The sequence below is a fragment of the Actinopolyspora sp. BKK2 genome (assembly GCF_011291845.1).
Taxonomy (GTDB): Bacteria; Actinomycetota; Actinomycetes; order Mycobacteriales; family Pseudonocardiaceae; genus Actinopolyspora; species Actinopolyspora saharensis.
Genome location: NZ_JAANTE010000010.1, coordinates 1 through 56,979, shown reverse-complemented (window position 1 = coordinate 56,979; position 56,979 = coordinate 1). Strand labels below are relative to the sequence as shown.

54 protein-coding genes (1 of these 54 only partly in view) are annotated in these 56,979 nt (G+C 69.6%); 30 read left to right on the top strand and 24 right to left on the bottom strand.

The window, feature by feature from the left end; all coding sequences use genetic code 11:
- From rfbB to G9Q41_RS18420, 3 genes are all read left to right on the top strand, one after another.
- Positions 1-94, top strand: partial view of a dTDP-glucose 4,6-dehydratase gene (gene rfbB, locus G9Q41_RS18430; protein WP_165633642.1) — the final stretch only. 896 nt of this gene lie to the left of the window's left edge; the window shows 94 of its 990 coding nt (coding positions 897-990); its start codon lies off the left edge, out of view; the stop codon is at positions 92-94.
- Positions 91-1,008 (top strand): dTDP-4-dehydrorhamnose reductase, encoded by a 918-nt coding sequence (gene rfbD / locus G9Q41_RS18425; protein ID WP_092523979.1) that lies wholly within the window; start codon positions 91-93, stop codon positions 1,006-1,008. Before rfbB ends, rfbD begins: the two co-directional genes overlap by 4 nt.
- Before the next feature lie 370 nt (positions 1,009-1,378).
- Complete coding sequence (locus G9Q41_RS18420) at positions 1,379-1,711, top strand: hypothetical protein (protein ID WP_165633643.1); 333 nt, start codon at positions 1,379-1,381, stop codon at positions 1,709-1,711.
- A 79-nt stretch (positions 1,712-1,790) separates the two neighbouring features.
- On the opposite strand, the gene G9Q41_RS18415 is transcribed toward G9Q41_RS18420, so the two are convergent.
- The 3 genes from G9Q41_RS18415 to G9Q41_RS22770 form a co-directional block, all read right to left on the bottom strand.
- Entirely contained in the window at positions 1,791-2,267 is a 477-nt protein-coding gene (locus tag G9Q41_RS18415) for a hypothetical protein (protein WP_165633644.1), read from the bottom strand.
- Positions 2,268-2,437: 170 nt separating this feature from the next.
- Positions 2,438-3,517 carry a glycosyltransferase family 1 protein gene (locus tag G9Q41_RS18410; RefSeq protein WP_165633645.1) on the bottom strand — a complete coding sequence of 360 codons (1,080 nt, stop codon included), beginning with the start codon at positions 3,515-3,517 and terminating at the stop codon, positions 2,438-2,440.
- 136 nt (positions 3,518-3,653) lie between these two features.
- Complete coding sequence (locus G9Q41_RS22770) at positions 3,654-6,176, bottom strand: glycosyltransferase (RefSeq protein ID WP_165633646.1); 2,523 nt, start codon at positions 6,174-6,176, stop codon at positions 3,654-3,656.
- Positions 6,177-6,421: 245 nt separating this feature from the next.
- On the opposite strand from G9Q41_RS22770, the gene G9Q41_RS18400 reads away from it, so the two are divergent.
- The 4 genes from G9Q41_RS18400 (at position 6,422) to G9Q41_RS18385 (ending at position 8,771) form a co-directional block, all read left to right on the top strand.
- A complete protein-coding gene (locus tag G9Q41_RS18400; RefSeq protein ID WP_092523971.1) occupies positions 6,422-6,895 on the top strand; it encodes a YbaB/EbfC family nucleoid-associated protein in 474 nt (157 codons plus the stop codon).
- Between the two features lie 2 nt (positions 6,896-6,897).
- Complete coding sequence (locus G9Q41_RS18395; RefSeq protein ID WP_092523969.1) at positions 6,898-7,230, top strand: type VII secretion target; 333 nt, start codon at positions 6,898-6,900, stop codon at positions 7,228-7,230.
- Between the two features lies 1 nt (position 7,231).
- Positions 7,232-8,167, top strand: a complete 936-nt coding sequence (locus tag G9Q41_RS18390; RefSeq protein ID WP_092523968.1) for a hypothetical protein — start codon at positions 7,232-7,234, stop codon at positions 8,165-8,167.
- 97 nt (positions 8,168-8,264) lie between these two features.
- On the top strand, positions 8,265-8,771 hold the full coding sequence (locus G9Q41_RS18385; RefSeq protein WP_347567605.1) for a DUF6346 domain-containing protein: 507 nt from the start codon (positions 8,265-8,267) through the stop codon (positions 8,769-8,771).
- A 10-nt stretch (positions 8,772-8,781) separates the two neighbouring features.
- On the opposite strand, the gene G9Q41_RS18380 is transcribed toward G9Q41_RS18385, so the two are convergent.
- Positions 8,782-9,711, bottom strand: a complete 930-nt coding sequence (locus G9Q41_RS18380; protein ID WP_165633648.1) for a glycosyltransferase family 2 protein — start codon at positions 9,709-9,711, stop codon at positions 8,782-8,784.
- 82 nt (positions 9,712-9,793) lie between these two features.
- Between G9Q41_RS18380 and G9Q41_RS18375 the strand changes: the two genes are divergently transcribed.
- From G9Q41_RS18375 to G9Q41_RS18365, 3 genes are all read left to right on the top strand, one after another.
- Positions 9,794-10,891 (top strand): glycosyltransferase family 1 protein, encoded by a 1,098-nt coding sequence (locus G9Q41_RS18375; RefSeq protein ID WP_165633649.1) that lies wholly within the window; start codon positions 9,794-9,796, stop codon positions 10,889-10,891.
- Positions 10,892-10,957: 66 nt separating this feature from the next.
- Positions 10,958-12,112: a glycosyltransferase family 1 protein gene (locus G9Q41_RS22765; RefSeq protein WP_092523958.1), complete on the top strand. Its 1,155-nt coding sequence runs from the start codon at positions 10,958-10,960 to the stop codon at positions 12,110-12,112.
- 78 nt (positions 12,113-12,190) lie between these two features.
- Positions 12,191-13,054, top strand: coding sequence for a glycosyltransferase family 2 protein (locus G9Q41_RS18365; RefSeq protein ID WP_217637855.1), 864 nt, complete (start codon positions 12,191-12,193; stop codon positions 13,052-13,054).
- A gap of 132 nt (positions 13,055-13,186) precedes the next feature.
- Here the strand turns inward: G9Q41_RS18365 and G9Q41_RS18360 are convergent, their stop codons facing one another.
- Positions 13,187-13,537 carry a hypothetical protein gene (locus G9Q41_RS18360; RefSeq protein ID WP_092523954.1) on the bottom strand — a complete coding sequence of 117 codons (351 nt, stop codon included), beginning with the start codon at positions 13,535-13,537 and terminating at the stop codon, positions 13,187-13,189.
- A 264-nt stretch (positions 13,538-13,801) separates the two neighbouring features.
- Here G9Q41_RS18360 and G9Q41_RS18355 point away from each other — a divergent pair, with 264 nt between their 5' ends.
- Together G9Q41_RS18355 and G9Q41_RS18350 are read left to right on the top strand one after the other, a co-directional pair.
- Positions 13,802-14,899 (top strand): NDP-sugar synthase, encoded by a 1,098-nt coding sequence (locus tag G9Q41_RS18355; RefSeq protein WP_165633650.1) that lies wholly within the window; start codon positions 13,802-13,804, stop codon positions 14,897-14,899.
- A gap of 216 nt (positions 14,900-15,115) precedes the next feature.
- Positions 15,116-15,358: a transposase domain-containing protein gene (locus G9Q41_RS18350; protein ID WP_207631407.1), complete on the top strand. Its 243-nt coding sequence runs from the start codon at positions 15,116-15,118 to the stop codon at positions 15,356-15,358.
- Positions 15,359-15,626: 268 nt separating this feature from the next.
- On the opposite strand, the gene G9Q41_RS18345 is transcribed toward G9Q41_RS18350, so the two are convergent.
- The 7 genes from G9Q41_RS18345 to G9Q41_RS18315 all read right to left on the bottom strand — a co-directional run bounded on the left by G9Q41_RS18345 (position 15,627) and on the right by G9Q41_RS18315 (position 20,340).
- On the bottom strand, positions 15,627-16,064 hold the full coding sequence (locus G9Q41_RS18345) for a hypothetical protein (RefSeq protein ID WP_245695779.1): 438 nt from the start codon (positions 16,062-16,064) through the stop codon (positions 15,627-15,629).
- 324 nt (positions 16,065-16,388) lie between these two features.
- Entirely contained in the window at positions 16,389-16,814 is a 426-nt protein-coding gene (locus tag G9Q41_RS21615) for a hypothetical protein (RefSeq protein WP_245695778.1), read from the bottom strand.
- Between the two features lie 214 nt (positions 16,815-17,028).
- Positions 17,029-18,276: a WXG100 family type VII secretion target gene (locus G9Q41_RS18335; protein WP_165633651.1), complete on the bottom strand. Its 1,248-nt coding sequence runs from the start codon at positions 18,274-18,276 to the stop codon at positions 17,029-17,031.
- A 20-nt stretch (positions 18,277-18,296) separates the two neighbouring features.
- Complete coding sequence (locus tag G9Q41_RS18330) at positions 18,297-18,575, bottom strand: hypothetical protein (protein WP_165633652.1); 279 nt, start codon at positions 18,573-18,575, stop codon at positions 18,297-18,299.
- Positions 18,572-18,940, bottom strand: a complete 369-nt coding sequence (locus G9Q41_RS18325; RefSeq protein ID WP_092523942.1) for an SAV_915 family protein — start codon at positions 18,938-18,940, stop codon at positions 18,572-18,574. The genes G9Q41_RS18330 and G9Q41_RS18325 overlap by 4 nt, the downstream gene beginning before the upstream one ends.
- A gap of 365 nt (positions 18,941-19,305) precedes the next feature.
- Positions 19,306-19,491 (bottom strand): DUF397 domain-containing protein, encoded by a 186-nt coding sequence (locus tag G9Q41_RS18320; RefSeq protein WP_092523940.1) that lies wholly within the window; start codon positions 19,489-19,491, stop codon positions 19,306-19,308.
- Between the two features lie 12 nt (positions 19,492-19,503).
- Entirely contained in the window at positions 19,504-20,340 is an 837-nt protein-coding gene (locus G9Q41_RS18315) for a helix-turn-helix transcriptional regulator (RefSeq protein WP_347567606.1), read from the bottom strand.
- A 157-nt stretch (positions 20,341-20,497) separates the two neighbouring features.
- On the opposite strand from G9Q41_RS18315, the gene G9Q41_RS18310 reads away from it, so the two are divergent.
- Entirely contained in the window at positions 20,498-20,824 is a 327-nt protein-coding gene (locus G9Q41_RS18310; protein ID WP_207631408.1) for a hypothetical protein, read from the top strand.
- Here the strand turns inward: G9Q41_RS18310 and G9Q41_RS18305 are convergent.
- Together G9Q41_RS18305 and G9Q41_RS18300 are read right to left on the bottom strand one after the other, a co-directional pair.
- Positions 20,816-21,436, bottom strand: coding sequence for a hypothetical protein (locus tag G9Q41_RS18305; RefSeq protein ID WP_165633654.1), 621 nt, complete (start codon positions 21,434-21,436; stop codon positions 20,816-20,818). The genes G9Q41_RS18310 and G9Q41_RS18305 overlap by 9 nt on opposite strands.
- 142 nt (positions 21,437-21,578) lie before the next feature.
- Entirely contained in the window at positions 21,579-21,869 is a 291-nt protein-coding gene (locus G9Q41_RS18300; RefSeq protein ID WP_165633655.1) for a hypothetical protein, read from the bottom strand.
- A 902-nt stretch (positions 21,870-22,771) separates the two neighbouring features.
- Here G9Q41_RS18300 and G9Q41_RS18295 point away from each other — a divergent pair.
- The gene (locus G9Q41_RS18295; RefSeq protein ID WP_092523936.1) at positions 22,772-24,079 is read left to right on the top strand and encodes an SGNH/GDSL hydrolase family protein; all 1,308 of its coding nucleotides are present in this window, start codon (positions 22,772-22,774) and stop codon (positions 24,077-24,079) included.
- A 121-nt stretch (positions 24,080-24,200) separates the two neighbouring features.
- Here G9Q41_RS18295 and G9Q41_RS18290 read toward each other — a convergent pair whose 3' ends face one another.
- The 6 genes from G9Q41_RS18290 to G9Q41_RS18265 form a co-directional block, all read right to left on the bottom strand.
- Positions 24,201-24,530 carry a ribbon-helix-helix protein, CopG family gene (locus tag G9Q41_RS18290; RefSeq protein WP_165633656.1) on the bottom strand — a complete coding sequence of 110 codons (330 nt, stop codon included), beginning with the start codon at positions 24,528-24,530 and terminating at the stop codon, positions 24,201-24,203.
- On the bottom strand, positions 24,527-24,721 hold the full coding sequence (locus G9Q41_RS18285) for a hypothetical protein (protein ID WP_165633657.1): 195 nt from the start codon (positions 24,719-24,721) through the stop codon (positions 24,527-24,529). Before G9Q41_RS18285 ends, G9Q41_RS18290 begins: the two co-directional genes overlap by 4 nt.
- Positions 24,722-25,117: 396 nt before the next feature.
- A complete protein-coding gene (locus G9Q41_RS18280; RefSeq protein ID WP_165633678.1) occupies positions 25,118-25,651 on the bottom strand; it encodes an NUDIX hydrolase in 534 nt (177 codons plus the stop codon).
- 20 nt (positions 25,652-25,671) lie between these two features.
- Complete coding sequence (locus G9Q41_RS18275; protein WP_165633658.1) at positions 25,672-27,015, bottom strand: coenzyme F420-0:L-glutamate ligase; 1,344 nt, start codon at positions 27,013-27,015, stop codon at positions 25,672-25,674.
- Positions 27,012-28,022, bottom strand: coding sequence for a 2-phospho-L-lactate transferase (gene cofD, locus G9Q41_RS18270; protein WP_165633659.1), 1,011 nt, complete (start codon positions 28,020-28,022; stop codon positions 27,012-27,014). Before cofD ends, G9Q41_RS18275 begins: the two co-directional genes overlap by 4 nt.
- A gap of 61 nt (positions 28,023-28,083) precedes the next feature.
- Positions 28,084-28,818 (bottom strand): site-2 protease family protein, encoded by a 735-nt coding sequence (locus G9Q41_RS18265; protein ID WP_092523930.1) that lies wholly within the window; start codon positions 28,816-28,818, stop codon positions 28,084-28,086.
- Positions 28,819-29,284: 466 nt separating this feature from the next.
- Between G9Q41_RS18265 and G9Q41_RS18260 the strand changes: the two genes are divergently transcribed.
- Together G9Q41_RS18260 and G9Q41_RS18255 are read left to right on the top strand one after the other, a co-directional pair.
- Positions 29,285-29,593: a WhiB family transcriptional regulator gene (locus G9Q41_RS18260; RefSeq protein WP_092523928.1), complete on the top strand. Its 309-nt coding sequence runs from the start codon at positions 29,285-29,287 to the stop codon at positions 29,591-29,593.
- Between the two features lie 492 nt (positions 29,594-30,085).
- On the top strand, positions 30,086-33,511 hold the full coding sequence (locus G9Q41_RS18255) for a glycosyltransferase family 2 protein (RefSeq protein ID WP_347567607.1): 3,426 nt from the start codon (positions 30,086-30,088) through the stop codon (positions 33,509-33,511).
- 204 nt (positions 33,512-33,715) lie between these two features.
- Here G9Q41_RS18255 and G9Q41_RS18250 read toward each other — a convergent pair whose 3' ends face one another.
- A complete protein-coding gene (locus G9Q41_RS18250; protein ID WP_092523926.1) occupies positions 33,716-34,129 on the bottom strand; it encodes a metallopeptidase family protein in 414 nt (137 codons plus the stop codon).
- Between the two features lie 331 nt (positions 34,130-34,460).
- Here G9Q41_RS18250 and G9Q41_RS18245 point away from each other — a divergent pair, with 331 nt between their 5' ends.
- The 6 genes from G9Q41_RS18245 (at position 34,461) to G9Q41_RS18220 (ending at position 41,387) form a co-directional block, all read left to right on the top strand.
- Positions 34,461-34,823 (top strand): DUF3499 domain-containing protein, encoded by a 363-nt coding sequence (locus tag G9Q41_RS18245; RefSeq protein WP_342751278.1) that lies wholly within the window; start codon positions 34,461-34,463, stop codon positions 34,821-34,823.
- Positions 34,824-35,141: 318 nt separating this feature from the next.
- Positions 35,142-36,491 (top strand): phosphomannomutase/phosphoglucomutase, encoded by a 1,350-nt coding sequence (locus G9Q41_RS18240; protein ID WP_092523922.1) that lies wholly within the window; start codon positions 35,142-35,144, stop codon positions 36,489-36,491.
- Positions 36,492-36,611: 120 nt separating this feature from the next.
- Positions 36,612-36,827 carry a Trm112 family protein gene (locus G9Q41_RS18235; RefSeq protein WP_092523920.1) on the top strand — a complete coding sequence of 72 codons (216 nt, stop codon included), beginning with the start codon at positions 36,612-36,614 and terminating at the stop codon, positions 36,825-36,827.
- A complete protein-coding gene (locus G9Q41_RS18230; protein ID WP_347567608.1) occupies positions 36,824-37,909 on the top strand; it encodes a hypothetical protein in 1,086 nt (361 codons plus the stop codon). Before G9Q41_RS18235 ends, G9Q41_RS18230 begins: the two co-directional genes overlap by 4 nt.
- A gap of 173 nt (positions 37,910-38,082) precedes the next feature.
- Complete coding sequence (gene manA, locus G9Q41_RS18225; protein WP_092523917.1) at positions 38,083-39,384, top strand: mannose-6-phosphate isomerase, class I; 1,302 nt, start codon at positions 38,083-38,085, stop codon at positions 39,382-39,384.
- 497 nt (positions 39,385-39,881) lie between these two features.
- Positions 39,882-41,387, top strand: a complete 1,506-nt coding sequence (locus tag G9Q41_RS18220) for an amino acid permease (RefSeq protein ID WP_175455081.1) — start codon at positions 39,882-39,884, stop codon at positions 41,385-41,387.
- A gap of 96 nt (positions 41,388-41,483) precedes the next feature.
- Here G9Q41_RS18220 and G9Q41_RS18215 read toward each other — a convergent pair whose 3' ends face one another.
- Together G9Q41_RS18215 and G9Q41_RS18210 are read right to left on the bottom strand one after the other, a co-directional pair.
- Positions 41,484-41,996, bottom strand: coding sequence for a GNAT family N-acetyltransferase (locus G9Q41_RS18215; protein ID WP_092523913.1), 513 nt, complete (start codon positions 41,994-41,996; stop codon positions 41,484-41,486).
- Between the two features lie 71 nt (positions 41,997-42,067).
- The gene (locus G9Q41_RS18210; protein ID WP_347567609.1) at positions 42,068-44,755 is read right to left on the bottom strand and encodes a hypothetical protein; all 2,688 of its coding nucleotides are present in this window, start codon (positions 44,753-44,755) and stop codon (positions 42,068-42,070) included.
- A gap of 318 nt (positions 44,756-45,073) precedes the next feature.
- On the opposite strand from G9Q41_RS18210, the gene G9Q41_RS18205 reads away from it, so the two are divergent.
- From G9Q41_RS18205 to secA, 7 genes are all read left to right on the top strand, one after another.
- Positions 45,074-45,715, top strand: coding sequence for a dTMP kinase (locus G9Q41_RS18205; RefSeq protein WP_165633661.1), 642 nt, complete (start codon positions 45,074-45,076; stop codon positions 45,713-45,715).
- A gap of 127 nt (positions 45,716-45,842) precedes the next feature.
- Positions 45,843-46,520, top strand: a complete 678-nt coding sequence (mtrA, locus tag G9Q41_RS18200; protein ID WP_092523907.1) for an MtrAB system response regulator MtrA — start codon at positions 45,843-45,845, stop codon at positions 46,518-46,520.
- Between the two features lie 151 nt (positions 46,521-46,671).
- Positions 46,672-48,333, top strand: a complete 1,662-nt coding sequence (mtrB, locus tag G9Q41_RS18195; protein WP_242687646.1) for an MtrAB system histidine kinase MtrB — start codon at positions 46,672-46,674, stop codon at positions 48,331-48,333.
- Complete coding sequence (locus G9Q41_RS18190; RefSeq protein WP_165633663.1) at positions 48,330-50,075, top strand: LpqB family beta-propeller domain-containing protein; 1,746 nt, start codon at positions 48,330-48,332, stop codon at positions 50,073-50,075. The genes mtrB and G9Q41_RS18190 overlap by 4 nt, the downstream gene beginning before the upstream one ends.
- A gap of 237 nt (positions 50,076-50,312) precedes the next feature.
- Entirely contained in the window at positions 50,313-50,879 is a 567-nt protein-coding gene (locus G9Q41_RS18185) for a ComF family protein (protein WP_347567610.1), read from the top strand.
- A gap of 458 nt (positions 50,880-51,337) precedes the next feature.
- Complete coding sequence (raiA, locus tag G9Q41_RS18180) at positions 51,338-52,084, top strand: ribosome-associated translation inhibitor RaiA (RefSeq protein ID WP_165633665.1); 747 nt, start codon at positions 51,338-51,340, stop codon at positions 52,082-52,084.
- A 314-nt stretch (positions 52,085-52,398) separates the two neighbouring features.
- Positions 52,399-55,284, top strand: coding sequence for a preprotein translocase subunit SecA (gene secA / locus G9Q41_RS18175; protein WP_165633681.1), 2,886 nt, complete (start codon positions 52,399-52,401; stop codon positions 55,282-55,284).
- Between the two features lie 167 nt (positions 55,285-55,451).
- Here the strand turns inward: secA and G9Q41_RS18170 are convergent, their stop codons facing one another.
- Positions 55,452-55,880: an Rv3235 family protein gene (locus G9Q41_RS18170; RefSeq protein ID WP_165633666.1), complete on the bottom strand. Its 429-nt coding sequence runs from the start codon at positions 55,878-55,880 to the stop codon at positions 55,452-55,454.
- Between the two features lie 233 nt (positions 55,881-56,113).
- Between G9Q41_RS18170 and G9Q41_RS18165 the strand changes: the two genes are divergently transcribed.
- Entirely contained in the window at positions 56,114-56,551 is a 438-nt protein-coding gene (locus tag G9Q41_RS18165) for an HAD-IA family hydrolase (protein WP_165633667.1), read from the top strand.
- Positions 56,552-56,979: the final 428 nt, after the last annotated feature.

Genomic DNA, 56,979 nt, shown 5'->3' with positions numbered 1-56,979 from the left:
CCTGGAGGAGGGGCTGGCCGATACGGTCCGCTGGTACCGGGAGAACCGTTCCTGGTGGCAGCCGCTCAAGTTCCACGAAGGGGCCTCCGCATGACTCCACCCGCGTTGTTGATCCCGGGAGGACGTGGCCAGCTCGGCTCCGAGCTGGTCGGGCTGCGCGGCAGGAGGCGCGACGGCCTCGTGCACGCCCCGGGGTCGGGCGAGCTCGACGTCACCGACGAGGAAGCGTTGAACGACGCCGTCGACTCCTTCACGGACGCCGCGGACGACGCGGGCATGAGGCCGGTGGTGGTCAACCTCGCCGCCTACACCGCCGTCGACGCGGCCGAGTCCGACCGGGCCGCGGCCGAGCGGGTGAACACCACGGGCCCGGCCAACCTGGCCCGGATCTGCCGGAAGCGCGGGGTCCCGCTGCTGCACGTCTCGACCGACTACGTCTTCTCCGGCGACGCGACCGAGCCGTACGAGCCCGGCGACGAGGTCGGTCCGCGCAGCGTTTACGGGCGGACGAAGCTGGACGGCGAGCGGGCCGTGCTCGCCAACCACCCGCGCGCATGGGTGGTGCGCACTGCCTGGGTCTACGGCGCCGCCGGGGCGAACTTCGTCAGCGCCATGGCCCGGCTGGAGGCCGAGCGCGACACGGTCTCCGTGGCCGCGGACCAGTTCGGCTCCCCGACGTGGGCCGCCGACCTGGCCGGAGGGCTGCTCGAACTGGCCGAAACGGTGGCGCGGCGCGACGAGCCGAAGCAGCGGGTGCTGCACTGCACCAACGGTGGATCGACGAGCCGGCACGAGTTCGCCAGGGCGGTGTTCAGCGAGCTGGGGGCCGACCCCGAGCGGGTGCTGGCCGCCTCCACCGCCGACGTTCCGCGGCCCGCTCCGCGACCGGCCTTCTCGGTGCTGTCGAACCAGGAGTGGACCAGCGGCGGGCTCACCGGGCTGCGCCCGTGGCGCGCGGCGCTGAGCGCGGCCTTCGCCGCGCACGGCACCTCATGGGCGGCTCGTTGACCGGGGATTCCCGAAGTCGGGTACTCGTTCACGAGACAGCTTGTCAGACGTTGTCGTACAATGCCTGACGTGGCTGAAGGGCTATGGTGGAGGGACGAGGATGCCGAGTGCATCCGGCGGAGAAGCACTCGTTACCCCGGGGCACTGGATATCGAACCGAAGTGGACGCTCTAGGCCGCCCGCGATCCGCATCGCATCGTGCGTGATCCCGACCCCAAGTCCCGTACCGGAGCCCTCCGGATCATCGGTTATTCCACCAGTGCGGGGTGCGTGCTGACGGTGATCGTGGCGCAGCGAACTCGAGCCGGCGCAACTGCCTGGAAGACCCGGGGTGTGGAGTTGCGTGCCTACGAGGAGGGCAAGGGTGAGCATGACCGACGCTGACGACGAGGCCGTGGCCGACGAGGTGCGGACCGTACGCGCGGAGTACGCCGAGGAAGAGGCGGAGGCCGCCGAACTCGAGGCCGCGGAGAACGCTGCGGCCCTGGACGTACCGTTGTCGTTGCGCATTACCCGCGAGCTGGATGCCGAACTGCGCCGTTGGGCAGCTGCCGAGCACCTACCTACGTCGGCACTGGTGCGGCGCCTACTGTCCCAGGCGGTCCACCACCAATCCGGTGGACATGTGCTCTCGGCCACCGCTGCGGCCGAGATGGAAGCCATCGCCCGTCGGGTAGCCCGGGAAGAACTCCACGAGCAGTGACGCCCACTCATGGCGAGAGTTCGTGGGAAGTTGTCGCTCAGCGACCGCCTGCGTGAACTCCTGCTGTGATTCCTGAATCTCACGCGAGCGGCGTGCCGAGGCGCAGCACCCCGGGAAGTGCCGCGATCAGGCAGAAGCGCGTGAAGCGGCCCACCACCGCGGCGGGCAACCACGCGGCCAGCGGTGCCGAGAGCATCCCGGCAGCCAGCACGACGGCGGCGAACGGGGGAAACCCGGACACGCCGCTGAGCAGCACCACCCCCGCACCGGCCAGCGGCCGCCGCACGCACAGCTCGCGAAGTCGGTGCGGCCACTGCCAACGGGGCCCTTCCCCGTCAGCACACCGCAGCAGCCGCGGCAGCCGCACCACGCCACGTGCGGCCAGGTAGTGCACGGCCTTGCCCAGCAGCTGCCCCGCGGCCGCAGCGGGGCCCAGCGCCCACCAGGGCAGGTCGGACTGCGCGAGAGCCACGGTGACCAGGTACACCTCGGCGCTGAACACCGGAACCACGGCAGTGCCCGCGCTCATGGTGAACACGCTGAGGATCCAGAGCACCGCACCTCCGAGCGACGAAGTCCTTCCACCGGGAGACGGCGCCGGGCACCGGAAGTGCCCGCGCGCCTACCCGGGGTGATCGTATCCGCGGCTCCGCGGCTCGTGGTCCGGAGCCGCGCGAACCGCTCGACCTCGTGCGCGCGGGGCGAGCTCGGGCGATGCCGAGCGGGTCACCCAACCGCCAGGGCCAGCCGGTAGGCCCGCAGGGTGGCCTCGGCGCAGCCCCGCCACGTGAACCCGGCGGCGTGCTCCCGCGCCCGCTGCCGGGGCTCCCGCTCGGCAGCGGATCCCACGGCCCGGTGCAGCGCCGCGCGCAGCGCGGAAGCGTCACCGTGCGGGGCGAGCAGCGCGTGCCCGGCGGTGACCTCGCGCAGGGCGGGGACGTCGCTGCACACCACGGGAACGCCCGCGGCCATCGCCTCCAGCGCGGGCAGCCCGAACCCCTCGTCCCGCGAGGGCAGTACCAGAGCTTCGGCTCCGGCCACGACGCGACGCAGCACCCGTTCGGGCAGGTAGCCGGTGTGCACCGAGGTCCCCCCGCCGGGCAGCGCGCTTTCCGCTCCCGGTTGCCCGGGACCCGCCGTCACCAGCGGGGGAAGTCGCGCGTCGACGGCTTCGTCCAGCGTGGGCAGTCCCTTGCGCGGCCCCGCGTCCCCGACGAAGAGCAGGTACGCGGGAGGGATCCCGTACTCCCGGCGCAGCGCCTCGTCCGGGGGCACGGCCTCGAACCACTCGCGGTCGACCCCGAGCGGGGTGACCACGATCCGCCCGCGGTCGAGGTCGAACCGCCCGGCAACCTCCGCGGCCACGGCCTCGGTGGGGGTGCACACCACGGAGGCGCGGCGCACGGAGCGCTCGGTCAGCCGCGCCAGGAAGCTCCGGCCGCCGCCGGGAGCGGTTTTCAGGAAGTCGAGGTCGTGCACGGTCAGCACCCCGGGAACGCGTGCCGAGGGAGGCTGCACGAAGTTCGTCCCGTGCACCAGGTCCGCGCTCCGCGCCAACAGCTCGACCGGGGGAAACTCCGTCGCCGCCCAGCAGGAGTGCAGCACCCGAGCCGGGGCGGGCAAGCCGCGGGCGGCGGTTCCCTCCGGTGCGACCCGGCGCAGCGCGCGCCGGCCGCGCGCGGTCAGTCCGAGCAGCCGCGGACGGCAGTCCGGAGCGGCGCCCAGCTCCGCGGCCAGCCGTGCCGTGTAGCGCCCTATTCCGGTGCGCTGACCCAGCAGCGGGGTTCCGTCCAGCACCACGCGCATCTCACTGAAGCCTTCTGCTCGGTTCGTTGCCGCGGCGGTCACTCGGCGCGGTCGATCCGGCCGCGCAGCGGGTCGTTTCGACCTCTCCTGGATCGAAAGCACTGCGCGGGCCATCAACGCTGTGGGAGGGCATCAGTCAGCGCGATCCCCCGCCACGCAGGCGCTGCCCCGCGACCCGCCGGATCCTGCCCGCGGCTCGCCGGACCACTTCCCGCGGACCGCCCCTGCCGAGGTACTCGCGCACCAGTTCCACGTCCTGGCGCAGGGCCGCCGCCCTGCTCGGGCGGGGCGTCCTGCTCAGCGGCGCGGAACCGCGCAGCCTGTCCGGGGCGGGGCGGGGATCGCGGCAGAACTCGGTCAGCGGGGCGAGCACGGACTCCCAGGTGAACCGCTGCGCGACGACGGCCATCCGTTCCGCGCAGCGCGCGGCGAACTGCTCGTCGTAGAGCACCTTCTCCAGCGCCTCGGCCAGCTTCTCCGGATCCTCGGCGGGCACGACCACGCCGAGTTCCTCCGCGCGCACCAAGTCGGCGAAGGCGTCCCCCTCGGTGGTGACCACGGGAAGCCCGGCCCACAGGTAGTCCAGCATCCGGGTGCGGAAGGCGAAGGTGGTCTCGACGTGCTCGAAGTGGGTGGTGATCCCGCAGTCGGCGTCCAGCAGGTAGTTCTGGCGCTGCTCGTAGGGAACCCAGGTCTCGTTGAAGAAGACGTGCTCGCCGGTGAGCCCCAGCCTCCCGGAGAGCTCGCGGGCCGCCTCGGCCATGCCCATCTCGGGGACGTCGGGGTTGGGGTGGCGCATCCCGAGGAAGAACAGCCGCAGGTCGGGGTGTCGCCCCGACAGCCGGTGCACGGCGTGCAGCAGGGTGAGCGGGTCGAACCAGCTGTACACCCCGCCGGCCCAGAGCACGACCTTGTCGGTGGCGGCGATGCCCGTGCTCGCTTCCCGGATGCCGGGGCCCGAGCGCCGGGGAGGGGCGGCGGGCAGGCCGAAGGGGGCCACCGAGACCAGCGAGCGCATGGTCGGGTCGGTGTCGTAGACCGCGGGCGAGATCCGCCCCAGCGCGGCCAGGTGCCCCAGCCAGAAGTGCCGCTGCCGCTGCGAGGCGCACAGGAAGAAGTCACCGCGCAGCAGCTGCGCGTTGAGCACCTCGGTGGCGCCGCGCAGGTCCGCCGCGCGGCGCTCGTCGTCGGTGTCCCTGCCCTGCTCGAGCAGTTCCAGGTGCATCGGGTCGTAGATGTCGCAGACCACGATCGTCTCGGACTCGGCCCGCTTGAGCGAGGAGGCCACTTCCAGCACGTGCCCCTGCAGCACGACGATGTCGGCCCAGTCCACCTGGGCGGTGATCTCGCGGGGGCCGCACCGCAGGACGGGGAAGTTCCCCTCCGGGACGTCCACCCGCGAGTTGATGCTGATCAGCCGCACGTCGTGTTCCGCGGAGAGGGTTTCGGCGATGTGCCAGGCGCGGATGGCCGGCCCGGCCATCCGCTCGGTGAGCGCGTCCCCGGTGATCACCGCGATCTTGCGCGGTGACCCGAAAACGCCGTCTAGCTCGAAGGCCCGCACGAGCGCGTCGTGCGCGGCCAGGTAGCGCGGCAGGGGGTAGGCGGGTTCCATGGCCCGGCGCATCAGCGGGAGCAGGTCCACATCGGAGCGGACCCGCTCGCGCTGTTCCACCCGGCGGGAGTCCGCGAACTCCGGCAGCAGCTCCACGAACTGGTCGATCGCCAGCATCCCGGCCAGGGCCTCGCGGCTGACCGGGGCCGCGGCCTCGTCCTCGCGCGGATCGGCCGGTCTCCGGTCCAGCTCCAGCTGCTTGGGGTCCACCTCGCCGCGCGCGGTCGACCTGCGCACCGTCAGGGCCAGCGCCGCGGGAAGCGCGCGGGCCAGGGTCTCCTCCGAGGCGTTCTTGTACAGGGTGGCCAGCGCGTTGCGCTCCAGCAGGTAGTGCTCCCGGGCGGAGCTCACCGTGGCCATCGACTCGTGGTGCCGGTGGTACGACAGGCAGTCGGGCTGGTAGCGCACTCGCCAGCCACGCAGGTTGAGCCGCCACCCCAGGTCCACGTCCTCGTAGAACATGAAGAAGCGCTCGTCGAAGCCGCCCATCCGCTCGAAGAGCTCGGCCCGGACGAACAGCGCGGAGCCGGTGCCGAACAGCACGTCCCTGGGCGCGTCGTGGCTCCCGTCGTCGATCTCCCCGGCGTGGCGCTTGTAACCCATCCCGAACCAGGTGAGCCCGCCGTCGACGAAGTCGACGCGGCTGCCCTCCCAGTCGAGCACCTTCCCAGCGACGGCGCCCACGGTCGGCTCCGCCCGCAGCGTGCGGACCGCGGCGCGCGCCCACTGCGCGTCGGGCACGGCGTCGTTGTTCAGGAACGCCAGCACACTGCCGCCCGCTTCGCGCGCGCCCAGGTTGCAGCCACCCGCGAAACCGAGGTTTTCCGGGGAGTCGATCACCCGGACCCCTTCGAGCTCCGCGATGCGTCGGGAGCTCTCGTCCTCGGGGGAGTTGTTCACGCAGATCGGTTCGATCCGGTCCGCGGGGTAGTCGAGCCGGTCGCGTAAGGCTTTCAGGCAGGCGACGGTGCTGTCGGTGCCGTGGTAGTTGACGGTGATGACCGACACCGTCGGGAGGTCTGCACTGTCACGGGAATCAGCCACGTCCACAAGCTTGCCCTATCCCCGTCGATCGCCGGTGCCGGATGCGGGCACTGCTGTGGATCATCGTTGCGGCTCCTCCGGGGACTTCGGACGTGACCAGGGGCGCAGGTCCGGTTCGTTCGTTCCGTGCCGGAAGGCCGGTTCGATCTGGTTTCATGATCCGACGCGTGTTCACTTCAGTGGTCGACGGAGTCCCTCCGGTGCGGCCGCTTCGACGAGGACGAAGGAGCAGTGAGGAGGACGGCATGACCACGCCCTCGGATCCGGACGGGATGCTCGCCGGTTTTCACAAGCAGATCGAGGAAAAGATGCAGCAGGCCGAGCGGATCAGGGAGGCCGCCACGGCCGTGCGAGCCGAATCGTCCAACCGGGACGGATCGGTTCGGGTGACCGTCGATCAGAACGGCAACATGTCGGACCTGGAGCTCACCGACGGTGCGCTGCGTCGGCGTCCTGACGAGCTGTCCAGCGAGATCATGTCCACGGTTCGTTCCGCGCAGACGCAGCTGGCCGAGCGGATGCGCGAGGCCATGGAGCCGGTGCTGGGCAGCGACACCGAAACGCTCGGCTCGGTGCTGTCCGGGGTGCGGGACCGCTTTCCCGCCGATCCGGAGGAACCGGCGGAGCAGGGCTCGACGTCGAATCGTTCCGGTGCTCCGGACGATTCCGGGGAAGAGGACTTCGACGAGTTCGACTGGATGAACTCGCGCAGGAGGTGACCATGGGCAAGGACGGTTTCGGCGTGAACACCGACGAGGTGCGTGCGCACGCCAAACGTCTGCAGGGCGTGACCGACCAGATCGGAACGGCGCAGGACGCGGCGGGGCAGGTGTCGCTGAACGGCTCGGACGCCTACGGGGTGCTGTGCAGCCCCATCCTGACCCCGCTGATCGGCGCGATCGAGGTGCAGGCCATGACGGCCATCGGCACGGCCAACGCGGCGGTGGAGGCGACCGCGACCGGCTTGGAGGGTGCTGCCACGGCCTACGACGAGGTGGATCAGCAGATCTCCGAGCTCTTGCAGTCGGTCCAGGACAAGTTGGGAGAGATCTGAAGTGGCCGAGCAGAATCCGCTGGTTGAGGCCGAGCCCGATTCCCAGAAGTGGGAGGACGGGCTCATGGTCGTCGACTTCGCAGTCGACTCGGGGCGCGCTGTCGGAAACGAGGACTGGTGCGAAGCAGGCATCACGGCCACAGCTGCCGGTCTGGATCTGGCCGCGGTCGCGGCTGATCCGTTCGATGCGCTGCTGACCTCCGTTTTCGCCTGGTTCATGGAGCACGTCTCGCCGCTTCCGGAGATGCTGGACGCCTTGGCCGGCAATCACGACCAGGTGCAGGCCAACGCGCACACCTGGGCCAACATCTCGGACAAGCTGAAGCAGGCCGCCGACGACATGAAGCAGGCCGTCGACACCGACACCGCGGGCTGGAACGGTCCTGCGGGGGACTGCTACCGGATGTTCGGCTCGGGCGAGGCCAAGCTGATCGAAGGTGCCGCCGAGTCGGCCAAGACGGTGGGGTCGGCGGTGTCCGCGGCCGGAACGGCTCTGCTGATCGTGCGCACCACCGTCAGGGACATGATCGCCTCGGCCATGTCCGAATTGGTCACCTATCTCATCCGGTCCTCGGCAGCGGCGGGACTTTCGCTGGGTGCCGCCACCCCGCTGCTGATCGCCGACGGTGTGCGGATCGTCGCGAAGTGGGCCAGCAAGATTTCCAAGTGGGTGGACAAGATCGTCAGCTCGTTCCGCAAGCTCGCCGAGCTCGTTGGGAAGATCAAACCGATCCTGTCCAAGGTCGACGAGGCCTTGCAGCCCAGTTCGAAGCTCGGGCAGTCGGCCCAGAAGTGGCTCGGCGGGAACACTTCGCTGGCGGACCTGAGTCACACGCAGGAAGTGATCCGCAACACCGCAGCCATCGGTGCGACCCACGAGGACCAGGACTACACCCAGCACGTGCGCGGGAACGACGAGCACACCAGCCAGGCTTAGATCCTGGCAGTCCCGAGGAGTCGTAGCACTCGGTGGCTCTCCGAACACCTCCGCGGGGAGCCACCGTGAAGTCGTTGTGCGGAAAGTAGTGGGCGTCGTGCGTGTTGTTCGTGATGTGTTGCTGGTCCCGTTGGGACTGGTGCTGTTCCTGTCCGGGATCCTGGTGGTGCTGCCGTTCTTCGGCATGGCGGCCGCGGGAGCGGAGGTGACCTCCCACGGGACCGCGGTGGCTCAGCAGTGTCGTTTCGCGGGGCCGATCGCGGATTCGCAGGCCCCGGAACGGGGCAACGTTCTCGGTTTCGGGCACATCTGTCAGGCGCGGGTGACCTGGCGGGACGGGACCACGGAGCTGCGGGAGGTGTCCGGTTCGCAGCTGACCCCGGACGACATCGGCACCGAGGTCGCGGTGGTCGAGCGGGCGGTCGACGACTCGGCCCGCGGGAGCAGCACCCGTTCGCAGGTTTTCCGCGCCGGATACGAGGCGAACATGTGGCTGGGAGTTCCGGTGCTGCTCGTCGTCTGCGGTTTGGGGCTGGGCTGCGTCGTCTTCGGGGTGGGAGACCTGCGGCGACGCGCGAAGGCCGGGAGTTCCGGCGGCGCGTGAGCAGGGCACGTCATCTTCCGGCCCACCGCCGCCAGACGGTGCTTCGGTCCACGACGGACCGCCGGGTCGTCGCGCGGCGGTCCCGCAGGCTCGCCGGGAGGCGTGCGAGCACTTCCCCGAGCACCCGGATCCGCAGCGCGAACCGGAAGTTCGCGGCTCGCGGGAGCCGGACTCCGCGCAGTCGGCGCAGCGGCAGCGCCAGCGTGATCGCCGCGAAGCGCAGCAGCTCACGCACGACCTTCCCGGCCGGGGCGCAGCGCAGCAGCATCAGCAGCCTGTTGCGCTCGTTCCAGCGGTGGAAGCGCGTCGAGCCCGGTTCGGAGGAGGCGCCCAGCGAGTGCGCGCAGCTCGCCCCGGTGGGGACGATCCCGTGACCGGCCAGCCGCAGCCGCCAGGAAGTGTCGGTGTCCTCGTAGTAGCAGAAGAACGCGGCCGGTACGCCGCCGACCGCGCGGAGCGCGGCAGTGCGCAGCAGGGCCGCCCCGCCGCAGAACCCGAACACGCTTGCTGAATCGCTCGTGTCCGCGCCGTGACCCGTTTCGGTGAGGCGTACCCCCGCCGAGACCGCTCCGTCCGCCGTGCGCAGCAGACAGGCCGCGGCCGCTGCCCCCGGGTCGGAGTCGAGCGCGGACTCCAGCGCGTCCAGCCAGCCGGGTTCGGGGCGCGCGTCGTCGTTCAACCACGCGACGTACGGGGTCTCCACCAGGTCGAGGGCGCGCGCGAGCCCACCGGCGTAGCCCAGGTTGCGGGGCAGCCGCAGCACCTCGGGGTTCGCCGGGTGCGCGGCGAGCACCCGCGCGGTGCCGTCGTCGGAGGCGTTGTCCACGACGAGCAGCCGGTGGGACCGCTGAGCGGTCAGCGCGTCCAGGCACTCCGCGATGTGGGCGCGCCCGCGCCAGGTGACCACGACCACGGTGCTGCGCTTGTGCTCCTCGTCCACCGTGACGAGGTTATCCGCCCGTGCCCGCGGTGTGGTTGGCTTGTCCGGCAGGTTCAGCCCCGAGCTTTCCCGGAGGCCGACGGTGCCCGAACTGGTCGTGGTCGCCGAGCAGCTGCTCGCCCCCGTGCCGGGAGGAACGGGCCGCTACACCCGTGAGCTGCTGCGCGCGCTCGCGGCCACCGCCCCGCGCGGCTGGGAGGTGCGCACCGTTGTCGGCGCGGGCGGGGACGCGAGCCGGGCCGAGGTCGAGGGGGTGCGCGGGCCGCGGGTGCTGCCGCTGCCCCGCCGGGCGCTGGCCCTGGCCTGGCAGCACGGCCGCGGACCTCGGGTCGGAGGTGACTCCGTGCACGCGCCGACCCCGCTGTTCCCGCCGGTCGGTCGGGGAACCGGGCTGGTCGTGAGCGTGCACGACACCGTCCCGTGGACTCATCCCGCGACGCTCACCCCGCGCGGGGTGTCCTGGCACCGCAGGATGGTGTCCAGGGCCGCGCGGAAGGCCGACTCCCTGGTGGTGCCCACGGAGGCGGTCGCCGCGGACCTGGCCTGCAGGGTGCGGGGTCCCGCGCGGCTCGAAGTCGTTCCCGAGGGAGTGACCTCGCGGGTCGCGTCGGGAGCGGACTGCCCGGAGCTCGTGCGGCGGCTGGACCCACCGTGGCGCTTCCTGCTCGTGCTGGGCACGGTCGAACCGCGCAAGGGGCACGAGACCGTGATCAGCGCCCTCGCCGAACCGGGACTCGAGGGAGTCTCGCTGCTCGTGGTGGGCAAACCCGGCTGGGGCGGGGTCGATCCACCCGGGCTGGCCGAGCGGCACGGTCTGGAGCGGAGCCGGGTGCGCTGGTTCGACTCCGTCGACGACGCGGAGCTGGCCGCGCTGCTGCGGCGCGCGAGCGCGCTGGTCGCGCCCAGCCTGGCCGAGGGGTTCGGCCTTCCCGTGGTGGAGGCCATGGCCGCCGGGGTCCCGGTGGTGCACTCGGACGCGCCCGCGCTGGTCGAGGTCGCGGGCGGCGCGGGGGTGGCGGTGCCGCGCGGTGATCCGGGCGCGCTGGCCGCGGCCCTGCGCGAGGTGCTCGGCGATCCGCGGCGGTCGGCCGGGTTGGTCGAAGCGGGCAGGCAGCGGGCGGCGCGGTTCGACTGGCGGGACAGCGCACGCCGGATCTGGAGGCTGCACACCGGTCGGTGAGCTTCGTCCCGGATCGATTTGGCCATCCCGCCACGGTGATCGCCCGGAACCTCCTAGGCTGCTCACGTGCACAGAGGCGATCCACATGTACTCGTCGACGCCACTGCCGTACCGGCGGACCGTGGTGGGGTCGGCCGCTACGTCGATTCCCTGCTGGGGGCGCTGGACAGGGCGGGCGCGCGGATGAGCGTGGCCTGCCAGCCGCGGGACGCGGCGCTGTACGACAGCATCGCCCCGCGCAGCCGGATAGTGCCCGCCGGCGAGGCGGTGGCCACGCGAACCGCCCGCTTGTCCTGGGAGCAGACCACGCTGCCGCGCCTGGCCCGCAGGCTGGGGGCCCGCGTGGTGCACTCGCCGCACTACACCGTCCCCCTGGCGAACGCGGGCGCGTCGGTGGTCACGCTGCACGACGCCACCTTCTTCACCGACTCCGGGCTGCACTCCCCGGTCAAGGCGGGGTTCTTCCGGAGCTGGACCCGGGCCGCCCTGCGCAGGGCCACGGTGTGCGTCGTCCCGAGCAGGGCGACCTCGAACGAGCTGGTGCGCACGGTCGGGGCCGACCGCTCCCGGCTGCGGGTGATGTACCACGGGGTGGACCCGGGGCGTTTCCACCCGCCCACCCCGGAGGAGGTGGCCGCCGTTCGGCGCGAGCTCTCCCTCGGGGACCAGCCCTACGTGGCCTTTCTGGGGACCCTGGAGCCGCGCAAGAACGTGCCCGCCCTGATCCGCGGTTTCGCCGAGGCGACCGCGCGGCGCTCGGACCGTCCGGCCCTGGTGCTGGCCGGGCAGTCCGGCTGGGACACCGAGGTGGAGGCTGCCCTGGAGTCGGTGCCGCACCGGATCAGGGTCATCCGGAGCGGCTACATTCCCGCGGAGTCGTTGGCCGGTTTCCTGGGCGGGGCAGCGGTGGTGGCCTACCCGAGCATCGGGGAGGGGTTCGGGTTGCCCGCTCTCGAGGCGATGGCCTGCGGAGCCCCCGTGCTCACCACGCGAAGACTCAGCCTTCCCGAGGTCGGTGGCGACGCCGTCGCCTACTGCGGGGTTCGCGAGCACCAGATAGCCCACGGACTGAGCACTCTGCTGGACGATCCCGCGCGACGTGCGGAGCTGTCGGCGGCCGCGCAGCAGCGCGCGAAGGAGTTCACCTGGGAGGCGTGCGCGGCCAGTCATCGGGAGGCCTACGCGCACGCCGAGTACCTGCACCGCAAGCGGCGCCGCTGACCCGGCAGGCCCGCCCCGGAACGGCCTCCCCGGGAGGCCGAGCGGTGCGGCGCGGGCGCGGCATTGGAGAATGTCGGCGTGCGCGACAGCCAGAGTTACGGCGACGGACTCGCCGTCGTCACGGTTACCTACTCCCCGGGGCGGACGCTCGACCGGTTCCTGGAGACGCTGCCCAAGGCCACCGACCGCCAGATCCGGGTGGTGCTGGCCGACAACGGGTCGACGGACGGGGCTCCGGAACGGGCCGCCGAGCGCTCCGACGTCGAGCTGGCCAGAATGTCGGGCAACCTCGGCTACGGCTCGGCTGCCAACAGGGGCATCGCCGAACTGGGCGAGGACATCGGCTGGGTGGTTGTGTCCAACCCGGACGTGGAGTGGGGCGCCGGGAGCTTGGACGAGTTGTTGGCCGCCACGGAACGTTGGCCGCGCGGAGGGGCCTTCGGTCCGCTGATCAGGGAGCCGGACGGCAGCGTCTACCCCTCGGCCAGACTGCTGCCCTCCCTGGGGCGCGGTGCGGGGCACGCCCTGCTCGGCGGGGTGTGGCCGGGCAACCCGTTCAGCCGGGCCTACCTCCGGTCCACGGAGAGCTCGGCGGAGCGGACGGCCGGATGGCTGTCCGGCTCCTGCCTGCTGCTGCGCCGCGAGGCGCTGGACTCGGTCACGGGGTTCGACCCGCGCTACTTCATGTACTTCGAGGACGTGGATCTGGGCGACCGGCTGGCCCGTGCGGGCTGGCTCAACGTCTACGTACCGGACGCCGAGGTCGTGCACATCGGCGGACACGCCACGGCGCGCTCCTCGGCCCGCATGCTGACCGAGCACCACCGGAGCGCCTACCGCTACCTCGCCGACCGCTACTCGGGGCCCGCACTCGCCCCGCTGAGGTTGGCGCTGCGCGGTGCGCTGGGGGCTCGGGCCCGCATCGCAGCACGGCGGCGCTAGGTTCCGTCACGGAGCGACTCGCTTCGCGCGGCGGCAGCGAGTCGCCCGGGTGGTCCTTTCGGCACCGGTGTGCTCGCACGACGCCCGGTGGAGTGCTCGACGAAGTCCCCGCCCGCGGCTCGAGGCCCGGCCTCAACCGAACTCCTGGGGGCTCCTTCGCGGGTCGTGCGGGTAGCTCGGTGCCGCTTCGATCCGGTGCGGTCTGGTCGGGGTCTCCTCCCCGTGCTCGGGCCGGGGACCTTCCGGATCGCTCGGCCACCCCTCGGACGGGGCGGGAGGGCTCTGTTCGGCCTCTCCGGCCGGGTCCCGGATGACCGTGGTCGAGTTCGGGTCGGTGTCCTCCGAGCTCCTCATCGATTCACGCGGGATCCGCACGGTCTTGGCCGCGTCCATCGGTGAGGTCGCGCTGTCCGGTGTGACGACGAACGCACTACGCGCTTGTGAACGAGCCAGTGCTTCGTCGGCCCGGTTGCGGGGGTCCATGGTCCCTCTCAATGCTGGCCGGTCGGTTGTCAGCCGCAGCGCGGCCCGCCTGCCGGCTGTGCCGCCGGTTCGAATCGGCCGACCTCACGGCTTGGCCCCGTAGTGGCAGATCCATCGTGACAGAACTTCCGGTGCCGTGTGGTCTCGCATTGACGGGCCGTGCCGGCTCGGGGCGCCATACCAGGGTGGCGCTGCTACTGCCAGAGTATTCCTCATACATTCCTACGTCAGGGTGAGTTGCCTAGCTCGGGGAGGAGCACGGTGATGACGGGTCCGAACGACCACGCGCCGACACGCGGTGCGGAGGCCGTGGTGCTCGTGGGCGGTCGGGGGACGCGGTTGCGGCCGTTGACGCTGTCGGCGCCGAAGCCGATGCTGCCCACCGCGGGGGTTCCCTTCCTGACTCACCTGCTGTCGCGCATCAGGGCCGCCGGGATCGAGCGGGTGGTGTTGAGCACCTCCTACCAGGCGGAGACGTTCGCCGAGTACTTCGGGGACGGCTCGCGGCTCGGCCTGGAGCTGGAGTGCGTCGTCGAACCCCAGCCGCTGGACACGGCCGGGGCCATCCGCAACGTGGCCGACCGGCTGTCGGAGCCGGACGTGCTGGTGTTCAACGGGGACGTGCTGTCCGGTGTGGATCTGCCCGCCCTGCTGGACGCGCACCGCTCGAGCGCGGCGGACGTGACGCTGCACCTGGTCCGGGTCGCCGATCCCTCCAGGTTCGGCTGCGTGCCCACCGACGAGAACGGCAGGGTGACGGCGTTCCTGGAGAAGTCCGCGAATCCGCCGGTGGACCAGGTCAACGCGGGGTGCTACGTCTTCCGCCGGGAGGTCGTCGAGACGATACCGGAGGGACGTCCCGTCTCGGTGGAGCGCGAGACCTTTCCCGGGCTGCTGGAGTCTGGGGCCCGTTTGCAGGGCTACGTGGAGTCCGCGTACTGGCTGGATCTGGGAACGCCCGCCGCGTTCGCGCGCGGTTCGGCGGACCTGGTGCTGGGACGCGCGCCGACCGAGGCGCTGCCGGGGCCGACGGGCGAGTCCCTGGTGCTGCGGAACGCCGCGATCGATCCGACGGCCGTGGTTTCCGGGGGGAGCACGGTCGGTGCCGACTGCGCGGTCGGGGCGGGCGCCCGGATCAGCGGTTCCACGCTGTTCGACGGGGCGCGGGTGGACGCAGACGCCGAGATCACCGACAGCGTCGTCGGGGCGGGGGCCGTGATCGGTGCCGGTGTCGTGCTTCGCGGGGCCGTGGTCGCCGACGGGGCCGTGATCGGGGCCGGATGCGAGCTGCTGGACGGGGCGCGGGTCTGGCCGGGGGTGGAGCTGCCGCCGGGCGGGGTGCGCTTCTCGCACGACTGCTGAGGTCGGGGGGTCCGGCTCGCCGTCGCCGTGGAGTGCCGGAGCGAAACCTCGGGTGAGGTACCGGCGCTGTTCCCGGGGGCGAAGAATCACGTCGGCGGAACCGGTCGGGTCGCTACGCGACGGGAAGGCGTCGGTGGCCGCGGCACGAGTCTTTTCGGTGAGGTCGTTGCTACCGCTGCGCTGTGCAGCTATTTTGCCTGCACGACGAAGATTACTGTGCGTAACGTTGCCGAAGAGGTCAGGGACTTACTGGCCGAGGCGGCCCGACGCAACGGCCAGTCCCCGCAGAACTACCTGCTCGGGGTGCTGGAGCGCGAGGCCCGGTTCTCGCGCAACGCCGAGCTCGCTCAGCTGCGACCGGTCGGCGATGGCCTGCTGAGCATGGACGAGATCGTCGACGCCGTGCAGGTGGCGCGCGGGGACGCCCCGGGAGACGACGGCGGGGAGGGGAGGGCATGATCGTCGTGCACCCCTCACCCCCGGGGCAGGGGCGCCGCACCAAGCGGTCGAGGGGCTGAACGTGTTGCGCGGCCTGGTGCGTGGTCGCAGGATCACCGAGCGGGACGCGAGCGAGGTGCTGGATCGTTGGTCCTGCGCGGGCCGTGGAGACGCTCGATTTCACGACACCGGTGAACGGGCGAATCCGGGAACTGCGGGGCTGCGCTGCGAGCTCCGACTCGTCCGGTAGTCGGGAATCCGGAGGGCCGGGGTGTCGGGTCCGCGCCGCTCACTCTCCGCGGAAGCGGAGCGGGTTGTCGAGGTCGAGGAAGGTGCGGGCGAGTTTGTTGGTCTCGGCTCCGTTGCCGCGCACCGAGTGCAGGATGCCGTTGTAGACGAGGTCCCACAGCTCGCGGTTCATCTGAAGGTTGGTGAGCTGCACATCCATGCTGTTGCCGTGCTTGTCCTCGAGCACGAGGTGACGCGATGCGCCGCCGGTGGTGATCTTCACCGCGGTGAGTTCGTAGGTACTGACGAATCCGTTTTTTCCGTAACGTAGCCAGTCGGCGCCTGCGGATATGCGAATGGCTCCACCTACGAACAGGAATGGTACCGGTGAAAGGACGACGAACAGCCACAACCACCACGTCGTCATCCAGCTGAACCCGGTGTCTCTGATGCAGAAGAAGACGAACATGATGGTTGCCATAATCGCCCCCAGAGTCACGGAGAAACCTCGTGTCGGCCGGAACCATTCGAGTACGGGGCCGTATCCGTCGGGGGGTTGAGGTACTTGGTGTTCGCCTCCAGGGCGTTTGTCCTCGGCACGCTTCCAATCCGGTTCCAGCGGTGCCCGTGGTGGTCGTGTTTCGCCGGTGTGGGGGTCGGGTTTGGGCGGCAGTCCGGCTGTGTGGCTCATGGGGGCTCGTTTCAGAAGATGTCGCCGACGGTGACGCTGACCACGACCCCTCCGGCCACTGCCCAGCCGACCGAGGTCTCATGGCGAGTAGCCCGGCGGGGGCCGCGGGCGATATCGAGACGACGGAGCCGCTCACTCTCCGCGGAAGCGGAGCGGGTTGTCGAGGTCGAGGAAGGTGCGGGCGAGTTTGTTGGTCTCGGCTCCGTTGCCGCGCACCGAGTGCAGGATGCCGTTGTAGACGAGGTCCCACAGCTCGCGGTTCCGCTGGATATCGTTGAGTTGTACTGACAGCGTCCGTTGTTCCGCGTCGTTCAGCCGCAGTGCTCGGGAAGCGCCTTCCGTGGTTACTTTCACCGAAGTGAGCTCGTACGTTCTGATGAAGCCCTTCTTTCCGTAGCGGAACCAGTCGGCGCCCGCCGACATGCGCGTGTTGCGCCCTGCAAGCAGCGTGACGAACGGCCACGGAACTACGAACAACCAGAGCCACCACGTTGTCATCCAGCCGAGCCCGCCGTCTCTGAGGACGCCGAACGCGAGGACGACGAGGGATATCGTCACTCCGATGCTGAACGACTGACCGCGGGACGGGCAGAACCATTCGAGTGCGGGGGACTCGCCTTCCGGAGCTCGAGGGGCTTTGTTCGCGCCGTCCGGGCGTTTGTTCTCGGCGTCTTTCCACTCGGGTTCGAGGGGGGCGCGTGGTGGTCGTGGTTCGCCGGTGTGGGGGTCGGGTTTGGGCGGCAGTCCGGCTGTGTGGCTCATGGGGCTCGTTTCAGAAGATGTCACTTACGAAGTCGCCGACGGCGTCCGTGGCGTCGTTGAGCTTGTTGCCTGTCCAGTTCACGGCGTCTCCTGCCGCGTCCACGACGTCGTCGCCCCACTCGTCGATGGCGAAGCCGACACCGACGCTGACCACGACCCCTCCGGCCACTGCCCAGCCGACCGGGGTGCTCATGGCGAGCAACCCGGCGGTGGCCGCGGAACCGGCAGCGTAGCCGCCGAGGTTGATCGCGGCGCTCTCACCCACTGATTTGTCCGTGGCTTGCACGTCGTAGCCGATGCTGAATCCTGTTATTCCCAGCCCGACCACGGGAAGTTTGCTCGCAGTGCGGAGACTGCCCCGGAGTAATCTGTTGCCGACGTTCTCCGGGCGGACTCCTAAGTTCATGTTCAGCTGGAGAGCTTTCTGCACATTCGGACTCAGCTTGTCGACCATCCGCGCCGTCCTGCTCGCGGTGGCCTTGTTCTCGAGCTCGACCTTGTTCACGTAGTTGCGTGCGTGAATGGCGGCGGCACGGGTCTGGTTGCGCAGCCCCAGGTTCGGACTGTGCATCAGCTTCTCCGCCCGCGCGATCTTGCCGCTGTCGGCGATCTCGGTCGCCGCTGCCCGCATCGCGCTGGTGCTTCCGGCCACCGCACCAGCCAGGCCGGTGGTGTAGTCGGTGATGGTGAAGGGGCTCTTCTCGGCGATCCCGCTGACGAACCTGTTCAGCACGCCGAGTGCGCTGTTGTGCTGTTCGCGCGCTTCGGTGACGATCTGGCTGCACTCCTGGTACGCACGGACCTTGCGCGCGTAGGCGGTCTGCGCCCGGGTGGCCGCGGCGTGGGCCTGCTGTTCCTCCGGAGTGGCCGGGCGATCGCTCGGCAGCGGTTCCGGGGCAGCCGGTTCAGCCCCCGGCTCCGTGATGCGTTGTTCGGTCACCGTCAGACCGGCTTCCCGTGCGATCTCGCGGGCGCGTCGCATCCGCTTCTGGGCGGTGTCCAGTTCGTCGGCGAACTTGTTCAGTTCCCGGCACATCGCAGCGTGGTCCTCGGCGACCTCGTCGATCTCGGGGTTCACCTTGCTCAGCACGGCGCGGAACGAGTCCCCCGCCTCGCCGGACCAGGCGCTCTCCGAGCCGTTGCGAGCGCTGGTCACCTGCGTGCCGGTCTCGTGAACGGACTCCGAGACGGTGCTCATCCAGCGTGCGCTGTCCCGGATGCTCGACGGGTCTCCTCGGATCTCCAGATCGAGTGGCATGAGTGCTGCTCCCCCAGTGGTCAGTCGGACTGGTCGTCGAACCGTTCGGCGTTGGAGTGGTCCGTTTCCTCGTAGAGATCTCGTCCCTCGGCGACGGCGTCCCCGGTCGCGCCGAGTCCCTCGACGATTCCGGCGGTAGAACTGGTCAGCAGTGCCAGCGCGCCCGCGACCGCCTCGGTGGCTTCGCCAACGTCGGGCGCGGGCGGGGGAGAGGGGGTGTCGTCCAGACTCGTCGCGGCGTTGCGCAGCTTGCCGGCCAATCCGGTGAGCTCGTCCGGATCCACGTGCGTTCCGCTCACTGCCGAGCCTCCTCACCGTCGTTGCGCTGTTCGTCGGGAAGCTGAGCGTCCCAGATCACCAGGTCCGCCCCGCTGCGCCGCTGTACTTCCTCGACCTTGTCCCTCGGCAACGAGGCCCAGGGCTGCAGCTCCCCGCAGCAGGCGACCAGCGAGTCGAGCGAGGAGTAGGCCAGCACCGCCAGCCTGCCGTCGGCCAGTCGGCGCAGGTCGAAGGTTACTTCGGTGTCCTGCTTCAGTACCCGCTTCGACGGGAGATAGGCGTGTGCCGGTTCCATGCCTTCGCGTTCGGCCATGTAGTCCGCGCTGATGACGGCCGGAGCCTCCGACTCGTGCTGCCGGAACACGTGCTCGTCGCCGATCGTCAACGATCCTCCCCAGTCATCCGAAAGTGAATCAATCGGAAGGGTGTCACTCCGAAGTGCGAGATCGGCAGGGTTGGACTACTAAGGAGGGGAGGTTTCGTGCCGAGCATCACAGCTACGCGGCAGTGCGTTTTCCGTGCCGCAGTGCGGGAGGCATGCCGCGAATCGTCGATCTCGCCAGCTGTCCGCGGGCTACGATCGATGGGCCGAGCTCGCGCGGTTCTGCGCGCCGTGCTCGCCGAGTGGTCAGCTCGACGGCTGCCGCGACGACCTCCAGTTCTCCGGGATCGTGCGGAGTTGGATGACCAGGATTCGGGCGTGGTGGCGGTGCGTGCCGCACTAACCACGCCCGAGGGGCGTCGACTCGCTCAGTCGCGCAGACTGCGCAGGAAGGTCCGCCACTGCTGGCGGTCGAAGGTCAGTACCGCGCCCGCGCGGTCCTTGGAGTCGCGGGCGGCGACCGCGCCGGGCAGTGCCGCGACTTCGACGCAGTTGGCCCCGTTGTCGCTGTAGCTGGACTTGCGCCACCGCGAAGTGTCGTGCCTGGTCGTCACCGCAGAAACCTTTCAATCGATACGTGCTTCGATAGCTGCAGCCGAGTCATCCGGAGACAGCGCTGTCGAGAGTAGTCGCTCACCCGAACGCGTGTAATCCGCCACTTGCTCTTGGTCCTGGATGTAAACCGCACCGTCCTGGAGCTCGATGTAGCCGATCGATTGAGCGTGCGCGAAGTTCAGTACGGTGAAGCCTCCGCTCAGCGCGGCATGTGGTCCTGCCTTGGTGGGAAGCACTCGGATATCGACGTTGTCACGGCGTGCTGTCGAAACGAGTTGACGCAGCTGCTCGTTCATTACTTGCCGGTCACCCACCGGGCGATCGAGGGTCGATTCCTCCAGCACAGCGGTGAGTCGCAAGGAGTCTTCCGCGAACAGTCGCTGTTGTCGTGCGAGGCGGAAGTTCACGAAACGCTCGCTGTGATCGGTGCGTACTCGTACGCTCGCCGAGGTCAGTGCGGTCGCGTATCCGGCGGTTTGGAGCAATCCCGGCAGTACGAGCGGCATGTAGATGAACTCGCTGCACGCTATTCCTTCCAGGCCCACGAAGGTCTTGAGCCAGTCCGGGACCACATTCGCCCAGGGAGCCCACCAGGTGTGCGAGTTGGAGCTGGCGGTCAGCGAAGTCAGTCGGTCGACGTCGTGCTGGGCGACTCCGTAGTGAATGAGCAGCGTGCTCATCTCGTCCGGTTGCTGCTGGTAGCGGCCCGTTTCCAGATGGGTGATCTTTCCCGCGGAACAGCCGAGCGCCCGCGCTGCCGAGGCGACCGTCTCGCCCGCCTCGGTTCTGTAGTGTCGCAGCTCGTTGCCGATCAACCAGCGAAGCGCCGAAGGGTCGCTACGTTCCACAAGTACCTCCTGAACTCGCATCAAGTCTGACGATCTCTCAAGTCGAGCCCCAATCGGGTGTAACCCGCTGCTCTCACTCGCTTGGGTAATCGACCAGCTTAACGATTAGCTTTAATGTTCTTAGTGTTGCTGATCACGATCGGTTCAGGAGGAGACCGTGTTCGAGGCGCACGAGCTGACCGAGGAAAACTCGGTGGACGAGTCCGAGCTCGCTCCGCTCGGCACGCACGAGGAGTTCCGGGAACTACTGGTGGAGCTGGTGCGGGCGAGCGCGCCCGAAGTGTTCGCGCTGTGCGAGGAGATCGGCGACCGCGCCGACGGCGTGGTGCGCTACTGGGGTTTGTCCCATGAGGACGGCGCCGAGGTGTTCGCGCCGCACGGCGGAGTCAGCGGGAAGTTCCGCAGCCCGGAGTCGGCGCTGCGGCTGCTCTCCCGAGGACGCACGATGCACCTGGTCCGAACCGGTGCCGATTCATCAGCGTGAACCCATCGGCCGGTCCAGGCCGAGCACGGCGCGGGCCGGACCGTTGATCGCCGTTCCGTTGAACTGCGCCGAGCGCAGGATGTCGTCGTGGACGAGCTGCCACAGCGCGGGGTTCCCCCGGAGGTGATCGAGCCGGGCGGAGACCTCGCGACCGGCGGAGTCGACGAGCTTCAACGTGCGGTTGGTCTCCTGCTCGGAGGCCTCGACGGACACCAGAGCCCGGGTTGCCACGAAGTCCTCCCCGCCCTGCCACAGCCAGCCGACCTCGGCCGAGAGCCGCTTGCTCTTCGTGGTCAGCAGGGGCAGCAGTATCACCGGAAGCATCACCACCCAGAACACGGCCACACGTGGCAGGTCGACTCCACCGGTGAGGACCCCGATGACGAACACGCCCGTCACGACCCCCGCCGCGAATTTGACCCTGCCCCACGGGGAAGGCGTGAACTGCGCCGCCGGGGGCTGCTGCCCGGGCTGGGGCTGTGGCCCGGGCTGGGGCCACTGTCCTCCCGGAGACTGCTGCCCGGCCGGGGGCTGCTGCCACTGGGTTCGGGGCTGTCCGCCCCACCCCGACCGCGGGTCGGGTTCGGGTGGAAAGTTGGCTGCTCGATTCATCTTCCGGCTTCCGGTGGATCGGTCGGCGAGCTCGGCGGCATCGGCCACCTCGGAGGAGCCAGGTTACCGTCCGGCGGCTCCTCCCGCGGGGAGTCGGGGAAATCCGCTTCCACCGCCTGCCCGCGACCGCGCGGAGCCGGGGTCAGCGTGCTCGGTAGCTCGCTTCGCCGGGTTCGTTCCGGTGGGCTCGTGCTTCGTCCGGGTCCACGGGAGCGGGGAAGGCGGCTGCCTCCCTCGTCCCCGGGCAGTCCTCCGTCATGGACTCGGCGGCCGCACCGGTCAGCAGCGCCATCGCGTCGACCACGGCCTTGGTCGCCTCGCCCGCGTTCGGCGCCGGGGGCGGCTGTATCCCGGTGTCCAGCACGTCGGTCGCCCCGCGTAACTTGCCGGCCAGACCGGTGAGCTCCTCCGCTTCGTTTCGCGTCTCGTTCACGTCTCTCGTCTCCTTCGTGCTGTCGTCGTGCCGGTCCTCGGCCGGTTCCGCCGCCCGGAGTCCCGGGCGAGCGTCATCGCGCCGTCGAACCCCGTGATTCATCCATCGGCAACGGGAGTCACCTTCTTCGAGATCACGGTGGAGGGAAAAGTGGCTCGTTCGGGCGAGCTGCGCGCCTCCGCCCTCCGCGTCGGAGTCGGCGGCGTTTTCCGGACCGTGCGGCCGGAGCGCTTTTCCTCTCGCGGTCACCGCTCTTCCTCCGAGTGGTTCGATTCGGATCGACTGACAGAACTTCGCTCGAGTGGACGAGTGTAGCCTATTCTCGAGTCGCGGATAAAACTTGTTTGTGCGGTCCGTCACACGAAGAACGGTGGAGAACGGTGGAGATCGGAGTTGTGCTTCACGTGCTCGATCGAATTGTCCACCAGTGGAAATATTTCCCTCGGATCCTCTCCTTGTCGACAAGTGCTGTCCGGGGCGGCGTGGGGCGGCCCCGGAGGTGGGTGCGGTAGTGCCCGAGGTGGTCACGCGGGCCTCGCGGCGCCGCTGTGCTCCTGGGAGTCCGCTCGCGATCGGCGATCGCGGGCACGTTGCGCTCGAGCTACGACGGAACGAAATTCCGAGGAATTCTGGGTGCGGACTCCCGGGAATCGTATCCGGGAATCTGAGGCCTCGTTTTCGGGGAACGTCGTGGCCGACATCGTCAATCCGGCAGCCGGGTGCTGTCCACGTTCCGCGTTCACGGGCGAGACTACCGTGAGTGGCCTGCAGCGCGGAGCCGGGGCGAGTCCACGGGGCAGCACGGATTCCGCGGAAAACCACGCTGCCGGGCGTTGTGCTTGACCGGACTCTCGTGATCTCCTCGCGGAACCTCCACGACTCGATTCGAGAGGTGCGCGGCAATGAGCAGAAAGATCCTCGTGCTGATCTCCTCGCTGGTTGTGACCGCTCTCGTCGTGTTTCCAGGGACGTCCTCCTCGGCCCCGGATCGGGGGAACTCGCAATGGGTGAACACCTGGAGCTCGGCGCAACAGCTGACCGAACCGGCCAACATGCCACCGGACCCGTTCACCGGGCAGAACTCTGTGCTGGACGACGCCACGCTGCGGCAGACCGTGCACACCTCGATCGGTGGCGGCACGATGCGGCTGCGCTTCTCGAACGCGTTCGGTGGTGCCCCGCTTCCGATCACCCGGGTGTCCGTGGCCGAGCCGCTGGACGGCCGGGCGGGTGTCAGCGCCATCGAACCGGGCACCTCACGAGAAGTGACGTTCCACGGAGATCGCTCCACGACCGTGCCGGTCGGTGCTCAGGTGGTGTCCGACCCGCTCAGCTTCCCGGTTGATGCCCGGGAGAACCTGACCGTGACGATGTACCTGGCCGACGGCCAGGCCTCCCGGTCGATCACCTCGCACCCCGGGTCCCGCACCACTTCGTACATGCTCGAGGGCAACCACGTCGCCGCCGCGAAGCTGCCCGGGGCGACCCCCGTCGATCACTGGTACTTCCTCAGCGGTGTCGAGGTGCGAGCGAAACGGACCGCTGCGGCGGCCGCTGTACTCGGTGACTCGTTGACCGACGGTCGAGGTTCCACCACCAACGGCAACGATCGCTGGCCGGACCAGTTGGTGGCCCGGCTGCAGCGCTCCCCGGCCACGGCCGACGTCGCGGTGCTCAACCAGGGCGTGGGCGGCAACCGCGTTCTCCGTGACGGTCTGGGGCCCAACGCGCTGGCCCGGCTGGACCGTGACGTGTTCGCCCGGAGCGGGGTGGAGTGGCTCGTGGTGTTCGAAGGCGTCAACGACATCGGCACCGCCGCGCCGACGAAGGCTGCGCAGCGTCGAGTGGCCGAAAATCTCATCTCCGCCTACGAACAGATGATCCGCAGGGCGCACGCTCAGGGGATCCGCGTTTACGGAGCGACCCTGACTCCCTTCGGTGGCCACGCTTCCTACGACGATCCCAACGGACATCGGGAGGCGGCGCGCCAACGCGTCAACGACTGGATCCGCAGCAGCCACCGCTTCGACGCGGTCCTCGACCTCGACAGGGCCGTCCGGGATCCGCGGAACCCGAGCGCTCTGCTTCCCACCTACGACGTCGGTGACCACCTGCACTTGAACCCGGTCGGGTACCGGGCGCTGGCCGAGGCCGTCCCGCGGGGACTTTTCACCAATCCCTCGAAGCCGTTCCGCCCCGGAGGTGGCTGAGCGGCGTCGGTGCCTTCCCGCCGCGCGGGAAGGCACCGTGTTCCGGGGATTCCCCTCGTGCGGGGCTGCTTGTGGACAACTCCCGGTCATGGGCAAAACTGGGAAACACCGGGGCGGCTCTTCAGTGACGTGCGAGGTATTCCTCAAGCGCCTCGCGAACCACCTCGGATTCGGCGCGATGTTGTGTGCGGGCGAGCGATTCCAAGCGGCGCTTCACTTCGTGGGGGACTCGGGTGTCCACCCGAGGTGATCGTGCTCCGGGAGTGCTCAACGACGGCCGGCCACGGCGTGGGTAGACGATGTTCGCCTCGTCGACAGCGAGGTCCTCGGTTTCCAGGGCTTGGCTGGCTTGGTCCGCTTCCTCTTCGGTGATCGGCCGCCCCTGCTGGTCGGTGACGGTCTCGCGAGAGAGATCGACCTCTTCGGGAGGAGGAGTGTCGTCGTGGTTCATGGCAGATCCCCTTTACCGATGTCGTAGTAGGGCCGGAACTTGTCCCGCAGATCCATGACATGAATGACCAGCTGGTCACCCTCCTCGGTATCGAGAACACCGACTTCCAGGGCTCGCCCGGTGTCATCGTCGCCGAGGTAGAGCCACATCGTTCGGCTGTCACCGGCACGACGTACCGGAAGAAGCGCCACAGGATCGGCCAGTACAGCTCGGGCACGGCCGGCGGCCACCCGATGTTTCCGTGCTGATTGGGTGAACCGTATCCGCGCCGCATTCCAATTTTGTCCGACAGAAAGCAGTGCGTCAACTGGGCCGACCCTTGAGGGGGACTCGTGCCGCGCGGAACGGATGCAGGGGAGTGGATCGGGCCGAGTTGAATCGATGTTCCGTACTCCCCCGTACTCGGGCAGGGGCGTGATCCGCGTCGAGGTGGAAGCGGATCTCAGGAGCCCGGATGCGGGGGCTGGAAAGCGGTGCGGTGGAGCTCCTCGGAGCTGTTCAGTGCACGGTGGTGCCCGGTTACAGGCAGAACCGGGCACCCCTGCCGTTCCTGGGGAGCCCAGCACCGCCCTGTGGAGAACTCCCGGTTATGGGCAAAGCTGGGAACGGGACAACCCCGCGGCGGCCATCAGCGGCCCCAGGTCGCCCCCCTCCGGCAGCTCCGCGAGCGGCCACCAGCGCAGATCCTTCGACTCCGCGCTGCGCCGGGGCACCGCGCCCTCCGGGGCGCGCACCAGGAACCGCACGTCGAAGTGCCTGGTGGGAAGGCCGAGCGAGCAGGTGACCGGATGGACGTCCAGGTGCACCGGCTCCGGATCGATGCTCAACCCCTCGATCCCGGACTCCTCGCAGGCCTCGCGCAGCGCGGCCCCGGCGAGGCTCCCGTCCGCGAGCTCGCAGTGCCCACCCAGCTGCAGCCACCGCCCCACCCGCGGGTGCAGGGTCAGCAGCACGTGGGAACCCGTGTGGTCCAGCACCAGGGCCGAGGCGGTCACGTGCCCCGGCTCGCACTCGCGCAGGCAGGCGTCGGCACGCGCCCGCAGCAGCGTCAGGAAGGCGTGCCGCAGCGCCTCCTGCCCCGGATCCTCGCCCGCGCCGGACCACTCCTCCAGAGTTCGCAGCGCGTCCTCGTGCGGCCCGTTCACAGCTCCACCAGCCCGCTCTCCGGATCACGCGGCGGCCGCGGTCCGCCCGCGGGCTCGGCCGGATGCCCGAGCGCCACCGCACCCAGCGGCTCCCACGCCGCGGGCAGCTCCAGCGTCGTCCGCACCACCTCCGGGCAGAACAGCGTGGAGGAGACCCAGCAGGACCCGAGCTCCTCCACGGCCAGCGAAACCAGCAGGTTCTGCACGGCGGCCCCGCCCGCGACCACGAACATCGAGCGCTCCGCGTCCGCCCTGCGCTCGTCCGGGTAGTCGTGCGCCCCGTCCCGGAGCAGGAAGGGCACCACCACCTCGGGGGCCTCGTAGAGCAGGTCCCCGCGCGCGACCCTGCGCTGCGCCCCGCTCTCGGAGACCCCGTCGGCGCGCAGGTCGTCCAGCCACGCGCTGCGCATCGCGTCCAGCAGCTTCCTGCGCAGCCCGCGGTCCCGCAGCCACACGAAGCGCACCGGCCTGGTGTGGTGCGGAGCGGGAGCCGTCAGCGCCGCCCCCACGGCCCTGCGCACGGCCTCCGCGTCCACCGGTTCGTCCGCGAAGTCGCGCACCGAGCGACGCAGCAGCACGGCCTCCCCGCGGCCCTGCGCGACTGCCTCGGCCGTGCCCAGCCGGAACAGGTCCTCGTCCACGGTGCGGACCAGATCGCAGGCCGTGGAGCCGTCGTCGCGCTCGTCGAGCCCGCGCACCACGGCGACGGGCACTCTGCCGAGCTTGCCCTTGACCAGATCGGCGGCACCGGCGACCTCGTCGGCCACGGCCACCTCGGTGACCTCCAGCGCGTTGCCGAGCGAGTCGGTGGTTCCCGCGTAGCGGTGCAGCACCGAGAGACCGGCCGAACCGATCGCGACGTCGGTCTGGCCGAGCCGCCAGGCACGCCCCATGGTGTCGGTGATCACCACGGCCACGTTCACCCCCAGCCGCTCGGCCAGCTCCTCGCGCAGCCGCTCGGCGCTGGTGTCCGGGTCCCTGGGCAGCAGCGCGATCTCGTCGGTGGCGACGTTGGAGGCGTCCACTCCGGACGCGGCCTGCACGATCCCGAGCTTGTTCTGCGTTATCAGCGTGCGGCCGCGCCGGGCCAGCACGTGATCGGCCTCGGACAGCACCAGCTCGCGCCGCAGCGCGTCCCGCTGCTCGGGATCCCGCGGTGTCCGCACGATCCTGCCCTCGATCTTGGAGAGCACCTTGCTGGTGACCACCACGGCGTCGCCGTCGCGCAGCCAGGGGACGCTCGCGGCCAGCGCCCCCGCGAGGTCGTCCCCCTCGGAGAACTCGGGCAGCCCGTCGACCGCGTACAGCTCGAGTCCCTCGTTCGCGGCGTGATCGTTCATCCTGCCACCTCCGGTACCGCCACCCCGCCGATCTCGAAGGCGGCGCGCGCCATCTCGGCGCTGGCGGACACGTCCGACATGATCAGCGGGACGGAACGGGTCGCCACCCCGGGAATCTGCGCGGTGTCGGAGCTGTCCACCAGCCAGGCGTCCAGAATTCCCTCGTTCGAGGTGGAGCGGGAGCCGTAGTGCTGCCCGACTGCCTGGGCCGTGCTGTCCACCCCGATGGCGCGCAGGCAGGAGTCGGCCATCCCGCGCACCGCGCTGCCGCCGACGATGGGCGACAACCCCACAACCGGGGCAGCGGTCTCCCGCAGCGCCGCGCGCACGCCGGGAACGGCGAGCACGGTGCCGATGCTGACCACGGGGTTGGACGGGGCCAGCAGCACGACGTCGGCCCCGGAGATCGCTTCCAGCGTCTCCGGCAGCGCGGTGGCCTCCTCCGCGCCGACCGGCACGATCGCGTTCGCCTCCGGGCCGGCGCCGTGGCGGACCCACCACTCCTGGAAGTGCACGGCCTTGGGGCCTGCACCCTGCGGATCCTCGATGGCCACGTGGGTCTCGACCCTCTCGTCGGTGACGGGGAGCAGGTTCACCCCGGGGCGCCAGCGGTCGCACAGCGCCTCGGTGATCGCCGAGAGCGGGTAGCCCGCGCGCAGCATCCTGGTGCGCACCAGGTGCGTGGCGATGTCCCTGTCCCCGAGGCCGAACCAGCTCGGTTCGGCGCCGTAGGCGGACAGCTCCGCGGAGACGGACCAGGTCTCGAACTCGCGTCCCCATCCCTTGGCCGTGTCGATGCCTCCGCCGAGGGTGTACATGCAGGTGTCCAGATCGGGGCACACCCGCAGGCCGTGCATCCAGACGTCGTCGGCGATGTTGACCACGGCCGAGATCTCGTGCGGTGATTCTTGCTCGGGCTCGCCGATCGCGGGCATCCCGAGAGCCTCCTTGACTCCCAGCAGGAACTGCGCGCCACCGACTCCGCCGACCAGTACTGCGACCTTCACGACGGGAATCCTCCCACGCCCGCGGGGACCGGTGGCGCGCAACCTGGTGCGCGCCCCGGCGTCACTCCCAGAAGCGGAACGTGGTCTCGCCGATGGCGGCGAGCCTGCCCGTGCCGCCGACCGCGTCGAACAGCCCGAAGGCCACGTTGAAGAACACGTAGCTGGCCCCGGGGATGACGAACAGGATCAGGATGATCCCCAGCGGGGCCCACGGGCGGGCCTTCTCGCCGAGCTCGCGCGCCCGGAAGGACAGCCAGGGCTCTATGGCGCCGTAGCCGTCCAGCCCCGGCACGGGGAGGATGTTGAGCACGAAGGCGATCACCTGCAGGAAGGCCAGGTACGACAGTCCCGCGCCGAGAGCCGGCGGCATGTCGACGGTGGCCACCGAGGCGGTCAGCCCGATCCCGATCAGCAGGTTCGTCAGCGGCCCGGCGAGGGACACGGTCGCCTCGTCCTTTTTGGACCGCAGTGCCGTGTGGTTGATCCACACCGCCCCACCCGGAAGAGGGATACCGCCGATCAACACGAACAGGATCGGAAGCAGCAGGCTGACCACGGGATCGGTGTAGTGGCGCGGGTCGAGGGTGAGGTAACCCTTGGAACGCACCGAGCGGTCTCCCCCGCGGAAAGCGGTGATCGCGTGTCCGAATTCGTGCAGGCACAGGGAGGTGGCCCAGCCGCCGAGCACGATCAGTACTACGCCGGTCGTGTAAAGGAAAGCACTGTTCAGAGTGGCCAGAAATCCGCCCGCCACCGTGACGGCCAGCAAGGCCAGGAACAGGGGGCTCACGCGCATCGCGGTATTTCGCACCCCACCAGTGTCCCGTTCGCTCGCCGGGCACGATCGAGGTGTCGGTGGTATTCCTAGATCCGGGATCTTGGAAGGCCGAACGGAGCAGTCCGATGGACGCATGGTGGCGGAGTGGTTCTGCTCCGTGGAGCTGTTGCCCGTTCCCCCTACGGAAGGTCTCCACTTGACCACTGGGAGGGACGCGGGTGTAATCACAACAGTGTTATTCAACCGCCCGAAGGGTTGATTGCCACTCCCTCCAGGTGTGGCGGTGCTCACTCCTTCGGCGGTACCGGGTGCGGGAGGCCCGGTAAGTGCACGGTCGGACGGCTCCTTGGTGGCGTGACCTCGGTGCTGCGTCCGGCGGCCGGAGTTCACGGCCGAATACCGAACCGGTGGGAGCCGGTTCACCACGTCCCGCGCGTCCTGGGGAGGTCCGCGGGAACGGAATAACTGAACGGGGGAGGTTCACATGTTGCAGACCGAGCAAGGCCTCACGGAGGGGGAAGAGGCTCGCGTCGGCGAGCTCGACATTCTGGCCGGACTGATCGACTCCGAGGAAGATCAGGACTGGCAGGAGCGCGCCCTGTGCGCGCAAACCGATCCGGAGGCATTCTTTCCGGAAAAGGGCGGATCCACCCGCGAAGCGAAACGCATTTGCGCGGGATGTGAAGTCCGTTCGGAATGTCTCGAATACGCCCTGGAGCACGACGAGAGGTTCGGCATTTGGGGCGGTCTTTCCGAACGGGAACGGCGCAGGCTCAAACGTCAGGCGGGGTGAGCTCCGCGCGGTTCCCGGTATCCGAAAGCGCTTGAGCGAAGGCGGGTCACCTTTTCGCGCTCGCGGAGTGGGGTGGGTGCGGACCGGTTTTTCCCTTCCGCTTCCGGTTCCGCTCCGCGGACGGACGGTGAAGGATCCGTGCGGACCGGGCGAGTGCTCGCTCGGCCGGATCGGTGGTTCGGGCGAGCGGCGTCGGCCGCTTGTCATCCACCCGCGCGGCCGGTGCCGCCGTCCACACCGCCACGCAAAACGATCCGTGGAGCGTGGACTGTCCAAGGTGATCCGCCCGCGGTGCAGCGGTCGAACGGGCGGGGCACACGGCTCGTCGTCACGGGCGTGCCCCGCGGCGTCCTGCGGAACGCGCAACACCGCGCCGCTTCGTCGCTCCGGTGCGGAATCAACGCGAACCGGTTCGGCGAGCATTCTCTCCGCGAACGTGTGGCGTCCATTACTGTCGTGCGGTGATCGGACCCCGGCACGCGGGAGGAGACGGTGGCCGAGTTCCGCGCCGCTGCGCAGTCGACCAGTCGGACGCACCTGAGCACCGCACCGGTACTGGCGGTGCTGGTGTGCCGTCGAGGCGTGGACTGGTTGCCGGAGGTGCTGTCGGCGCTGGAGCGGTCGACGGTCCGTCCGCGCCATCTGCTGGCAGTGGTGCCGGAAGCGGACGAACGAACCCGCTCCTGGCTGGAGAGCTCCACCGCGGGGTCCACCGCGGGGTCCACTGGGAAATCCGCGCCGGTGGACGGAGTGCTCACGGTCGAGGAGGGGGCCGGGTTCGGGGCCGCCGTCGATCACGCCCTGGAACACGCCCGTGAGCGCTGGGGTGATCCCGGCGGCTGGTTGTGGCCGCTGTGCGACGACTCGATTCCCGAGCCCGAGTGCCTGGAGAACCTGCTCCTGGTGGCCGAAGCGGATTCCGCGGCGGCGATGCTCGGGCCGCTGGGGCTCGACTCGCGGGACCCCCGCCTGCTCACCGAAGCCGGGCTGTCCATGGACACCTCGGCGCGGGTGCGCGCCGATGTCGGGCAGTTCGGGCTCGACCCGGCGATCGGGGAAGGAGCGCAGGACTCGGGAGTGCAGGACGCGGGGGCGGCGCTCCAGGTCTCCGAGGTGCTGGCCGTTCCCGCCGCGACCGCCCTGGTGCGGCGCGAGGTCTTCGAGGCGCTGGGCGGTTTCGACGAGCTGCTCTCCGCGCCCTGCGTCGATGTGGACCTGGGGTGGCGGATCAACGCCGCGGGGCACCTGGTGCTGTGCGTGCCCCGGGCGCGGGCGCGCCGCGCCACGGACTCGCCTGCTCGTGGCGGGCTTCCGCGGGCGGCGACGGCGGTGGCGAGCAGCGGGGGCGCCGTCAACCGCGCGGACGAGCTGCGCACTTACCTGGCCAACACCGGGTCCCGGTTCGGGCGATTCGCGATGGCGCGCCTGCTGCTGCTCGGGGTTCTCCGACTGCTGGGCTGCGCCGCGGCGCGCAGGTTCGCCCAGGCGCGAGCGGAGGCGTCGGCCGCGTGGATGCTGCTGACGGGGCGGCTCGGGATCCGCTCCGCCGCGCGCACGCACGGCAGGAACCCGGCGAACCGGAGCTTTCGCGGGCTGCTGATCGGGAGGATCACCCGATTACGCATCGCCTGCCTGGCGGGATATGCCCGCATGGTCCGGAATCGGGTCCGGCACGACACGCTGCTCGGTCTTCCGCTGCGGGAGGAGTCCGCGCCGGTGGTGCGTGATTCCGGAGCGGGACCGCGTTACGGGCCGGACGCGCTGCCCGCGGGGGCTCTCGGCACCGCCGGAGGCCGCAGACGTTCCGCTGCCGGGCTGCGCAGGCCGGCCGAACCGGTGGTCGTCGCGGTCCCGGAGGAGCCCGAGCGGGGGCCGCGCGACCCGCGTCCACGTCCCTCACCGGGGCCGCGCACCGGGGAGGACGCGGGCAGCTCCGAGCAGTTGGTGCTGGTTCCGGTGAATCGAGCTCGCGTGCTGCGCGAGACGCTGCTCAACCCCTCGGTCGTGCTGGTGGTGGGGTTGGCGCTGTTCGCCCTGGTGGTGCACGGCCTGCTGGCGGAAGCTCCCCGGATCGGGTTGAGCTTGCACGGCGGCAGGTTGCTTCCGGCCGCCGATCTGGAAACCACCTGGTCGAGTTACCTGGCGGCCTGGCACCCGGTGCACGGGGGGACCGCGGCCCAGGCCCCGCCCGCCCTGCTGGTGCTCGGGCTGCTGGGCGCGCTGCTCGCCCCGCTCGGCGGGCCGCCCGCCGCGCTGGCGCTGCTGGTGCTGCTGCAGCTCCCGCTCGCCGGGGCCGCTGCTTACCACGCCTGCGGCGGGCTCGCGGTTTCCCGCACGGTGCGCGCGCTGGCAGCGGCGGCGTACGCGCTGCTGCCCGTCGGGATGCTGGCGGCGGCCGAGGGGCGGATCGGCGTCGTGGTCGCCCACGTGCTGCTCCCACCGCTGCTCCTCGGGACCATGTCGCTGGTGGGGGCCGTCCCGGCCAGAACCCCCGGACGACCGAACTGGCTCGGTACGGCGTGTCGGACAGCTCTGGGGGCGGCGGTGCTGGCCGCCTTCGCCCCCGGGACGTACGCGCTGCTGCTCGTGCTCGCCGTGGCGGGGTTCTGCTGTCCCCCCGCCGTGCGCACCAGCCTGTTCCGCCGCGCGGCGGGGTTCGCTTCGCTGGTGCTGCTGCCCCTGGCCTGCCTGTTGCCCTGGCCCGCCGTGCTGGCGCGCGACCCCGGGTTCCTGATGCACGGTCTGGGGGCGCCGGTGGTGGAATCACCGGTCGGGATCTCGCTGCTGTCCCTGAACGCGGTGAACACCGTGACCGGATGGTCTGGTGTGCTGGTGGTGTGCGCGGCAGTGCTCGCCGTGCTGCGCTCCCGGGACCGCACGGTGCTCGGCGGGGTGCTCGTGGCGTTCGTCGGCTGGGGGGCGAGCCTGCTGGTCGGGCGAATCCCCTCCAGCCCGGTGTGGGGTGGGCCCGAAACGGTTGGCTGGCCGGGAGGACCGCTGCTGCTCGTCGCCTGCGGTCTGCTGTGGACGACGCTGGCCGCGGTGGCGGCGGGGCGCGCGGGACGGCCGGCCTCGTCGTCGATGCGTCGGCTGCTCACCGCTGCCACGGTGGTCTCCCTCGGGCTGCTGGCGATCGGTTCGACGTTCGCGGGGCAGTCCGGGCCGTTGCGGGTGACCGCAGGGGCCGTCGCCGACGACGAGCGGACGGGGGAGGGCTACTGGTTGAGGCTTCGCCCCGGAGGGGTCCCTCCGCAGTTGACGCCGGACGGGCGACCACGGTTCGGCACCGCGGCACTGGTTCCCGCGCCGGGTGCGACTTCCGCGCTCATGCGGATCGAAGCGGACCTGCTGGCCGACGGCGCTGACCGCGTCCGTTCCGGGGTGGCCGCCGCTGCCGCTCGCGGAGTGGGCCGGATCGCGGTTCCGGGGGACGAACGGGCGCGCCGGTTCGGTGAGCTCGCCGGTGACCTCGTGACGAGGGCGGGGGCCGTCGAGGGGACGGGTGCCGCCTTCCGCGTGCTGCTGCCGAACTCGCCGGTGACGCTGCTCGGTCCGGCCCAGGCGAGCAACGCGCGGGAGGGAGGGCAGCCGCGGCCGCAGTCCCGCCCGATACGGGTCGGAGCGCGGCTGCCGCACGTGACGGTGCGCTTCTCCGCGGGAGGGCCGGGGCGCGCGTTGCTGCTCGCCGCGCAGCGGGAGCCGGGTTGGCGCGCGCGGATCGACGGTGAGCCGGTCGGACTCGCCACCGGGTGGGGTGAGCAGGTCGCGGTTCCGCTGCCCGAGAACTCGGGGGAGGTCACCATCGGGTTCACCGGGGTGCCCAGGACGACCCTGCTCTCGTTGCAGGCGGCAGCGCTGCTGTTCACGCTGATCGGTGCCGTTCCCGGTCGGTCGCGGAACCGACGAGCCCCCGGGTGACCCGCCCGCTTCTCGGGCCACGTGTTGGGGACGTTTCGCGCGAAACGTTCGAAAGCTTCCGAGGATCCCGCCGAGCGCAGCCACAGGAACTCCCGACCAAAGGCTCCACGTCAACGCGGGCGCTCTGAGCCTAAACAGTCGGCACCGCCGCGGGAGGTTCCGCCACGGAACCACCTACGCCAACCGACCCCGCCGAACTTCTTCTTACTGGTTCCCACCGACAACTCCGGGATCGAGCCCCAGGTAGTTGGCGACCTGCTCCACGAGCACGTCGTGAAGCAGGTCCGTCAGGTCGGAGCCGTTCCGTGCGCGCGCTTCCAGCGGCCTCCGGTACAGCACGATCCGCGCCCGCGTCGGAAACCCGCGGCGGTCCACGCCCGCGGGGACCAGCCGGGCGAGCGGCACGTTCGAGTCCACGACCACGTCGTCTCCCCAGACCACCGAGTCCGGTGAGGTGGTTTCGATCTGGGGGACCTCGTCCACGGCCACGTCCAGCTGGGTCAGTTCCGTCTGCCAGCGCTGTTCGATGGGGTCGAGCGCCTCGAGCACGAGCGCGTCGAAGCGTTGGGACCTGCTCTTGGCCGCGGGCACGGAGGAGGGGTAGAGCGGTCCGCGCATTCCGCGACCACGACGTTCCCGTCGTTTACCGAGACGTTGCCGAGTTTCCCGTGCGGTCACCACGCGACGAGGGTACGCCGTGCGTGCGGTTTCCTGGCAATCGTGCCCGCACGTCCGCGAACGCACCGTGTTCGGCAGCGTACGTTCGGAACTGGTCCGTGCGAGTGTTAACCCTTCGTGTCATACTTCACCCCATAGATGATCTTCGCAGTACAACCGGGCGGACGGCGAGGCCGTCGTCGCGCGTTCCGGTGGTTGGTGACCGGCTGTTCGGGGGAGTTTTCCGCGTGCCATCGAGTGTTGGCGTGACAAGGGCGCTATGGTGCCAGGCGTGCGGAGCGTGAGGCGTTGCTCGCGAACCGGGTGCACCCACCCGGCGGTAGCTACGCTGACCTATGCCTATGCGGATTCGACCGCCGTGGTCGGGCCGCTGGCTAGTTATGTCGAACCTCACAGCTATGATCTCTGCGAGGAGCACGCGATGCGGTTGACCGTCCCCAAGGGGTGGCACGTCGTGCGCCACGAGGGGGAGTTCTCCGCCGCGCAGCCTTCGGAGGACGATCTGACCGCCTTGGCCGAGGCGGTTCGTGAGGCCGGGCGTACCGATCCGTCGGCGACGGAGAACCCGGGAGTGCGTGGCGGCGGAAGCAGGCGTGGGCACCTGCGTGCGCTTCCCGATCCGGGCAAGGACTGATCCGCCCGGTGCGTCCGGGCGAGTCCTGCCGACTCGACGTGGGATACCCCACTGGGATGTGGTTTGGCTCACTGGGCACGTGGTGTGTCCGAGGGATGCCTCGTGGGTGGTTCGCTCGGCAGCGCCGTGACGTGTGGCTGAGCTCCTCGTGCTGTGCTGGGGTTTTCGCGTGCTCGGAATCGGGTGGCACTCGTGGGGTCCATACGGACGAGCGGATCGGTTCGCGTTCTTGGCCGTCCGGCGGACACCACTTCCACCGCGGTCGCCGGTAGGCTCGGCACGCAGGCAAGAGTGCCGTTACTACGGGGAGAGTGCAGCGTGCGGGACCTGTCGGGGATCGTCAAGGCGTACGACATCCGGGGTTTGGTGGGCGAAGAACTGAACGCGGAGGTGGCCCGGGAGGTCGGTGCCGCGTTCACCAGACTGGTCGGTGGCCCCGCCGTGGTGGTCGGCCACGACATGCGGGAGTCCTCTCCCGAGCTGGCGGCCGCGTTCTCCGAGGGAGTGACCGGTCAGGGGATCGATGTGGTCAACATCGGGCTGGCCAGCACGGACATGCTGTACTTCGCTTCCGGGCACTTGGACCTCCCCGGCGCGATGTTCACGGCCAGTCACAATCCGCCCGAGTACAACGGGATCAAGTTGTGCCGGGCCGGAGCGGCCCCGGTCGGTCAGGACAGCGGTCTGTCCGAGATCAAGGAGCTGGTCGGCCACGGGGTTCCCGAGTTCCTGGGTGCGCAGGGTTCGATCACCGAGCGGGACATGCTCCGGGACTACGCGGACTTCCTGCGCGGGCTGGTCGATCTGACCTCCATCCGGCCGCTGCGGCTCGCGGTGGACGCGGGCAACGGCATGGCGGGGCACACGGTCCCCAGCGTGCTGGAGGGGCTGCCCATCGAGCTGGTGCCCATGTACTTCGAACTCGACGGGACCTTCCCCAACCACGAGGCCAATCCGCTGAAGTCGGAGAACCTCGAGGACCTGCGTGCCAAGGTCCGCGAGGTGGGGGCCGACGCGGGACTGGCCTTCGACGGTGACGCCGATCGCTGTTTCGTGCTCGACGCGGAGGGCGCCCCCGTCGCCCCGAGCGCCATCACGGCGTTGATCGCCACCAGGGAGCTGAAGCGGGAACCGGGCGCCACGGTCATCCACAACCTGATCACGTCCAGGGGCGTTCCCGAGATAGTGCGCGAGAACGGCGGCAAACCGCTGCGCACCAGGGTCGGTCACTCCTTCATCAAGCAGACGATGGCCGAAACCGGCGCGATCTTCGGCGGGGAGCACTCGGCGCACTACTACTTCCGCGACTTCTGGCGCGCCGACTCGGGGATGCTCGCCGCCCTGCACGTGCTGGCCGCGCTGGGGGAGCAGCACAAGGGCCTGGCCGAGCTGATGTCCGACTACTCCCGCTACGTGGCCTCCGGCGAGGTCAACTCGCGGGTAGACGACCAGACCACCCGGATGCGCGCGGTGATCGACTCCTTCCGGGAGCGCAACGGCGCTCGTATCGACGAGCTCGACGGGCTTACCGTGGAACTGGGGGACGGTTCGTGGTTCAATCTCCGTCCGTCCAACACCGAGCCGGTGCTGCGCCTGAACGTCGAGGCGGCCGATTCCGAGACGATGGCCGCCCTGCGTGACGAGGTGCTCGCGGTGCTGCGGGAGTAGTCACGGAAACCCGCTCGACGCTACCCGCATGGAGGCTCGTCCGGGACTTGTTTCGGTGGGATGGTGTTCATCCCATCGGTGTCGGCGCGTGAACATCCGGGAGGAATGGTGAGTATCGCGATGGATCCCGAACTGCGGGAGATCCTGGTTTGTCCCTGCCCGCGGAACGCGCCGCTGCGGGACGGTCTGCCCGATCAGCCCGCGGCCGAGTACCTGACCTGCACGTCCTGCGGACGTTCCTTCCCGGTTCGGGACGGTGTCCCCGTGCTGTTGCTGCAGGAGGCGATCGGCGGTCCCGAGGAGGACACCACCTCCGACGGCCCTGGAAGGGGGTGACGGTGGTGCTGGACGACAGCATTCTGGACGATCAACAACGTTTGTTCGCGCTGGACACCGAGGGGTTGCTTCGCTCGGCCGCCCTGGCCGGGGCGCAGGTGCGCTCGGCGGCGAACTCGGCGAGCGAAGCCGGGCTGGACGATTTCGTCGCGGAGCGACCGCGGGCTCTCGTGCTGTTGTCTCGGGCCGGAGTCGGCACCGCCGCGTGCCGGTCGCTGGCCGCGTTGCTCGGCCCGTCCTGCCCGGTTCCGGTGGTGGTCACCGAGGTGATCCCCTCCTGGGTCGGCCCGCTCGACGTGGTCTTCGCCTACGGAACCGACGGCGGTGACAAGGTTCTGGCCGAGTCGCTGGAGCTGGCGGGGCGCCGGGGCGCGAGCATCGTTCTCGCGGCTCCGGAGGAGGGGCCGGTGGCCGCCTCCGTAGCGGGACGGGCGCGGTCCGTGCCCCCGCGGATCCCGGTTCCGGAGGGACTGGGGTTCGCGCACGTGTTCACGGCCGGGCTCCGCCTTTTCCAGGCGCTCGGGTTGTTGAGCGTCGACACCGAGGCGCTGGCCGACGCGCTGGACGAGCAGGCCGCCGCCGCGCACCCGAGCAACGAGACCCCGGAGAACCCGGCCAAGAAGCTGGTTCTCCGGCTGGCCGACCGGGTGCCGCTGCTCTGGGGCGTGGACGAGCTCTCCACCGCCCTGGGCGAGCACGGCGCCTACGTGCTCGGCTGCTACGCCGGAGTTCCCTGCGACGTGAGCAGCTACGCCCAGGCGGTGAATCGTCGTTCGCTGCACGGTTCAGCCGCGGCGGTGGGAAGCGAGTCCGATCTGTTCGCCGATCCGGAGGACACCACGGCCGCGCTGCGAGTGCTGCTGCTCACGGTTCGTGCCGACGAGCGTGCGCTGCTCACCGAGCGGATGGCCACGGAAGCGCTGCCTGGCGCCGATGTGCTCTCCCCTTCGGAGACGCGGGAGCAGGATGCGATCCTGCGTTCGGCGCTCCTGGCGGTCGGTTTCGACATGGCGGCGGTGTACCTCGGGCTCGCCTCGGGACTCCCCGACGGGCACGGGCGGTCGATGGTCGGGGCACGCTGAAGCGGCCCGTGCCGGCGGGCGCCGGGTTCTGCACGAAGTTCCTCCGGGGCGGCCCGCGGTGAACTCGGTGGACTTCCCGAAGCGGGAGGTGCGCGGTACCGGATGTCCTCCGGTGGTGAAGGGGGCGTGGCCGATGCGGGGAAACGCGGTTAGACGAGGAAGCGAGAAGGACAGTGGAGTTACTGCGCAACGCGGTACGCCCGTATGCATGGGGCTCTCGGACCGCGATCGCGGAGCTGCTCGGCCGTCCCGTACCCGCCCCCCATCCCGAGGCGGAGCTCTGGATGGGCGCCCATCCGGGAGATTCGTCGCGGTTGCTCTTCCCGGACGGATCGGAAGTCCCGCTGGTGCGGCTGCTGGACTCGGAACCCACCCGACAACTGGGGCAGGGCTGCACCGACCGCTGGGGTAACAGGCTCCCCTTCCTGATGAAGGTGCTGGCCGCGGACGAACCGCTGAGCCTGCAGGCGCACCCGTCCTGGGAGCAGGCGGCCGCGGGGTTCGCCCACGAGGAGGCGGAAGGAGTTCCGCGCAGCGCACCGGACCGCAACTACCCCGATCCCACGGCGAAGCCGGAACTGATCTGCGCGCTGACTGAGTTCCACGCGCTGGCTGGGTTCCGCGACGCCCACCGGACCGTCCGGCTGTTGCACGAGCTCGACGTCCCGAGCCTGCGGGCGCACACCCGACTGCTCGCCGCGCAGCCGGACCGGGACGGGTTGCGAGCGCTGTTCACCACGTGGATCACCCTGCCCGAGGACAATCTCCGCGCTCTCGTGCCGGATCTGCTGCGGGCGTGCGCCGAGCACGTGCGTTCCGGGGGCGAGTTCGTGCTGGAGTGCGAGACCGTGCTCGAGCTCGGGGAGTCCTACCCGAACGACGCGGGAGTGCTCGCGAGCCTGCTGCTGAACCGGCTGGTGCTGCGCCCGGGGGAGGCCATCTACCTCCCTCCGGGAAATCTGCACGCCTACCTGCGGGGAACCGGGGTGGAGATCCTGGCCAACTCGGACAACATCCTGCGCTGCGGGCTCACTCCCAAGCACGTCGACGTGGCCGAGCTGCTGAAGGTGCTCGACTTCGACAACGGGGACACCAGGGTGCTGACCGGCACGCGCAGCGGACGTAACCTGACCACCTACCAGACCGAGGCCGACGAGTTCGAGCTCTCCAGGGCGGACTGGTCTCCCGGCGAGGGCGGCGGTGTGGCCCTGGACTCCTCCGGGCCGCAGATCCTGCTGTGCACCGAGGGCAGGGTGCGGCTCTCCCCGGTCGGCACGGGTAACGGCAACGGTCACGGAAATGGCAACGGTCACGGCAGTGACGACGGTGCCCACTCGGGGAGCGCGGTGCGTGAGCTGGACCTCGCGCGTGGTGATTCGGTCTGGTTGGCCGCCTCCGATCCCTGTGTGATGGCGCACCCCCTGGGCTCGGCCGCGGGGGCGCAGTTGTTCCGGGCCGCCACTGGGGCCGTCTGAATCCACCCGGCCCCGGGCTGGTCCGGTGCTCCCGGGTCGGTGCGTGGAAGTGCGGGCTCGGTGGCGCGTGCCGTGCTGCTTTTTCGCCGGGCAGTGGGGGTGCCGACGCGTGGGGGAGCCGGCGCGGTCACTGCCTCGGCATGTCCACATGCTGGTAATCCGGTGCGGAAAATCTCCGTGATCATTCGTTCATCTCGGCGGTATCGAACGGATACCTCCGCTTAAGGCCTCGACAAACGGCGATATACCCTTTTCCAGGGGCGCCGGGCAGTGCGAGCGGCGCAGTCCTGTCGCGAGTGGTGGCGGACTCGCCCTGTCCGGATACTGGGAAACGGGGTGTTCGTCGTCCGGAACCCGTTCCGGTCGGGCGGATTTCCACTGTCGGAAGCGCTTTCCGCACGTACCGTTAGCGGATCGTGTTTCGGTTCGCCGTGGACGAGGACTGCGTGGCCGCTATCGTTCGGTGCCACCCGTAAGAGTGATGCGAGGAGGCAGGGGTGCCAGGAAGCGGATTATGGCGCACCAAGACGGTCGAACAATCGATCTTGGACACGGACGAGCCGGACACCAAACTCCGGAAGAATCTCGGGACATGGGACCTGATCGTTTTCGGGGTTTCGGTGGTGATCGGAGCCGGAATCTTCACCATCGCGGCTCAGACCGCGGGCGATGTTTCCGGACCCTCGGTGTCGTTGGCCTTCCTGCTGGCCGCGGTCGCCTGCGCGTTGGCCGCGCTGTGCTACGCGGAATTCGCGTCCACCGTTCCGGTGGCGGGAAGTGCCTACACCTACTCCTACGCGACGTTCGGTGAATTCCTGGCCTGGATCATCGGATGGGATCTGATCCTCGAGTTCTCCATCGCCGCCGCGGCGGTGGCCAAGGGGTGGTCCTCCTACCTGCACCAGGTGTTGTCCAGCATCGGACTGCAGGTGGAGACGGCTATCCCGCTCGGCCCGCTGCAGCTCGACTGGGGAGCGATGCTGCTGGTGGCCGTGCTGGTCGGTGTGCTGGTGACCGGCACCAAGCTCTCCGCGCGTGTCAGCCTGGTCATAACCGCGATCAAGGTCTCGGTGGTGCTGTTCATCATCGTGGCCGGGATCGCCTACATCAAGCCGGACAACTACACCCCGTTCATTCCGCAGGCCCAGTCCGCCTCCGAGAGCGGTCCGGCCCTCGAGCAGTCCCTGCTGTCCCTGATCCTCGGCGGTGAGACCAGCAACTACGGGGTCTACGGCCTGCTCGCCGGGGCTTCGCTGGTGTTCTTCGCGTTCATCGGCTTCGACATCGTCGCCACGACCGCGGAGGAGACGCGCGATCCGCAGCGCAACGCTCCGCGGGGGATCCTCGGGTCGGTGGCGATAACCACCGGTCTCTACGTCGCGGTGGCGCTGGTGGTCACCGGGATGACGCACTACACCAACCTGGCCACGGGTCCCGACGGGGAGAGCGCCACCCTCGCCACCGCGTTCCAGCTCAACGGGGTGAGCTGGGCGGCCAGTCTCATCTCGGTGGGTGCGCTGATCGGCCTGACCACCGTGGTGATGGTCCTGCTCCTGGGGCAGACCAGGGTGCTGTTCGCCATGGCCAGGGACGGTCTGCTTCCCAGGGGGCTGGCCAAGACGGATCAGCGCAGGGGAACACCGGTGCGCACGACCGTGCTGGTCGGAGTGGTCGTGTTCCTCGCCGCGGGCTTCTTCCCGTTCAGCAGGTTGGCCGAGATGGTCAACGTGGGCACGCTGTTCGCGTTCGCCCTGGTCTCGATCGGGGTGATCGTGCTGCGCCGCAAGCGTCCCGATCTCCCCCGCGGTTTCCGCGCTCCGCTGGTGCCGTGGGTGCCCGTCCTCGCGGTGATCGCCTGCCTGTGGCTGATGATCAACCTCACCGCGCTGACCTGGGTCCGCTTCGGGATCTGGATGCTCGCCGGAGTGGTCATCTACTTCGCCTACAGCAGGAGCCACTCGGTGCTCGCGCAGCGCGAGCGCGCGGGTCAGCTGGAGGAGTGAGCGGTTCGCACGACAGCGGCCGCGCGAGGTCCCGCGTGACCTCCGCCCCCGGGAGAAGGCCTCCCGGGGGCGGAGGTCACCTCCGGAAAGTCCGCGTCAGGCGATTCCGGAGGGTGCGGAGGTCAGCTCCGTCCCCTCCGTCGAGGAGGCCACCCGCAGCCGCATGGCCGGGTAGGGGCGCGCCTCGAAACCGAACTCCCGGTACATGTTCGAGCCCTCGCCGGTGGCGAACAGGTCGATGTCGGCCACTTCCGTTTCCGAGCGGAACCAGTCGAGCAGCTGCCGCACGCAGGCACGCGCGTAGCCCCTCCTGCGGTGGCCGACCGCTGTCACGACGTTCGATATGCGCCCACGGATCCCCGTGGGATTCGAGGGGCTGGGAGGGTCGTGGTTCACCTCGCCGAGCGCGGCGGCGACCAGCTGTCCGTTCGAGATCTCGGTGACGACGACCAGCGCCTCGCCGCCGGCGATTTTCCGCGTGAACCACGACTCGGCCTGGGAACGCCAGGCGGGGTCCTCGGCGTTCCTGCCCATCGACTTGAACATCAGAGCTCGGAGCTCGACCAGTGCCTTCGTGTCGGCCGTTGTGGCTCTGCGGATATTCACCATGACGACGCATTGTCCTCGGCGGACACCAGCGGCGTCCACCGAACCCGGTCGAGATCGGGGCGGGGCCCCGGTCAGTGACCGGAGGGGCGCAGCGCCGGGCCGCGTTCCCAGGGGGGAGTGATCCCGGGCGGGTCGATGATCTCGGGAGTGGTCTCGTGGACCGTCCCGTACCCGAGGTCCTCCTCCGCACCGGGCAGCCCGTCCCCGCGGACGGGAGGCAGCGAATCCGGCACTCCCCTGGAGAGCTCACCGGCTCGTTCCTCGGTGCTTCCGGCGGTGCTCCCGGCGGTGCTCCCGGCGGGGGGTTCCTCCTCGAGAGCGGTCTCCATGGCTATGATCGCTCCCTCGCGTCGCGTCGCCGCCTCCGGCTCGGTCCGCCGGGCCGTGCCGTTGGTGCGCGGCTGCGCCGCGGCGCAGGAGCCCGCGACCGTCGTGCGGAACGGGAGGTTCGTCCCGCGGGCGGGCGTTTCCAACCCGGCAGCCATGGAAACCGCCCGGTCCCACTCGGGGTCACCGCTGTACTCGGTGTGCCGCAGCACCCCCGCCAGCCACCTCCGGTGCTCGAAGGGGCCGCGCTGCGGGTCGGGAAGCCAGTGGTCACTGCCGAGCACCAGTGCGCCGGTCGGCCCCCGGGCCGCGGGAGGCAGCGGGCCTTCCGTGCCGTCCGCGCGGAAGCCGACCCCCAGCAGCTTGCCGTCGTAGACCTGCCTGCTCCACGTGGTCACCGCGCCGCCGAGCGGATCCGTCCCGCGGCAGAGGGAGCGCCAACGTCCCTTCAGGGACCCGGCCAGTTCGCCCTGCGCTTCGTGCCCGAGCACGTCGGGGAAACCACGTGTGTACGCCCACTGGAGCTGGGAGCCCGCCGTGACGAGGCCGACCCTCTCCCCGTCCGACTCGTCCAGCTCGCGCAGCAGCCGGGCCGTGGCCACGGCGGCGAGCAGGCTGCCCTGGCTGTGCCCGGAGAGCACCACCCGGGTCTGCGGGTCCGAAAGGTGCTCGCGAGCCCTGTTGACCAGTTCGGGGATGACCTTCAGCGCGTAGCACGGGGGAACCACGGGGTGGGCCTCCCGCGGCCAGAAGAGCGTGAGGTCGCACAGCACGCCCAGCGCTCGGGCCGTTCCGGGGCGGCGCACTGCGAGGTAGACGGTGCGGAGCAGGAACGCGGCGAGCGTGGCCAGCGCCCCGACGCCGAGGAACATCAGCCAACTTGCCCAGTCGGGCGGTTGTGAGGTCCACAGCCGCAGGACCGCGGCGAGCACCGCCCCGACGGAGAGCGCTCCCGCGAGCACGAGCACCAGCCGGTGCCCGTGTCCGCGTTGCAGCTCCGCCCACTTCCACGCGCGTTCGGAGCTGCGCTGATCTCCGGAACGCCCCGCGTGCAGCAGCTCCACTTCGGGCGAGACCGCGCTGTCGGCCTGCAACGCGCGCCACCAGCGCAGCAGCGCCCACGGCACGATGACCAGCCCGGCGAGCACGAGCAGGGCCGTGGAAGTTCCCCACAGCAGGGTGACGGTGTCGTACGAACCCGGCAGTCGCTGCTCGGAGCCACCGAGGGCCTGCCGGGTGGTCAGCGTCAGGCCCGCGCCGAACCCCGCTCCGAGCAGGCAGGCGATCAGCAGCACCGGGGCGGCGAACCATCCGCCCGCCCACGGGCGCAGCTTCTTCGGCAGGCGATGCCAGGAGGGGCGTGACAGCAGCACCGTGGGGATCAGGAGCAGCCCGACGTATCCGCAGGTCAGCAGCAGGCCGAGCGTCAGCGAGTCGGTAGTCGAGCCGGAGCCGGCCAGCGGGCCGTTCAGGGGATCGGTGGCCGGAGCGGTCACCAGCACCAGCAGCGCCGCCACCGAAACGAGCGAGATCCGGGTGTAGCGGGACAGCGCGCTCCGCACCGTCCGGCGGAAGCGGTTGTCGGGCCGGTGGTCGGAGTCGGTCGGGTCGTCCAGGGCGAGCACGCCCAGCACGCAGAGCCCGGTGAGCACGGCCGCCCCCACCCAGCGGGGGTCCGCGGAGGCGGAGAACCCGCCCAGCGCCGTCAGCACCATCGTGCACAGGCCGGCGGTGATGTGCAGCACCCGCAGCGCGGAGGTCTCCGGATCCCGCACCACGCCCGCTCCCGGCAGCTTCGGGTCCTGGGCGTGCTGCTGCCCGGTCTCGGAGGCGGCCGGGGTGCACACGCGCCAGGACATCGCCGAGAGGCGGGACATGCCGAAGAGCACGGCCGCGACGAGGACCATTGCCAGGATCGAACGCGGGGGTTGCGCGACGCGCAGTCCGTCGGGAACGGCCCCGAGGCATCCCGACCCCGGGCTCAGGCACTGCGAGGCGAGCAGGTCCAGGCCGAGCACCGTCAGGTGCGCGATGAACAGCATCGTCAGCAGCAGGGAGGCCAGCCGCGTCCCCGCGCGCAGCGCGGCTCCGAGGGAGCGCACGGCACGCGAGCCGGTGTCGGTCGGGGGAAGCATCCAGTGCGCCATGTTCGCCAGGGCGAACGGGAACAGCAGGGCCCAGAGGGCCTTGCTGCCTCCCGAGGTCATGTCCCCCCACACGTAGCCCTCGATCGAGCGGGGGACCGTGCGCTCCCCCGCCGCGAGGTCGGGTCCGGGGACCGGGCGCAGCAAGCGGTCCGCCGGGCGGACGATACGTCCGATCCCGTCCCCGGCGACGTCCACGGAGGCGACCGAGTCGGTCAGGTCCTGCGGCTTCGTTCCGAGAATGCCGTGTACCCGCAGCTCGACCACGCGAGTGTCCGGCCCGGGCACGTGCACTGGTTCCTCCCGTGTGTCGGCGACGGCGCTGTTCGGTGCGCGCTTTCACCCGATTGTCTCTTGTCGACCGTCGTGTTGCGACCGTCGTGGTGGAGATTTTGCTCCGATTTCGGCAATGCCCCCAACCGTGTGAACGGCAAGTGCTCCCCGGAAGGGGGAGCGGAAGCCGGACGACCGTCGTCCTCCGGCGCTTCGCGCGGCCGTCCGCGGGCTCGAGCGGTTGCCGCCCGTTCCTCCGCTCATCGGCCGCACCTCGGCCACGCGGGCACCCGCGCGCGGCCGCGCGACGAGAGCTCAGTAGGGTTTGCCGCCGTGGGGCGGCTGATCGTGATCGAAGGTCTGGACGGCGCGGGCAAGCAGACGTTGGCCGACGGTTTGTCGACGGAGTTGCGTCGCAGGGGGCTGTCGGTGGGGGAGGTCGCTTTCCCGCGGTACGGCGTGGACGTGCACGCCGATCTGGTCGCCGAGGCGCTGCGCGGGCAGCACGGGGACCTCGCCGACTCCGTGCACGGCATGGCCGTGCTGTACGCGCTGGACAGAAGGCACTCCCTGGATTGGCTGCGGAAGGGCATCGCCGAGAACGACGTCCTGCTGCTGGATCGCTACGTGGCTTCCAACGCGGCGTACGGGGCCGCTCGGTCGTGGGAGAGCGCCGACGGCGGATTCGTCGAGTGGGTGCGCCGGCTCGAGGTGGACCGCTTCGGGATGCCCCGCCCGGACCTGCAGCTCCTGCTGCGCGTGCCCACCGCGGTTGCCGCCGAGCGCGCCGAACGCAGGGAGAGCGCCAACGGGGAGTCGGGCGGGGACCGGTTCGAATCGGACTCCTCCCTGCAGGAGCGTTGCGACCGGGTCTACCTCGAGCTCGCCGAATCCGCGTGGTGGTCACCCTGGCAGGTGATCGACGACGCGGCCGCGGTGGATTCCGTCGGTTTGGTCGACCGGATTCTGGACTGACCTGCTCGTGAGCAATGGTCCGTTCGGGGGTATCGAATCCTGCGCTCCGAGCAATGAGCCAACAACCTGCAGTGATGTCAGCCGGGTGGTGCATGCCCCTGTGGTGCGAAATGCAACCATGTGAGGCATGAAGTCACGCGTGCTCGTGGTGGACGACGACCCGGCTCTGGCGGAGATGCTCACGATCGTGCTCCGGGGCGAGGGCTTCGACACGGCCGTTGTCAACGACGGCACCAAGGCCATGCCCGCGCTGCGTGAGCTCAAACCCGATTTGGTGCTGCTCGACCTGATGCTGCCGGGGATGAACGGCATCGACGTGTGCAAGGCCATTCGTGCCGAGTCGATGGTTCCCGTCGTCATGCTCACCGCGAAGAGTGACACCGTGGATGTGGTGCTCGGCCTGGAGTCGGGGGCCGACGACTACATCGTCAAACCCTTCAAGCCCAAGGAGCTCGTGGCCCGGTTGCGCGTGCGGCTGCGCCGCACCGAGGCCGAACCGGCCGAGGTGCTGTCCATCGGCGATCTCACGATCGACGTCCCCGGCCACGAGGTCACCCGCGAGGGGGTGCCGATCTCGCTCACCCCGCTCGAGTTCGATCTGTTGGTGGCCCTGGCCAGGAAACCGCGTCAGGTGTTCACCCGCGAGGTGCTGCTGGAGCAGGTGTGGGGGTATCGTCACGCTGCGGACACCAGGCTGGTCAACGTGCACGTGCAGCGGCTGCGGTCGAAGATCGAGCGGGACCCGGAACGGCCGGAGGTCGTGCTCACCGTGCGTGGAGTCGGGTACAAGGCCGGTCCTCCGTGACTCCGCGGGCCGGTGATCGTTCCCGTGCGGCAGGACGGTTGGCGTGAGTGACAGGACCTCCCGGGGCGGCTCGTTGCGCTCGTTGGCCGTGCGCGTCAGCGAGAACGTGCGCCGTCGCTGGCACTGGTTCGAGTCGATCTGGCGCCGGTCGATGCAGCTGCGGGTGGTGGTGAGCACCCTCGCGCTCTCCTCCGCGGTGGTCTTCGTGCTGGGGATGGTGCTGCAGACCCAGATAACCAACAGGATTCTGGAGACCAAGAAGGACGCCGCCGTTCGCCAGGTCGAGCAGAGCCTCCTTCCCGTGCTGGAACGTCAGCTGACCGCCGTCGATCCGAACTCCGAGGACGTGGCCGAGCAGCTCAAGGGGGCCCTGAACGGGCTGACCACGTCACCCTCCGTGCAGAACGACGCCGAGTCCGTGGCCGGCACGTACGACCCGGTGCTCGTCGACGAGTACGCCGTCACCCGGGAAGGGGAGTCGGCGCCTTCGGCCGGTCCGATCGGGGACGTCCCGCAGGAACTGCGCCACCACGTGAAGCGGGACAAGTTCGCCACCCAGATCAGCACGGTCACGCGCGATCACGAGCAAGTGACCATGCTCGTGATCGGCAGTCCCGCCGGCACTTCCACGCGCCCGCTGCAGGCGTACTTCCTGTTCCCGCTCAGCGCGGAGAACCGCACCATGGGAGTGGTGCAGAGCACGCTGCTCGTGGGCGGGCTGGTGCTGCTCGTGCTGCTCGGCGCCATCACGAACCTGGTGACCCGCCAGGTGGTGCGTCCGGTGCGCCAGGCCGCGCTGACCGCGGAGCGGCTCGCCGCGGGCAACCTGGACGAGCGGATGCGGGTGATCGGGGAGGACGACGTCGCGCTGCTCGCCGACTCGTTCAACGAGATGGCCGACAGCCTGGCGCAGCAGATCCAGCAGCTGGAGGAGTTCGGTCAGCTGCAGCGCAGGTTCACCTCCGACGTCTCGCACGAGCTGCGGACCCCGCTGACCACGGTGCGCATGGCGGCCGACGTGCTCCACGCTTCCAGCGACGAGTTCCCGGCCGGTCTGGAGCGCTCCGCCGAACTGCTGGTCGACGAGCTCGATCGCTTCGAGGCGCTGCTGGGGGACCTCCTCGAGATCTCCCGGTTGGACGCGGGCGTGGCCGATCTTTCCACCGAGTCGCTGGACGTTCCCGAAGTGGTGCGCCGGGCCGTGGAGTCGTTGCGCCCCATCGCCGAGACGAGCGGGGTGGAGCTGCGCGTCGACGTGCCGGAGGAGGAGGTCACCATCTTCGCTGATGCGCGGCGCGTGGAGCGCATCGTGCGCAACCTCGTGGCCAACGCCATCGACCACGCCGAGGGACGACCGGTCGACGTCGCCTTCGGGGAGGGGGAGAACGAGGTGGCAGTCACCGTGCGGGACTACGGGGTGGGCCTGCAGCCCGGCGAGGCCGAGCTGGTGTTCACCAGGTTCTGGCGCGCCGATCCGTCGCGCGACCGCCAGACGGGAGGCACGGGGCTCGGGCTGTCCATCGCTTCCGAGGACGCGAGGCTGCACGGCGGATGGTTGGACGCGTGGGGCGAGCCGGGGCGGGGCTCCTGCTTCCGGCTCACCCTTCCGAAGTACTCGGGTGAGCAGGAAGTCTCCGAGAGTCCGCTGCCGCTGCCGAGCGCGCGCAGCATAGCCGCCCCGGAGGCGCTCCTGGCGGCTCCGCAGGAAGCGGCCGAAGAGGACTCCGCCGAGGCCGGGGACGGTTCCTCTGCGGGGACGGAACGGAACTCGCCCCGCGGTTCCGCGGACGGAGACCGGGAGGAAGAGCGATGATCTCGTTGCGGCGTTCGACCAGAGCGGTGACTCTGCTGCTGGTGCTGTCCGTCCCGTTCACGGGGTGCGCCTCGATCCCCAAGGAGACCGACCCGGAGATGGTCAAGCGGGTCGATGAGGGCAAGCCGACCACCTCCACCACGATCGAAGCCCCTCCGGACGGCATAGATGCCCCCGACCTGGTGCGCGATTTCGTCGACGCAGGTGCGCAGCCGGCCAACGACTACGAGGCCGCCCGCAAGCACCTGACCGGGCGCGCGCGGAACTCCTGGCAGGTGCCCTCCGAAGTGACGGTGGTCAAGAACGTGGACACCGTCCCGCTGCGCAAGGAGGACCTGCCGAACTCCGTCCAGATGGTCAGTCTGAGCGTGGACAAGGTGGGCAAGCTCCGCGCGGACCGCTCGTTCGTCCCCGGCGAGGGATCCGAGCAGTTGGACATCAGGGTCGAGAGGCAGGACGACGGTGAGTGGCGGATCGCGAACCCCCCGGATCTGCTGCTGGCCAGTCGCAGCTCTTTCGTCTCGAACTACCGGGCGGTGTCGGTCTTCTTCCTCGACGAGCAGCAGAACGGGGTCGTTCCCGACGTCCGCTGGGTGCGGCAGAATCCGCAGAGCACGCTCCCGTCCCGGGTCATCGACCTGCTGCTGTCCGGCCCCTCGGCCGGTTTCGACTCGGCGATGAACACGGCCATCCCCGAGGACACGGAAACGGTCAGCAACGTCAGCGAGGTCAAGGACGGGGCGCTGCTGGTGAACCTGAGTGACCTCGGATCGCTGAGCAGCAAGAAGAAACGCATGATCGCGGCCCAGGTGGTGCTGACGCTGCGCGGGGTCCGGACGGCACGCGTGCAGCTGGAAGAGGAGGGAACGGCGCTGCTGTCGAACTCCTCCGTGCTGCGTCCCTCGGACGTGGCCTCCTACGAGCGGCAGAACAAGGTCTCCTCCGAGGTCGCCCCGCTGGCTGTCGTCAACGAGAAGCTCGTGGTGTTCAACGAGCAGGCCCCGCCTGTTCCCGGTCCCATGGGCTCGGGTGAGTACGCGATCACCACGGCGGCCCGTTCCGACGGGGGAGAGCGCATCGCGGCGGTGGTGCGCTCCCCGGACGAGGGGGTCGACCTCAGGGTCGGGGAGTACGGCGGCTCCCTGCGCAAGCTCCCGGTGCACGGAAGTTTCATCTCCAGACCGACCTGGCGGAGCGAATCCGAGGTGTGGGCGGTCGTGGACGGCAAGCGGGTGGTCCGCGCGACCAGGGACGACGAGGGGAACTGGTCGGTCGAGGACGTCGACGTGCGCGGGTTCGCGGCTGATCGGGGACGCATCGAGGCGCTTCGGATCTCCAGGGACGGAACCCGGCTCGCCGGGGTCGTGGGCGGCCGCATCGTGGTCGCGGGCATAGCGGGCAGCGGTTCGACGCTGCGGTTGCAGCGTCCCACTCCGCTGACCGGCGGATTCAGCGATTCGAAGATCAAGAAAGTGGCCTGGTTGAACAGCAGGGCCCTGGTGGCGATCAGCGACAGCGACTCCCCGCCAGTGGTCAAGGTCTCGGTGGACGGGTTCTTCTGGAAGTCCTACAACTCCTCGAACCTGCGTCAGCCGCTCAGGCGGCTGACGGTGGGACCGGGCCAGAAGGTCATCGTCGGTGACAGGTCCTACCTGTGGCAGGCCATGGACCGGGAAGAGGTCTGGGAAGTGCTGCAGGACATCCCGGTGGGGCCGCAGTCGATCCCGTTCTACCCGGGATGAGCTCCTCCCGGCCGCCGGAACCCCTCCGAAGGTCCGACACGCCGTGACGGGAACGCTCTCCGGAGGACCTGCTCCGGGGAGCGCCCCGAGGATCGCGGCATGTCTCGTGAAACCTTTTTCCGCACCGTTCCGCATGCGCTCACGGACCTGATCCTTCCCCGTCGGTGCGCGGGCTGCGCCGAGCCGTCCACCGCGTTGTGCGCGGGTTGCGAAAGCGATTTCCGCGCCCTGAGGCGAGTGAGACCCGAACTGCTGCCCGCGGATCCCCCGATCTACGCCCTGGGGCGCTACCGGGGGAACGCGCGCAGGGCGGTGCTCGCGTACAAGGAGTTCGGCCGTCGTGACCTCGCGAAACCGCTCGGGAGCAGGCTGGCTCGCGCCGTGCGCGCGGTGATCGACGAGCATCCGGAGCGGCTGGGGGCGGAACCGGTGCACCTGGTGCCCGTGCCATCCAGACCTTCCGCCGTCCGCGCCCGCGGAGGGCCGCACCTGAGCCCGTTGGTGCGCTTCGTGCGCAAGGGGCTCGGCAGGGGACTCGGCAGGGAAGCGGCCGTGGTGTCCGACTGCCTGCGGATGCGGCGCGAGGTGCGGGACTCGGTCGGGTTGGACACCGCGCGGCGGGTTCGCAACCTCAGCGGTGGGGTCGTGCTCCGTCGCGGACGGCTGCCCGAGGTCGGGGAGCCGATCGTGCTGGTCGACGACGTGCTCACGACGGGAGCCACGGTGGCCTGCTGCTCCGCGGCGCTGCGCGCCGCTGGCAGGGAAGTGGCCGCGACACTGGTCCTCGTGGCGGCTCGGCGTTAGTCCGTTCGGGCGAGGAAGTGGAGTTCATCCGATCCGGGAGGGGCGCTCGGGAACCACGAGTTTGCTCCGTTCGTTGGTCGGGTACACACGCGGCATCGTGGGCGCGGGGTGGACATGAACGAGCAGTCGAGCGGTGCGCTCGTGTTTTCGTCGGAGCCGGGGAGCTTCTCGTGGTTCCGGGCTCGTGCGCCCGCGCCCTGCTGCCGGGTGGTGTGGAGTCGTGCCGATGCGTACGAATGGTGGTAACGAATACGCAGGGTGGCTGTTTGACGTCCCCCGACCCGGGGGTGTTGTGGAACACAAAAGCGAGCTAACGTGCTCCTCAACCACAGCCGCACTCGGCCGGAGGAATGAGGTGAGGCATTGACGCCCCAGGCGTCGGAAACGAGCTGAGCACGCTCTCTCCGGCGTCACCGTGACGAGGCTCACGGAAGCACGCTGAGCAACGGAGGTCGTGAATGGACATCGTCGTCAAAGGCCGCAACGTCGAGGTGCCCACCCATTACCAACAGCATGTCGGCGAAAAGCTCAACCGTCTCGACCGCTACGACAGGAAGGCGATGCACGCCGACGTGGAGTTGCAGCACGAGCGTAACCCACGCCAGGCGAAGAACTGTCAGCGGGTCGAAATCACCTTGAAGGGACGTGGACCGGCTGTGCGCGCGGAAGCCAGTGCGCCCGACTTCTACGCAGCCCTGGACGCCGCGACGACGAAACTGGAGAGCAGGCTGCGCAAGATGCACGATCGCAGGAAGGTGCATCACGGCAAGCGCAGTCCGCGTTCCGTGGCACAGGCGACCGCCGCGATGGCCGACAGGCCGGTGGCCGTCGCAGGGGCGGGAGGTACGCCGCAGGGCAGCACGCGCACCACGCTTCTGGAACCGCCGGCCGAGCAGGTGCGTGCCGAGGCCGCGGACGAGCAGTCCTCCGCCGCGGTGTCCGAACCTCCGACGACCTCCGAGCCCCCGGCGACGTCCGGGGTTCCGGGGCAGCGTCACGAGGAGAACGGTTACGAACCGGGGCGAATAGTTCGCGAGAAGGAGCACCCGGCCACGCCCATGACAGTGGATCAAGCGCTTTACGAGATGGAGTTGGTCGGCCACGACTTCTATCTGTTCTTCGACGCCGACGCGGAGAAGCCCAGCGTGGTGTACCGCCGGAAGGGGTTCAACTACGGAGTGATCCGGTTGGTCCCCGAAACGTGATGCGCATCGCGTAGGCCGTGACCGCACGGACCGTCCCCCGCGTACCGTGGTACGCGGGGGACGGTCGTGTTCGCGGCCGCACCGGCCTGGACTGTCCGGCCTCTTGCCCCGCACGATCGGGTGCGGCGGGAACACGCGTGCGTCTCCGAAACGTTTGCAGTCCGTGGCCGCTCCGGTCGTTCGAGAGCGGGCGTCGAATCGGCGGAGGTGTCGATGTGACGTCTGTTGGAACGGTGCGAGGGCGGGCTTCTAATACTATGGCCGTAAAGCGTCCGTGACGGGCGCGTCACGATCAGCAAGTGAGGTCGACCTGGATGGTCCTGTCCCGACTGCTCCGCGCTGGCGAAGGCAAGATGCTCAAGCGCCTGCGCTCTATCGCGGCGCAAATCAACGAGCTCGAAGACGACACGGTCGCGCTGTCCGACAGCGAGTTGCGGGCCAAGACCGACGAGTTCAAACGCCGCTACTCCGATGGTGAGCAGCTGGACAAGCTGTTGCCGGAGGCGTTCGCCGTCGTGCGGGAGGGCGGCCGTCGAACCCTCGGGAACAGGCATTTCGACGTCCAGCTCATGGGTGGCGCCGCGCTGCACTTCGGTCAGATCGCCGAGATGAAGACCGGTGAGGGCAAGACCCTGACCTGTGTGCTGCCCGGCTACCTCAACGCGATCACGGGCGGCAGCGTCCACGTCATCACGGTCAACGACTACCTGGCCAAACGTGACTCCGAGTGGATGGGGAGGATCTACCGCTTCCTCGGCATGGAGGTCGCCGCGATCACGGCCGACATGAGCCCCGAGCAGCGCAGGGACGCCTACAACGCGGACGTCATCTACGGCACCAACAACGAGTTCGGCTTCGACTACCTGCGCGACAACATGGCCTGGAGCCTGTCGGAGTGCGTCCAGCGCGACCACAACTTCGCGATCGTCGACGAGGTGGACTCGATCCTCATCGACGAGGCGCGGACACCGTTGATCATCTCGGGGCCCGCCGACCAGTCCTCGAGGTGGTACCAGGAGTTCGCGCGGCTGGCTCCGATGCTCAAGCGCGACGAGCACTACGAGGTGGACGAGCGCAAGAGAACGGTCGGCGTCACCGAGGAGGGCGTCGAGATCATCGAGGACCAGCTCGGGATCGAGAACCTCTACGAGGCCGCGAACACCCCGCTCGTCGGCTACCTCAACAACGCGTTGAAGGCCAAGGAGCTGTACCGCAAGGACAAGGACTACATCGTCCGCAACGGCGAGATCGCCATCGTCGACGAGTTCACCGGACGTGTGCTGCACGGTCGTCGGTACAACGAGGGCATGCACCAGGCGATCGAGGCCAAGGAAGGCGTCGAGATCCAGGCCGAGAACCAGACGCTGGCCACGATCACCCTGCAGAACTACTTCCGGCAGTACGACAAGCTCGCGGGCATGACCGGTACCGCCCAGACGGAGGCGGCCGAGTTCCAGAGCACCTACAAGCTCGGTGTGGTCAGCGTTCCCACGAACGAGCCGATGATCCGCAAGGATCAGCCCGACCTGATCTACAAGAGCGAGGAGGCCAAGTTCGAGGCGGTGGCCGAGGACATCGAGGAGCGGCACAAGGCGGGGCAGCCGGTCCTGGTGGGCACCACCAGCGTCGACCGCTCGGAGTACCTGGCCAAGCTGCTGACCAAGCGCGGTGTCCCGCACAGCGTGCTGAACGCCAAGCACCACGAGTCCGAGGCGGGGATCGTCGCCGAGGCGGGCCGCAAGGGAGCGGTCACGGTCGCCACGAACATGGCCGGTCGCGGCACCGACATCGTCCTCGGGGGCAACGTCGACCACCTGGCCGACGCCGAACTGCGTCAGCGGGGGCTGGATCCGGTCGACAACCGCGAGGAGTACGAGGCGGAATGGCCCTCCGTGGTGAGCAAGATCAAGGAGCAGGCCGAGTCCGAGGCCGACGAGGTCCGCGAGGCGGGCGGGCTGTACGTGCTCGGCACCGAACGCCACGAGTCCCGCCGCATCGACAACCAGCTGCGCGGTCGCTCGGGACGTCAGGGTGATCCCGGCGAGTCCAGGTTCTACCTCTCGCTCGGCGACGAGCTGATGCGCAGGTTCAACTCGAACATGGTCGAAACGGTGATGACCCGGCTGAAGGTGCCGGACGACGTCCCGATCGAGCACAAGATGGTCACCAGGGCCATTCGCAGTGCGCAGACCCAGGTCGAACAGCAGAACATGGAGATCCGCAAGAACGTCCTCAAGTACGACGAGGTGCTGAACCAGCAGCGTTCGGTGATCTACACCGAGCGCAGGCGTGTTCTCGAGGGTGAGGACCTGCGGGAGCAGGTCGAGCACATGATCGAGGACGTGGTCAAGGCCTACGTCAAGGGCGCGACCGCGGAGGGCTACGCGGAGGACTGGGACCTCGACCAGCTGTGGACGGCGCTGAAGTCGTTGTACCCCGTTTCCATTCGTTGGCAGGACCTCGCCGAGGAGGACGGGGACATCAGCAGGGAGCGGCTGCGCGAGGCGGTGCTGGCCGATGCCAAGGAGGCCTACGAGCGTCGTGAGGCCGAGATCGAGGAGCAGGTCGGCGAAGGTGCGATGCGCGAGCTCGAGCGCCGCGTCGTGCTGAGCGTGCTGGACCGCAAGTGGCGCGAGCACCTCTACGAGATGGACTACCTCAAGGAGGGCATCGGGCTGCGCGCCATGGCCCAGCGGGACCCGCTGCTCGAGTACCGCCGCGAGGGCTTCGACATGTTCAACGCGATGCTGGAGGCCCTCAAGGAGGAGTCGGTCAGCTTCCTGTTCAACGTGCAGGTCGAAGCTGCCGAACCCGCGGGCGGCGCGGCCGAGGAGTCCTCGGTGCCGGTTTCGGTCACTCAGTCCTCCGACGGAGAAGGTCAGCCGAGCGGCAACGGTCAGGCCTCCTCCGGGCAGCCCAGCTCGAAACGCGCGAAGAAGTCGCGCAACGCCGCAGGCCCCGCGTTGAGCCAGCTCTCCGCGTCCGAGCAGAACGGCCAGTCGCAGGCCCCCACGGCGCTGCGTGGCGATGGTTCGGCCGCCCAGCAGCGGAACCTGAGCTATTCGGGGCCCTCCGAGAACGGAGAGGCGCGCGGCGACAGCGCTGCCGAGGACTCCGCCGGATCGGCTCAGCAGGGTGGAACCAGGCGGGAGCGTCGTGCTGCCGCCCGCGCCGACGCCAAGAAGAACAAGAAGCGCTGATCGACTGCTTTCGCCCGGAGCGGCGTAGGCGGTCGTTCGACGGGCTCGCCCGCTCGCGTGAGCGGGCGAGCCGATCCCGAACCGCCGCTTGCGTCGCTTCGGACCGTGGGTGGTGACCGTTCGCGGGAGCGGCCCACTTGCGTACGCGCCGGCCGGCACATCGGCCGTCACACCAGGGCGAGCAGTGTGCAGCACCAGCTCATGCGCTGCTGTTCCAGACGTATGGTCACCGCCCGGTGCCTTTTGACCTCGTCCACGACCAGACAGGCCTCCACTGTGGTGGAGTTGGTCAGGCAGGCGTGCACCGAGTTCAACCGGGTGCGGTCGTGCAGGAGGCTCCCGGACCGGACGAGGGTGGCCAACAGGCTCGCCACCGGCCTGCTGAGCCACTGGCGTATCTGGTGCAGCGGTCTGCGTCCGGCCAACACCTCGACGAGATGCTTTCCGACCCGGTCCGCCAGTGCCGCAGCGGAGTAGGTCGGTGGTGTTCTGCTCTCGCCGCGCGGTGCCGGCGGCGTTTTCCCGGACGTGGTGGGTGCCCGGTCGGTGGTCTGCGGGGGATTCAGACGGGGCCGCTGTGCGGTCGGCACCTGCATGTTCGTGGCTCCCTTCACGGAGGTCGTCCGGTGGATAGGAGGAGCGCACCCCGCGGAAAAGTTCACCTCCGGGACTTTCTTCACCGGAAGGTGTGATCACCGGGGCTGGTCTCGAGTCCTGCTCGCGACTGGCGGCGGTGAGTTCGGAAGACGGCGAGTTCGGAAGACGGCGAGTTCGGAAGACGGCGAGTTCGGAACGTCCGCGGCGCGCTTCCGCCGGATAAACTGCGCCGGTGACGGAAACGGAGCTTGCTGCGCTGATCGTGGACTGCGGAGGGGTGCTGGACGACCCCGGCCGGTGGGCAGCGGGGAACGGCCCAGTGGAGGAGTTGCCTCCGCTCGCCTACGAGGTACGGCGCTTGCGGACCTCCGGGGTGGCTGTCGCGCTGTTGTCCAACGGGGATTCCGCTCCCGGGGAGTTGGTGCGAGCCGGTCTGTTCGACGGCGTGGTGTTGTCGGGCGAGGTGGGCATGAGCAAACCGGATCCCGCCGTCTATCGGTACACGGCGAGGCTGCTCGGGGTATCGCCGCGGAACTGCGTGTTCGTGGACGATCTTCGCGACAACGTCGCGGCTGCTGTGGACACTGGGATGGTCGGGGTCCTGCATCGGGAGGTCGAGCGGACGCGGAACGAGCTGACCGTGCTCTTCGATCTCGAGGATGCGCCGTAACCCCAGGTTGTGCTGGTGTTTGTGTGGTGGTGGGGGGTGGGTGTGTGGGCGTGTGGTTGTGGGGGTAGTGTGGTGGTTGTCGGCACGGCGGGAACTGCTGGGAGCTTTGCGGGTTGTGTGCTCGTGGGGTTCTGGGTGGTTGTGGTTGTGTTGATGGTGCTGGTGATTCTGGTGCTGCGAGGGCCCCCGGTTTTGTGGGGGTGTTTTCGGGGTGTTAGAGTTTCCGGTGTTGTTTGATTAATTGAATTCATTCTGGTGCCTGGTTTTCTCTGGCGTGGCTGCGTGCTGCTGTTGGGGGAGTGCTGGGGTGCCCCCGGGTGTTGGGGGTGCTGTGGTGGGGTGCTAGGGTGAATGTGCACCGGCCGCAGGGCTTCGTTGTTTGAGGGTTCTGTGGTGGTGTGCCCACTGGTGTGGGTGTGTTCTTTGAG

What these genes read in the sequence shown, in the direction of transcription:
- rfbD (WP_092523979.1), top strand. Translation starts at nt 91, where the DNA reads ATGACTCCACCCGCGTTGTTGATCCCGGGAGGACGTGGCCAGCTCGGC.
- G9Q41_RS18420 (WP_165633643.1), top strand. Translation starts at nt 1,379, where the DNA reads ATGACCGACGCTGACGACGAGGCCGTGGCCGACGAGGTGCGGACCGTA.
- G9Q41_RS18410 (WP_165633645.1), bottom strand. Translation starts at nt 3,517, where the DNA reads ATGCGCGTGGTGCTGGACGGAACCCCGCTGCTGGGTCAGCGCACCGGA.
- G9Q41_RS18400 (WP_092523971.1), top strand. Translation starts at nt 6,422, where the DNA reads ATGACCACGCCCTCGGATCCGGACGGGATGCTCGCCGGTTTTCACAAG.
- G9Q41_RS18395 (WP_092523969.1), top strand. Translation starts at nt 6,898, where the DNA reads ATGGGCAAGGACGGTTTCGGCGTGAACACCGACGAGGTGCGTGCGCAC.
- G9Q41_RS18360 (WP_092523954.1), bottom strand. Translation starts at nt 13,537, where the DNA reads ATGGACCCCCGCAACCGGGCCGACGAAGCACTGGCTCGTTCACAAGCG.
- G9Q41_RS18355 (WP_165633650.1), top strand. Translation starts at nt 13,802, where the DNA reads ATGACGGGTCCGAACGACCACGCGCCGACACGCGGTGCGGAGGCCGTG.
- G9Q41_RS18335 (WP_165633651.1), bottom strand. Translation starts at nt 18,276, where the DNA reads ATGCCACTCGATCTGGAGATCCGAGGAGACCCGTCGAGCATCCGGGAC.
- G9Q41_RS18305 (WP_165633654.1), bottom strand. Translation starts at nt 21,436, where the DNA reads ATGAATCGAGCAGCCAACTTTCCACCCGAACCCGACCCGCGGTCGGGG.
- G9Q41_RS18295 (WP_092523936.1), top strand. Translation starts at nt 22,772, where the DNA reads ATGAGCAGAAAGATCCTCGTGCTGATCTCCTCGCTGGTTGTGACCGCT.
- G9Q41_RS18290 (WP_165633656.1), bottom strand. Translation starts at nt 24,530, where the DNA reads ATGAACCACGACGACACTCCTCCTCCCGAAGAGGTCGATCTCTCTCGC.
- G9Q41_RS18275 (WP_165633658.1), bottom strand. Translation starts at nt 27,015, where the DNA reads ATGAACGATCACGCCGCGAACGAGGGACTCGAGCTGTACGCGGTCGAC.
- G9Q41_RS18265 (WP_092523930.1), bottom strand. Translation starts at nt 28,818, where the DNA reads ATGCGCGTGAGCCCCCTGTTCCTGGCCTTGCTGGCCGTCACGGTGGCG.
- G9Q41_RS18260 (WP_092523928.1), top strand. Translation starts at nt 29,285, where the DNA reads ATGTTGCAGACCGAGCAAGGCCTCACGGAGGGGGAAGAGGCTCGCGTC.
- G9Q41_RS18250 (WP_092523926.1), bottom strand. Translation starts at nt 34,129, where the DNA reads ATGCGCGGACCGCTCTACCCCTCCTCCGTGCCCGCGGCCAAGAGCAGG.
- G9Q41_RS18235 (WP_092523920.1), top strand. Translation starts at nt 36,612, where the DNA reads ATGGATCCCGAACTGCGGGAGATCCTGGTTTGTCCCTGCCCGCGGAAC.
- G9Q41_RS18215 (WP_092523913.1), bottom strand. Translation starts at nt 41,996, where the DNA reads ATGGTGAATATCCGCAGAGCCACAACGGCCGACACGAAGGCACTGGTC.
- mtrA (WP_092523907.1), top strand. Translation starts at nt 45,843, where the DNA reads ATGAAGTCACGCGTGCTCGTGGTGGACGACGACCCGGCTCTGGCGGAG.
- mtrB (WP_242687646.1), top strand. Translation starts at nt 46,672, where the DNA reads ATGCAGCTGCGGGTGGTGGTGAGCACCCTCGCGCTCTCCTCCGCGGTG.
- G9Q41_RS18190 (WP_165633663.1), top strand. Translation starts at nt 48,330, where the DNA reads ATGATCTCGTTGCGGCGTTCGACCAGAGCGGTGACTCTGCTGCTGGTG.
- raiA (WP_165633665.1), top strand. Translation starts at nt 51,338, where the DNA reads ATGGACATCGTCGTCAAAGGCCGCAACGTCGAGGTGCCCACCCATTAC.
- secA (WP_165633681.1), top strand. Translation starts at nt 52,399, where the DNA reads ATGGTCCTGTCCCGACTGCTCCGCGCTGGCGAAGGCAAGATGCTCAAG.
- G9Q41_RS18170 (WP_165633666.1), bottom strand. Translation starts at nt 55,880, where the DNA reads ATGCAGGTGCCGACCGCACAGCGGCCCCGTCTGAATCCCCCGCAGACC.